The sequence below is a fragment of the Variovorax sp. ISS6 genome (assembly GCF_056523145.1).
In genome coordinates this window covers 57153-98093 of record NZ_JAWRZC010000003.1, presented here as the reverse complement: position 1 = coordinate 98093, position 40941 = coordinate 57153, and the positions used below count along the sequence as shown (strand labels likewise).

Annotated in this window: 42 protein-coding genes and 1 pseudogene (1 of these 43 cut by a window edge); 32 read left to right on the top strand and 11 right to left on the bottom strand. The window is 61.8% G+C overall.

All coding sequences use genetic code 11. From position 1 onward, the window contains the following. Positions 1-344: 344 nt before the first annotated feature. The 16 genes from trbB to AC1HIL_RS41605 all read left to right on the top strand — a co-directional run bounded on the left by trbB (position 345) and on the right by AC1HIL_RS41605 (position 17698). Positions 345-1313, top strand: a complete 969-nt coding sequence (gene trbB / locus AC1HIL_RS41680) for a P-type conjugative transfer ATPase TrbB (protein ID WP_479669698.1) — start codon at positions 345-347, stop codon at positions 1311-1313. An 8-nt stretch (positions 1314-1321) separates the two neighbouring features. Continuing rightward, positions 1322-1711: a TrbC/VirB2 family protein gene (locus AC1HIL_RS41675; protein ID WP_479669700.1), complete on the top strand. Its 390-nt coding sequence runs from the start codon at positions 1322-1324 to the stop codon at positions 1709-1711. After that, a complete protein-coding gene (locus AC1HIL_RS41670) occupies positions 1712-2047 on the top strand; it encodes a conjugal transfer protein TrbD (RefSeq protein ID WP_479669701.1) in 336 nt (111 codons plus the stop codon). Then, positions 2044-4605 carry a VirB4 family type IV secretion/conjugal transfer ATPase gene (locus tag AC1HIL_RS41665; RefSeq protein ID WP_479672833.1) on the top strand — a complete coding sequence of 854 codons (2562 nt, stop codon included), beginning with the start codon at positions 2044-2046 and terminating at the stop codon, positions 4603-4605. The genes AC1HIL_RS41670 and AC1HIL_RS41665 overlap by 4 nt, the downstream gene beginning before the upstream one ends. Beyond that, entirely contained in the window at positions 4602-5333 is a 732-nt protein-coding gene (locus tag AC1HIL_RS41660) for a VirB8/TrbF family protein (protein ID WP_479669703.1), read from the top strand. The genes AC1HIL_RS41665 and AC1HIL_RS41660 overlap by 4 nt, the downstream gene beginning before the upstream one ends. 9 nt (positions 5334-5342) lie before the next feature. Beyond that, positions 5343-6395: a P-type conjugative transfer protein TrbG gene (trbG, locus tag AC1HIL_RS41655; RefSeq protein WP_479669704.1), complete on the top strand. Its 1053-nt coding sequence runs from the start codon at positions 5343-5345 to the stop codon at positions 6393-6395. A gap of 1 nt (position 6396) precedes the next feature. Next, positions 6397-7587, top strand: a complete 1191-nt coding sequence (locus AC1HIL_RS41650; RefSeq protein WP_479669705.1) for a TcpQ domain-containing protein — start codon at positions 6397-6399, stop codon at positions 7585-7587. 43 nt (positions 7588-7630) lie between these two features. After that, complete coding sequence (locus AC1HIL_RS41645) at positions 7631-8110, top strand: toxin co-regulated pilus biosynthesis Q family protein (RefSeq protein WP_479669706.1); 480 nt, start codon at positions 7631-7633, stop codon at positions 8108-8110. Further along, the gene (locus AC1HIL_RS41640; protein WP_479669707.1) at positions 8107-10053 is read left to right on the top strand and encodes a hypothetical protein; all 1947 of its coding nucleotides are present in this window, start codon (positions 8107-8109) and stop codon (positions 10051-10053) included. The genes AC1HIL_RS41645 and AC1HIL_RS41640 overlap by 4 nt, the downstream gene beginning before the upstream one ends. A 9-nt stretch (positions 10054-10062) precedes the next feature. Next, complete coding sequence (locus AC1HIL_RS41635; protein ID WP_479669708.1) at positions 10063-11406, top strand: hypothetical protein; 1344 nt, start codon at positions 10063-10065, stop codon at positions 11404-11406. Continuing rightward, complete coding sequence (locus AC1HIL_RS41630) at positions 11390-11881, top strand: hypothetical protein (RefSeq protein WP_479669709.1); 492 nt, start codon at positions 11390-11392, stop codon at positions 11879-11881. Before AC1HIL_RS41635 ends, AC1HIL_RS41630 begins: the two co-directional genes overlap by 17 nt. Then, entirely contained in the window at positions 11881-13656 is a 1776-nt protein-coding gene (locus AC1HIL_RS41625) for a GspE/PulE family protein (RefSeq protein ID WP_479669710.1), read from the top strand. Before AC1HIL_RS41630 ends, AC1HIL_RS41625 begins: the two co-directional genes overlap by 1 nt. Positions 13657-13666: 10 nt before the next feature. Further along, a complete protein-coding gene (locus AC1HIL_RS41620; RefSeq protein WP_479669711.1) occupies positions 13667-14761 on the top strand; it encodes a hypothetical protein in 1095 nt (364 codons plus the stop codon). Between the two features lie 70 nt (positions 14762-14831). Further along, positions 14832-15419: a type 4 pilus major pilin gene (locus AC1HIL_RS41615; RefSeq protein ID WP_479669712.1), complete on the top strand. Its 588-nt coding sequence runs from the start codon at positions 14832-14834 to the stop codon at positions 15417-15419. Positions 15420-15444: 25 nt separating this feature from the next. Then, positions 15445-17133 carry a hypothetical protein gene (locus tag AC1HIL_RS41610; protein WP_479669713.1) on the top strand — a complete coding sequence of 563 codons (1689 nt, stop codon included), beginning with the start codon at positions 15445-15447 and terminating at the stop codon, positions 17131-17133. Positions 17134-17203: 70 nt separating this feature from the next. Continuing rightward, the gene (locus AC1HIL_RS41605; RefSeq protein WP_479669715.1) at positions 17204-17698 is read left to right on the top strand and encodes a hypothetical protein; all 495 of its coding nucleotides are present in this window, start codon (positions 17204-17206) and stop codon (positions 17696-17698) included. Positions 17699-17790: 92 nt separating this feature from the next. On the opposite strand, the gene AC1HIL_RS41600 is transcribed toward AC1HIL_RS41605, so the two are convergent. After that, entirely contained in the window at positions 17791-18237 is a 447-nt protein-coding gene (locus AC1HIL_RS41600; RefSeq protein ID WP_479669716.1) for a hypothetical protein, read from the bottom strand. A 97-nt stretch (positions 18238-18334) separates the two neighbouring features. On the opposite strand from AC1HIL_RS41600, the gene AC1HIL_RS41595 reads away from it, so the two are divergent. Then, positions 18335-18571: a helix-turn-helix domain-containing protein gene (locus AC1HIL_RS41595; RefSeq protein ID WP_479669717.1), complete on the top strand. Its 237-nt coding sequence runs from the start codon at positions 18335-18337 to the stop codon at positions 18569-18571. Here AC1HIL_RS41595 and AC1HIL_RS41590 read toward each other — a convergent pair. The 6 genes and pseudogenes from AC1HIL_RS41590 to AC1HIL_RS41565 form a co-directional block, all read right to left on the bottom strand. Then, entirely contained in the window at positions 18568-19434 is an 867-nt protein-coding gene (locus AC1HIL_RS41590) for an MqnA/MqnD/SBP family protein (RefSeq protein WP_479669718.1), read from the bottom strand. The two genes, AC1HIL_RS41595 and AC1HIL_RS41590, sit on opposite strands and share 4 nt — an antisense overlap. A gap of 10 nt (positions 19435-19444) precedes the next feature. Further along, positions 19445-19951, bottom strand: a complete 507-nt coding sequence (locus tag AC1HIL_RS41585; protein WP_479669719.1) for a hypothetical protein — start codon at positions 19949-19951, stop codon at positions 19445-19447. A 159-nt stretch (positions 19952-20110) separates the two neighbouring features. Next, a pseudogene (locus AC1HIL_RS41580) lies at positions 20111-21133 on the bottom strand (3-deoxy-7-phosphoheptulonate synthase); the annotation flags it as partial. A gap of 27 nt (positions 21134-21160) precedes the next feature. Next, a complete protein-coding gene (locus AC1HIL_RS41575) occupies positions 21161-21514 on the bottom strand; it encodes a hypothetical protein (protein ID WP_479669720.1) in 354 nt (117 codons plus the stop codon). A gap of 23 nt (positions 21515-21537) precedes the next feature. Next, positions 21538-21996, bottom strand: a complete 459-nt coding sequence (locus AC1HIL_RS41570; protein ID WP_479669721.1) for a lytic transglycosylase domain-containing protein — start codon at positions 21994-21996, stop codon at positions 21538-21540. A 35-nt stretch (positions 21997-22031) separates the two neighbouring features. Further along, positions 22032-22685 carry a YcbK family protein gene (locus AC1HIL_RS41565; RefSeq protein WP_479669722.1) on the bottom strand — a complete coding sequence of 218 codons (654 nt, stop codon included), beginning with the start codon at positions 22683-22685 and terminating at the stop codon, positions 22032-22034. 65 nt (positions 22686-22750) lie between these two features. Here AC1HIL_RS41565 and AC1HIL_RS41560 point away from each other — a divergent pair, with 65 nt between their 5' ends. From AC1HIL_RS41560 to AC1HIL_RS41505, 12 genes are all read left to right on the top strand, one after another. Then, a complete protein-coding gene (locus tag AC1HIL_RS41560) occupies positions 22751-24055 on the top strand; it encodes a TrbI/VirB10 family protein (protein ID WP_479669723.1) in 1305 nt (434 codons plus the stop codon). A gap of 10 nt (positions 24056-24065) precedes the next feature. Further along, positions 24066-24854, top strand: a complete 789-nt coding sequence (trbJ, locus tag AC1HIL_RS41555; RefSeq protein WP_479669725.1) for a P-type conjugative transfer protein TrbJ — start codon at positions 24066-24068, stop codon at positions 24852-24854. Beyond that, positions 24854-25066, top strand: coding sequence for an entry exclusion lipoprotein TrbK (gene trbK, locus AC1HIL_RS41550; RefSeq protein ID WP_479669726.1), 213 nt, complete (start codon positions 24854-24856; stop codon positions 25064-25066). Before trbJ ends, trbK begins: the two co-directional genes overlap by 1 nt. Before the next feature lie 110 nt (positions 25067-25176). Further along, a complete protein-coding gene (gene trbL, locus AC1HIL_RS41545) occupies positions 25177-26682 on the top strand; it encodes a P-type conjugative transfer protein TrbL (RefSeq protein WP_479669727.1) in 1506 nt (501 codons plus the stop codon). Between the two features lie 13 nt (positions 26683-26695). Further along, the gene (locus tag AC1HIL_RS41540) at positions 26696-26995 is read left to right on the top strand and encodes a TrbM/KikA/MpfK family conjugal transfer protein (RefSeq protein WP_479669728.1); all 300 of its coding nucleotides are present in this window, start codon (positions 26696-26698) and stop codon (positions 26993-26995) included. A gap of 778 nt (positions 26996-27773) precedes the next feature. Next, entirely contained in the window at positions 27774-28469 is a 696-nt protein-coding gene (locus AC1HIL_RS41535; protein ID WP_479672832.1) for a TraX family protein, read from the top strand. A 54-nt stretch (positions 28470-28523) separates the two neighbouring features. Next, entirely contained in the window at positions 28524-28754 is a 231-nt protein-coding gene (locus tag AC1HIL_RS41530; protein ID WP_479669730.1) for a hypothetical protein, read from the top strand. Beyond that, positions 28751-29671: an ATPase gene (locus AC1HIL_RS41525; protein ID WP_479669731.1), complete on the top strand. Its 921-nt coding sequence runs from the start codon at positions 28751-28753 to the stop codon at positions 29669-29671. The genes AC1HIL_RS41530 and AC1HIL_RS41525 overlap by 4 nt, the downstream gene beginning before the upstream one ends. 41 nt (positions 29672-29712) lie before the next feature. Next, positions 29713-30231, top strand: a complete 519-nt coding sequence (locus AC1HIL_RS41520; protein ID WP_479669732.1) for a thermonuclease family protein — start codon at positions 29713-29715, stop codon at positions 30229-30231. Continuing rightward, positions 30228-30650 carry a hypothetical protein gene (locus AC1HIL_RS41515; protein ID WP_479669733.1) on the top strand — a complete coding sequence of 141 codons (423 nt, stop codon included), beginning with the start codon at positions 30228-30230 and terminating at the stop codon, positions 30648-30650. The genes AC1HIL_RS41520 and AC1HIL_RS41515 overlap by 4 nt, the downstream gene beginning before the upstream one ends. A gap of 70 nt (positions 30651-30720) precedes the next feature. Then, positions 30721-31128 carry a hypothetical protein gene (locus AC1HIL_RS41510; protein WP_479669734.1) on the top strand — a complete coding sequence of 136 codons (408 nt, stop codon included), beginning with the start codon at positions 30721-30723 and terminating at the stop codon, positions 31126-31128. A gap of 11 nt (positions 31129-31139) precedes the next feature. After that, entirely contained in the window at positions 31140-31793 is a 654-nt protein-coding gene (locus AC1HIL_RS41505) for a response regulator (protein ID WP_479669735.1), read from the top strand. 4 nt (positions 31794-31797) lie between these two features. Here AC1HIL_RS41505 and AC1HIL_RS41500 read toward each other — a convergent pair whose 3' ends face one another. Further along, complete coding sequence (locus tag AC1HIL_RS41500; protein WP_479669737.1) at positions 31798-32160, bottom strand: hypothetical protein; 363 nt, start codon at positions 32158-32160, stop codon at positions 31798-31800. A gap of 245 nt (positions 32161-32405) precedes the next feature. Between AC1HIL_RS41500 and AC1HIL_RS41495 the strand changes: the two genes are divergently transcribed. The 3 genes from AC1HIL_RS41495 to AC1HIL_RS41485 are packed head-to-tail and all read left to right on the top strand — an operon-like array spanning position 32406 to position 36959. Then, positions 32406-32615 (top strand): hypothetical protein, encoded by a 210-nt coding sequence (locus AC1HIL_RS41495; protein ID WP_479669738.1) that lies wholly within the window; start codon positions 32406-32408, stop codon positions 32613-32615. Next, positions 32612-32794: a hypothetical protein gene (locus AC1HIL_RS41490; protein ID WP_479669739.1), complete on the top strand. Its 183-nt coding sequence runs from the start codon at positions 32612-32614 to the stop codon at positions 32792-32794. Before AC1HIL_RS41495 ends, AC1HIL_RS41490 begins: the two co-directional genes overlap by 4 nt. Before the next feature lie 40 nt (positions 32795-32834). Continuing rightward, positions 32835-36959, top strand: a complete 4125-nt coding sequence (locus AC1HIL_RS41485; protein WP_479669740.1) for a zincin-like metallopeptidase domain-containing protein — start codon at positions 32835-32837, stop codon at positions 36957-36959. Positions 36960-37036: 77 nt separating this feature from the next. Here AC1HIL_RS41485 and AC1HIL_RS41480 read toward each other — a convergent pair whose 3' ends face one another. The 3 genes in view from AC1HIL_RS41480 to traF are tightly spaced (at most 16 nt apart) and all read right to left on the bottom strand, a layout consistent with a single transcriptional unit that may run on beyond the window. After that, complete coding sequence (locus tag AC1HIL_RS41480; RefSeq protein ID WP_479672831.1) at positions 37037-38422, bottom strand: Eco57I restriction-modification methylase domain-containing protein; 1386 nt, start codon at positions 38420-38422, stop codon at positions 37037-37039. Positions 38423-38438: 16 nt separating this feature from the next. Continuing rightward, a complete protein-coding gene (locus tag AC1HIL_RS41475; RefSeq protein WP_479669756.1) occupies positions 38439-40643 on the bottom strand; it encodes a DNA topoisomerase 3 in 2205 nt (734 codons plus the stop codon). Next, positions 40640-40941: the 3' portion of a conjugative transfer signal peptidase TraF gene (traF, locus tag AC1HIL_RS41470; protein WP_479669741.1), read on the bottom strand. The gene runs 196 nt beyond the window's last position; 302 of the gene's 498 nt are visible here — the last part of the coding sequence; its start codon lies off the right edge, out of view — the gene reads right to left on this strand; it ends in the stop codon at positions 40640-40642. Before traF ends, AC1HIL_RS41475 begins: the two co-directional genes overlap by 4 nt.

Genomic DNA, 40941 nt, shown 5'->3' with positions numbered 1-40941 from the left:
ACGATGAGACGCTGATGGAGCTCGATCCCGGCGTTGCCGGAAAAAGCAGTGTCCCGGAGGGATACGAGCGGGTCTCCGTGATCCTGCCGAAGTTTCAGGCCTTCCAGGTCAAGCAGTGGGCCCGGCTCGCGAAGCAGAAGACCGGCCGCTGAAGGCTTTACCAGCTCCTTGTTCAAAGCGCCCTCGGGCGCTTTTTTTTTGCCATCGCGGCCGCGTGTATTCCGGCCCACAAACACACCCTCCCCGCACACGTTTTATCGAAATCCACTGACATCCCGAAAAGATTCGATATAGTCGATGCTAGCGTGGCTTTCGCCGCGGCATCTTGTATATCGGAGGTTCGGGTGGGTGAGAGCATTGAAGAGGAGCGCCATATCTCGAAGGATCGGCTGCGGGCCAAACTGCAGCGCGATTGCGGAGAGCGCGTGCTGCGGGCGATGTTGGATCCCGCAACCGTCGAGATCGTCCTGAATCCCGACGGGAAGGTCTGGCAAGAACGCCTAGGCGAGCCCATGGCGCCGATCGGCGTCCTCAACGACTACCGGGCCATCGGCATTCTCAAGACGGTTGCGGCCTATCACGACACCACGATCACCAACCTGCGGCCACACCTCGAGTGCGAATGGCCACTGGACGGATCTCGCTTCGCCGGTCAGATCCCTCCCATCGTCAGCCAGGTGAGCTTTGCCATCCGCAAGAAGGCGGTGGCGCTCTACACGCTTGACGACTATGTGAAGCACCAAATCCTCGAAGCCCAGCAAGCAGATGCGTTGCGCGAGGCGGTGCACGGGCATCGAAACATCCTGGTGATCGGCGGCACTGGCAGCGGTAAGACCACATTCATCAATGCTCTGATCGCGGAGATGGTGAAGTTCAACTCCGTTGAGCGCTTCATCACCATGGAAGACACAGCGGAGCTGCAGTGCGCCGCGGTGAATAAGGTGCAGTACTACACGAGCCTCGATGTCGGGCTGACCTCGCTGGTCAAACTCTCACTGCGCATGAGGCCCGACCGAATTTTGGTCGGTGAGGTCCGCGACGGATCCGCCCTGGACCTGCTCGACGCATGGAACACAGGGCATCCCGGAGGAGCGGCCACCCTCCACGCCAACAACGCATTGAGCGGACTCACTCGCCTGAAGTCCCTCATCACTCGCAATCCCGCCGCGCCGTCGGAGATCGAGCCCTTGATCGCCGAGGCAGTGAACGTGGTCGTGAGCATCTCTCGGACCGCAGAGCGGGGCCGACGCGTGCAGGAAGTACTTGCCGTCGATGGCTTCGAAGCCGGTCGCTACATCACCCGCCAACTCTAGGAGCCGCCATGCGCGCAATCTCGCAATCCCAAAACGCTTTCTCCTCTTCGCGCCACCTGCTTGCGATGGTGCTTTTCGTCGCCCTGCTTTTTCTCCTCGCACCCGAAGCGCACGCGTCGGCAGGGGCGGGGGGAGGGCTTCCATATGAGGGCTGGCTCGAAAAGGTCGTCTCTTCGATCAGCGGTCCTGTCGCCTTTTCGATCTCGATGGCCGCGCTCATCGGCGCGGGCTCGGCCCTCATCTTCGGCGGGACCGAAATGAACGGCTTCCTGAAAACCCTCCTTTACCTCGTCCTCGTCTTGGCATTGATCGTCGCGGCGCGGAGCGCCCTCTCGAGCATCACCGGCACCGGCGCGACGATCGCGATGGCAGTCGAACAACCGTACTGCGAGGCCTGAATGAGCGATCCCGCGATCGAAGGGGGGAAGCTGCAGCTGACCCCGGTGCGGCGAGTCGGAAGCCGAACGAACCTCTTCATGGGCGGCGATCGTGAACTCGTGATGCTGTCTGGTTTGATGGCGGGCGCGCTGGTGTTCTCCGCGATGGAGCTGCGCGCTACCGTGGTCGGCCTCCTGCTCTGGTTCGGCGCGCTATGGGCCCTTCGCGTGATGGGCAAATCCGACCCGCGCATGCGCCATGTCTACCTGCGGCACCGGCGCTACGCGACGTACTACGCGCCGCGAGCCACGCCCTTTCGGCTGAACACCTCGGCGCAGGGGAGGCAGTACAAGTGACCACCCTATTGACCATCGTCATCGCGGTCCTGGGCATCGTACTGCTTGCCGTCCTCGTCGCCCGTGTGCATGAGGTAAACCGCGAGCGAAAGCTGTCTCATCATCGGGAGAAAGACGCCGCCTTCGCCGACTTGTTGAACTACGCCGCGGTGGTTGACGATGGTGTGATCGTCTGCAAGAACGGCGCCTTCATGGCGGCCTGGATCTACGGCGCAGAGGACAACGCCTCTGCGACACCCGACCAGCGCAACGCAGTTGCGAATCGGGTCAACAAAGCGCTCGCACGCTTGGGCAGCGGCTGGATGATTCATGTCGATGCCGTGCGTCGTGTCGCGCCGGGCTACTCTGACCGCGCGAAGTCGCATTTCGCGGACTCGGTAACCGCAGCAATCGACGAAGAACGCCGCAGGCTGTTCGAGAGCCACGGAACGATGTACGAAGGCTACTTCGTACTCACTCTGACGTTCTATCCACCGCTGCTCGCTCAGCGGAAATTCGTGGAACTAATGTTCGACGATGACGAGGCGCCGCCTGACAGAAAGGCCCGAACCATAGGCTTGATCGAAGGCTTCAAGCGCGAGCTCGTATCGATCGAGAACGAGCTCTCGGGTGGCCTGAAGCTGCAGCGCTTGAAGAGCCACTCGCTTGTGGCGGAGGACGGGACCAACATCACGCAGGACGACTTCTTGCGATGGCTGCAGTTCTGTGTGACAGGGCTGAACCACCCGATCCACCTGCCCGAAACGCCCATGTACATCGACTCGCTCATCGGCGGGCAAGAGATGTGGACCGGCGTGGTGCCGCGCATCGGAAGGCGCTACTTCCAGGTCGTGGCGATCGACGGCTTTCCTCCCCACTCCCACCCAGGCCTCCTAAGCGCGTTGGCAGAGCTACCGAGCGAGTATCGCTGGTCGACGAGATTCATCTTCATGGATCCGCATGAGGCGAAGAGTCACCTGGAAAAGTACCGCAAACGATGGAAGCAGAAGGTCCGCGGCTTCTTCGACCAGCTGTTCAACACCGGCTCCGGCATGGTCGACCAGGATGCGCTATCCATGGTTCAAGACGCAGATGACGCGATCGCAGATGTCAACAGCGGACTTATCGCGCAAGGCTACTACACGAGTGTCGTAGTCCTGAGCGACGAGGACCGCACCAGGCTCACACACTCCGCGCTGCAGATCGCGAAGGAAGTGAACAAGCTGGGCTTCACGGCGCGAATTGAAACCATCAATACCGTCGACGCGTTGCTGGGGAGCTTCCCCGGCCACGGTGTAGAGAACGTCCGCCGGCCATTGCTCAGCACGATGAACCTGGCCGAGCTCATCCCAGCGAGCACCATCTGGACAGGAGAGCCGCACGCGCCCTCGCCGTGGCTGCCTCCGCATGCTCCGCCCGTCATGTTCTGCGTGACCGTTGGGGCGACGCCATTTCGCTTGAACCTCCATGTGCGCGACGTGGGGCACACCTGCATCCTGGGACCGACCGGCTCCGGGAAGTCCACTCTGCTGGGCATGCTGGTCGCGCAGCTCCGTCGCTACGAGGGGATGCAGGTCTACATCTTCGAGAAGGGCCTGTCCATGTTTCCCCTAAGCGCGGCCATTCGCAGCGCGACGGGCGGAGCCAGTGGGCAGCATTTCGACATTGCGGGTGACGGCACAAAACTGAACTTCGCGCCGATGCGCTACCTGCTCGACGAGAGCGACCGCGCCTGGGCAATGGAGTGGGTGGACACGATGGTGGCGCTCAACGGCTTGGCCACGACGCCGGCGCAGCGCACCGAAATCGCCAAGGCTATCCAGCAGATGGCGCGTGACGGCACTCATACGCTGTCGGAGCTCGCAGGCCTGATTCAGGACAACGCGATTCGCGAAGCGCTGCAGGTCTACACGGCCGACGGCGCGATGGGAATGATGCTGGACGCCGACGACGACGGTCTCGCTCTGTCCGACTTCAGCGTGTTCGAAATCGGCGAGCTCATGCAACGAGGGGATCGCTACGCGCTGCCAGTGCTCCTCTACCTGTTCCGAAGAATCGAGCGCTCGTTGGACGGCCGTCCGACAGTGATCGTTCTTGATGAGGCCTGGCTCATGCTGGGGCACGCCGTATTCCGCGCCAAGATAAGGGACTGGCTCAAGACGCTGCGCAAGCTGAACTGCAGCGTCGTCATGGCCACGCAGAGCCTGACGGATGCCGTGGACTCGGGGATCCTCGACGTGATCCTCGAATCCACCGCGACGAAGATTTTTCTTCCAAACACATCGGCACGCGAAGCGTCGATGCGCGCCCTGTACGCCCGCATGGGCCTCAACGCCCAACAGGTGAGCATGCTGGCGGAGGCCACCCCGAAGAAGCACTACTACTACGTGTCGGAGAAGGGGCGTCGCCTCTTCGACCTGATGCTGGGTCCACTCGCGCTCTCCCTCGTCGGCCACACCGAGCCAGAGGCGATCGCCGAGGTTCGCCAGCTGGAAAAGCAGTACGGACCCGCATGGCTTGTGCATTGGCTCCGTGGACTGAAGCTCGATCTCAACGACTACTCGAGGACCACCGCATGACGTTCACGTTTTCGCGTCGGCAGCGCGCGACTGCACCCGACACCGCTCCGGCGCCACAGGCGCTTCGTGGCGAGAACCCGTACTTGAATGCTCGCCGCGAATGGAACTCGCATACCGGCAGCATCGTAACCTCGCGGCAAATGTGGCAGATCGTCGGGATTCTCTCGCTGCTGTGCGTTCTCGCAGCGATCGGCGGGCTCATCCACATCGGCTCGCAGTCCAAGTTCATTCCCTACGTGGTCGAAAAGGACAAGCTTGGCAATCTGAGCGCACCGGTAGTGCTTGAGCGCGCCGGCAACGTCGACCCGCGCGTCATCGAAGCCACTGTGCGGACTTTCATCGAGGACGCACGAATGGTCACGCCCGATGTTGCACTCCAGAGGAAGGCCATCTTTCGTGTCTTCGCCCATCTCAACCCCGGAGACGCGGCCACGGGAAAGATGAATGACTGGTACAGCGCCTCACCGCTGACCAGCCCTTTCAAACGCGCCGAGACCTCGAGCGTCTCTGTCGAAATCGTCTCCACCCTGCCGCAGACGCCTACGACGTGGCAGGTCGACTGGAACGAAACGACACGCGATCTCGCCGGCGTTTCCAAGGCGCAGCCAATTCGGATGCGCGCTCTCGTCACGGTCTACACGGTGCCGCTGGCCGCCGGCAAGCAGCCGCCCGAACTCAACGGGTTGCTGATCTACGTCCGCGACTTCTCCTGGTCCAAGCAACAGTAAGGCTCGGCAATGACTTCTCTCAGACTTGTCGCGAGCGCGTTGGCGCTCCTCCCCTGCATGACCATGGCGGCCGCGCCACCCGCGGACTTGCTGCCGCCAATGCCGCCGACAGCACCGCTGGCACAGCCAACGGCGAGCGATCCACTGGCGGTGAAGGTCGCGCCGCGGCGTCACGTGCTGGCCGAGACCGGGCGCCCTTCAGGCCCTCCGAAGGCTGCTGCGAAAGGAGCTGGATCGGATCTCGCGGCGGAGCAGTTTTTCCAGAACCCGAACCCCGCCCTCTCGGAGCGCGAGCAAGCGGCGCTGAGCATCGCGAAGCGCTGGCAAGAGGGCGGCTCGGTAGGAACCATGCCGATGGCGGGGCAGGGCGGGGCGATTCGATTCGTCTACGGCGCGAGCCAGCCGAGCGTCGTTTGCGCCGTGCTCCAGGTCTGCGACGTGGAGCTTCAGCCAGGCGAACAGGTCAACTCGCTGCAAATCGGCGACTCGGAGCGGTGGTCGGTGGATCCCGCCGTTTCGGGTACCGCTCCCAACGAAGTCCAACATCTGATCATCAAGCCGCAGGACGTTGGGCTCGAGACCTCGCTCGTCGTGGCCACCAACCGGCGCACCTATCACATCCGGCTGCGCTCGCATCGAACCGACTTCATGCCGCGGGTTGCGTTCTCGTACCCCGAAGACGCTACGGCGAAGTGGGAGGCACTGAAGGCGCGAGAGACGAAGGAGAGGACAGCTGCGACGATTCCCTCCACCGGGGAATACCTTGGCGATCTGAGCTTCGAGTATCAGGTCACCGGTAGTGCTTCCTGGAAGCCCGTGCGCGTCTACAACGACGGCCGCAAGACCATCCTGCAGATGCCGCGCGAGATGGCCCAAACGGAAGCACCTACCTTGCTCGTGATCCGCAAGGAGGGCGGTCTGTTCACCGATGACGAGACCGTCATGGTGAACTACAGGGTTCAAGGCAATCGGTACATCGTTGACGCGGTGTTCGACAAGGCGATCATGATCGCCGGCGTAGGGTCGGGGCAGGACCGTGTGACCATTCAGCGGGGGCGCTGAAATGACGCACCCAATCCCCTTGAGCCGTGTGTGCAAGGCCACTGCCCTCGCGCTGGCGGTGCTGATCACCGGCTGCGTCGCAACACCCACGACCCCTATCCGCACGCCGAGCTTTGCTGAAGTCACTGGCGAGACGGCAAGTAAGCTGGTCGACGAGGCCATGGATGCGCTCGTTGCCCTGTATCCACCGGCAAGCACCGAGGTGAACCTGTGGAATGCGGCGCCGGCTCCGAGCGACGCTGGTACCGCCTTCGGCGCCCTCTTGTCGCGTGAACTACGCCACGCGGGGTATGCGATGGTCGTGTCACCCTCGGTCGATGCATCGCGTAGCACTGCCGGCGCGATCGACCTCGCTTATGTGGTGGACCAGCCAGCGCCAGGCCTCTATCGAATGCAGCTGACCTACGGGGGTCAGACACTCACCAGGGCCTTCGTTGCCAAGGGTGCCGAGGTAATGCCCGCCGGTGCTTGGACGCGGCGGATGCCCGATGGATCGCCGCCGCCGCAAGCCTTCGCTCCGAACAAGACCTGGCGTCAGCAACGCTTGCAGGAACCGGCGGAGGCTCTCGTGGCGGCGCCCGCTGTACCCAGCGCACGCGCGGGCGCAGGAAAGGAGGCCATCGCTTCGAGCAACGCCACGCAGGGCACGCCGGCCGCCGCGGTCGAGGCGTCTGCGCAGCCGGTGAGCGCAGCACAGACCAGCAGCGCTGCGTCCCAGGCCGCCGCGGAACTCGCGGCGGTGAAGGCGCGAATGGACGCACTCGCTGGCGAATTGGAGCGCGTGAAGGCGACTGCTCATTCAGTTCCCGCAGCTGCGCCGTCTACGCCATATACGCCGCAGGGCGAGATGAACCAACCTGCGTCGAGTGTGGCCACGGCACCAGGTGCCGCGTCGAAGCCAGCCAGTGAAGCGAGCGCCCAAGAGATCGATACCTGGGACATCGCCAACACGTCGCTCCGCGAAACCCTTCAACGATGGACGTCCCGTAGTGGCGTGAAGCTGCAATGGGACTCGCAAGCCGATGTCGACATGGGCGCGGCGATGCGGGGCACCACGTTCAAAGGTTCCCTCAAGGAAGCGATCGGCGCCCTCGCGCAGCGACTGGGCGACGTTGGGAGCTCGCCGATCGGCATCCGCTTCACCGACAAGGGGGCAGTGCTCAGGGTCTACGACCTGGAAGCGTCCTCGTGACCACTTCAAGTTTCTTCAACCAATCCAACGCGCGGAGAGTCCGATGAGCACCTCACCTTCCCACAAATTCAAGCTTTCAGCACTGTTGCTGCTGTGCTGCGGGAGCGCTCTCGCGCTCCCGCCGGCCAAGCCGTCGACTGCGCCGTCGACGCAAGAAGAGCCCGACTTCGTCATCGGTAGCTCTTCCAAAGCGATGGCACTCGGTGCGAAGGGCCGGGCCAAAGCCGTCGAGGCCGGAACGAGCGCTCGATGGAGCGTGGAAACCAAGGACGTAAATCTCGCAAACACGTTCCAGCGGTGGGCGGCTCAGGCGGGTTGGAAGGTCCGCTGGGACGCAGGCAAGCACGTGATGGTCGAGGCGCCCGACACGTTCACAGGCACCTTCGAAGAAGCCGTCGCGGCACAGCTCGCTTCGCCGGGCATTGCTCTCAGCGCGTACCCCCTCGAGGTCTGCTTCTACCCCAACGTCCCTCCGCTCGCGCGCGTCACGCGCAAGGGCGACCAACTGCAGGAGTGCCAATGATCCCCACGCTTTTCCCCATGCACGCAATGCGCTGCAACGAAGCAGCTCAGCTCACGCGCACCAATGGCGTACTGACGCCACGCGCCGCCATGCGTCAGCACGTTCAACGCGCGATTGCCCTTCTCGTCGTTGCCAGCCTTCTCGCTGGGTGCGCGCCTTCGGGCCAGCTGCTGCGCGAAGGCAAGCAGGTGCGCGATCAGGCCGCGGCCGTGAACCAAGGTACGCGCCAGGCGCCCATGGGCTTCGACGACTCGACGCTCGGCACGCCGGCGAATGCAGACACCAGGGCGGCCTATGCTCGTTCGATGCCGGTCGCACGAAAGGCCAGCAAGGCATGGATCGGGGCACGAATGATGACGGTGCAGAGCGACGAAGTTCTGCCGCCGATTTTTTCGGACACGTTCCGGATGAACTTCGACGATCGCGCCAACGGTGGTCGGGTATCAATCGCGGTGATCGCGGAACGCGTGAGTCGGATGACGAACGTCCCGGTGCGCGTGAAAGCTGATGTCTACGCGGCGCTGCCTGGCGTAAGCGGGCAGGCCGGCGATGCTCCCGCGGCGCAACCGCTCGGCATTGCTCCCCTAGTTGGGGCCCCGCTGCCATCGCCCGTGCCGCTCCCCGGCGGCAAGCCGCCGCTGCCCATGGTGGGCGCATCGCCGCTGACTCCTTCCGCCGTCACTGGCGCTCCTGTTTCGGCGGCACCCGGAACGAATCCGTTCGCACCCACATTCCGTCAACCGGTCACCGATGTGAACTCGGTGGACATGCAGTGGAACGGATCGCTCGCGTCTTTCCTCGACCACGTCACGGGGCGTTTGAATCTGTCCTGGTCCTACCGGGACGGCGTCGTGGTGATCGAGCGCTACATCACCGAGAACTTCGAACTTTCAGCATTCGTGGGCAGCCAGGACTTCAAGATGACGATCGGCTCGACGTCCACGGGACAGGCCGGATCGGAGGGGAACACCGGCGGCGCGAGCACGGCCATGGACGTCAATGAAAGCGGTCGGATTGCCATCCTCGAATCACTTCGCAAGTCCATCGAGGCGATGGTCAAGCCGGTCGGTGGCGACGTCCTGCTGAGCGAAGGCTCGGGGCGCTTCACCGTGACCGCCACCCGAGACGTGATGGGCAGGGTTCGCGAAGTCTTGAAGCAGGAAGACGCGTCGATGATGCGTCAGGCCCACATCCAGTTCGACATCTACTCGGTGACGACGGCGAACGCCGATGAACGCGGGGTCGACTGGGACCTCGTCATCAACAACGCCGCAAAAAGCTGGGGGGCGACGCTCAAGTCGCCCACATCACTCGCCGGCAATCTCACCGGCGGTGTCGGCTACTCGATCCTCGCGCCTCAGCCTGGGCAGACGGGGACGTATTCGCAGCAGCGCTTCGGTGGCAGTAGAGCCATGCTGCAGCTGCTACACGAGATTAGCAACACTGCCCAGTACCGCCCCGTCAGCATGATCGCCTTGAATCGCCAGTGGGCCCGCAAGACGAACCTGAAGAGCGACGGCTATCTCTCCGAGACCACGCCCGCGACCGCGTCGTCGGTCGGATCGGGCGCGCCTGGTCTTAAGACGTCCAGCATTGTCACGGGCGACAAGATCATGGTTCAGCCGGCGATCCTCGACAACGGAGCGATCTTGCTCAAGTTCGGGATCTCCCTCACTGAACTGCTCAGCATGTTCGAGGTCACGGCCGGCTCCGGACCGACGTTCCAGCGCGTCCAAGTCCCCGTCACCTCGGGCACCGACGACCAGACAACCGTGCGCCTCAACCCTGGCGAAATCATGGTGGTGACAGGGCTTTCGCGTCGCCTGGCCAAGGGAAGTACCCGAACCCTCGGGGAGAGCGTTCCCGTTGCAGCAGGAGGCAGTCTCACCGCCAACTATCAGCGCGAAGACTTCCTGATCGTCGTGCGTGCGGTCCAGCTCTGAGCGTCGCGCATGGCAACAACTGTTCTGAAATGGGACCCGGACGCGAAGATCCGCTTCGCGGCCGGGCTCGATTGGAATCTGCTCCCGGCAAGAGCGAAGCGCGCCGGGATATCCGCGGAGGTTCGCCTCAAAGCGCGGGCCGTCACAGCACGGCAATACGTGACGGTCACTGCGTCGCGGTCCGAACCGACGAAGGACGGGGAGAAGGAGCAGGGGGTGAGCCGGACTGCCGCGGGCTTCGTCATGCTCAGCGACGGCAGCAAGCTCAAGGCCGGCCACCACTCGCTCGCCGCAGCATTCGCCGGATGGGCGCATCAGCATCCCGACGCTGTGCTCTGTGTAAGGGCAGGTGAGAAGCAGTGGGCCGTCGTGGTCGTCGCCGGCGGCCTCCCCGTGGTCGACAAGGTTGTCAAGAGCGTGGAGGAGGCATTCGCCCTTGTCAGCCCGTACACCGAGGCTGAGTCGACATCGGTCTTCAGTGACGACGCGAGGACATTCCCTCGCACACAGCAGGAGAGCAACCTGCTGCACGACATCAGCACCTGGGCCAACAAGACCACCGCGATTCGCACAGTACCGGTCGACCTCGCGCTCATGGCGGGCCTGGCTGCGGCCCTCGTAGTCGGGGTGGGCGGCTTTCAGTACTGGCAGCAATGGAAGGCCGAAAAGGAGCGCGAGGAGCTCCTCGCGCGCCAACGGGCCGAGGATCCCGTTCCGAAGTACTTGAGCGCACTGGCCGCTGCACGTCAATCTGTGGGACTGCGCCGAGAAAGCGTGGCCTCAGGCCTCGAGTTCGCGAAGCAAATTCCGTTGACGCCAGAGGGTTGGGAAGCGTTAAGGGTCGGCTGCACCTTCGACGGCGGATGCGAAGTCGTGTACCGCCGTACGACTGGCACCTACGCTGGACTGGTTAAGGCAGTGAGCCAGCTGCAGCTCAAACCCTCCGAAGGCGTGGATCTGAACGAGGCCCGCATGGGTTGGACCCAGGCTCGGGAGATCGAGTCGCTCGACCCGGCCATTGCACTGCCGCCAATGACCAGCTTCATCCAAGGGCCCGAGGCCTCAAAGCTACAGGATTGGCTCGTGGCGGGCCTGACTCTGCAGCTGGCGCCCCAGCAGCTCTGGCCGCGCGCCGACGGCGTACCCGACGGATTCCGCCACCCCGAGGCGCTTGGCATTGGGCGCTTCGACGTCGACGGCATCGCGCTGCCTCAGGTTGCCGAAACCATCAAGAGCGCGCCGAGCAACGTCGTCTGGGTCGCCTGGAGCGTCGAGCTCGGCGACGCGAAGCAGGAGCCGCTTTCCCGTGCCAAGGCACGTCTCTATGGGAACTACTATGTCAAGTACAACTAGTCGCCTTGCGGCTGTCGCCGTCCTCGTCCTGCTGGGTGCAGTTCATGTATCGACCACGCACGCACAGACACTGGGCGAACTCGCCGAAGCACAACGGGCGAAGCAGCAAACGGAGCTGCTGCGTCAGCAGCGCGAGCTCGCAGAAGCCGAAGCAGCTGCAAACGGCAAGCAGAGCAGAGCCGACACCCCGAAAGTAGATCCGGCCGAGGCCGCAGCGGCTGCGAAGAAGGCCCAGCTCGCGGCACGCCCGAAGATCATCCTGCATGCGCTCTATGCGCGAGGCGGCGCATGGGTCGCCGAGCTCGCATCGGGACAAGGCCTCGCGCTCGCCCTGACCGGTATGGAGATCTACGGGCACCGCGTGGTGGGCGTCGACCAACGGGGCCTGGTCCTCTCGAAGCCCTGTGGCGCAGCAGACGTTCGCGCACGGCGCGCGTGCGGGCAGCGGATCCTCGTTCTCGGCGAGGCAATCTAGTGCTTCGGGATGCCTTTTTCCGTGGACGCGGTGCAGAGACTCGCATTCCGGCGGGTGCTGCGCCGCGTGCGGCCGCGCCGGCGAAGGCACCTCCACCCGTTGTCGCGACGCCATTCGCCGATCCCATTGCTGCTAGAGATGACGACGGCCCGATCACCTCGTTCGCCGACATTCCGAAGTACCAGCGGGTCCTGTCGGGCGGCGAGGATCCCCTTGTGCGTCTGAACCCAGGGGAAAGGGCGCAGCTCGCGGTCGTCGAAGTGGGAGGCGGCAGCGCACTCTTGATCCATTGTGATCGAGCGGACGCCGACCAGAGCCTGGTGGCAGCAACGCGAGGCACCCTGGCCACCGCGGGCTATGCGGTGCGTATCCGTCCGGCGCCTCGAGCGCTCATCAAGGAGCTGTACGAGGCACTCGAGCGATCGGACATGCAGCATGGAAAGCGCCGCGTCGGAAACCGATACATCGACGAGGCAAAGAGCTGGTTCCTCTACGGCGTCGAGAACCGTGCCACCGATGTCCACCTCGAGACGCGAGGGTCAGCAGGGGTCGTTCGGTTCCGAATCGATGGAGAGCTCGAGCGCATGCGCTCTAGCAACAAGGGGGAGTACCCGGCGCCGTTCTTGATCGACTGCATGGCTGCGCTCTACAACAACGCGCAGCAGGCGAAGTCGGGAAATCGATCGTCCTTTCTGAAGGAGGAAAACCTTTCCTGCATGGTGCCCGTGAACGACATCCCGGGCCACAACCTCAAGCTCCGGTATCAGTCTCTGAAGGGCAACGACGGGCCGAAAGCCATCCTTCGAATCCTGCACGTCGGCGAGGACAAGCCAACCTTGGGCTACCCCGCGCTCGGCTACGCGCCATCGCAGGTGCAGATCTGGAAGGAGGTCGAGGAAAGCTCCTCGGGTCTCGTGATCCTCTCCGGCGTGACAGGGTCGGGCAAGACGACCACGATGAAGTCGTTCATCGAGTTGAACCCCCTCAGCGCGATCCGAAACATTCTCACGCTCGAAGACCCGATCGAGTATCCGATTCGCTTCGCGCACCAGGTGCACTTCCAACGCGACCTCAGCGACCCTGCGGCATCGCGCCGAGCATTGGCAGATGCACTTGGCTCCTTCATGCGGGCCGACCCGGATGTGGTGGCCATCGGAGAAGTCCGCGATCGCATCAGTTCATTGGCGGCGCAGCAAATCGCCGAGTCGGGGCACATGGCGATGGGGACGCTGCACGCCCATCTGCTTTCCGGCATGGTTCCCCGGCTGGTCAACGAAGAGATCGGCATGAGCAGATCGGTGCTGGCCGCGCCCAAGATGATCTCACTGCTTGTCTACCAGGCACTGGTCCCAGTCCTGTGTCCGCACTGCGCGCAGACCTCCCATGAGGTCGAGCGAGACTTCTCCGTCCAAACGATCCTTGACTCCATCCAGGAGCTTGGCCTTGACCCGGGCTTGCTGCGGTGGAAACGCCCGGACGGGTGCCGTCACTGTCACGGCCGGGGCACGGTGGGCCAGTCCGTCGTCGCGGAGATGTTTGTCCCGGATGACGACTGGCTGCGTGCGATTCGCGAGAACCGTGACGACGATGCGGAGGAGGTCTACCGCTCCTATTCGAACCGCGACCTCATGCATCCGGACATGACGGGAAAAACCGTGTTCGAGCACACGCTGTTCAAGGCCCTGCAGGGGCATGTTGATCCCCGTCGATGCACCACCTTCGATACATGGCCCCGCTACATGCGTCGGCATCGCAAGCTCGTTTCCAAAGGATAGGAACCCTCGAATGTTTCACCGCGCCGCCTTCCTCTTCTGCCGCTTTCTCTGGTCTTTCAAGCGCGCTCATTTCTATCGCGACCTTGCGGATGCGTTGCGACGCAAGGTTGCCGTGCGGGACTTCCTGGTAACGCAGGCAGCGAACGCACGCATGCTCAAGGACTACGAGGATGTCGCCGTCTACAAGGCGATGTCTGGGCGCCTTGACGAGGGCAACGGCGGCACTTACGCAGAGCTCCTTCGCGGGATCTGCCCTCTCTCCGATCAACTGCTGCTGGCGGCCATAGACGACGCGGGGCAAAAGCAAGAAGACGCGTTCCAGATGTGCGCCAACGCCGTCGAGTTCCAGCTGCGAACGTTGAAGACCGTTTCGTTCAACCTCGTGGTGCCGCTGATCGCCATCGTGCTTTCCGCCGTGATGTGCGGCGTGGTGTCCGAAATCGTTGTGGCGATCGCCAAGGATGCGCCGGCCGGCGTTTGGACCGGCTTCAACGGATTCGTGCGAGCCCTCGCAGAAGGAATCTATGCCCACGGCGTGACCATCTCGCTGGTGGTTGTCGCGTCCATCGTCAGCGTCGGGGTGCTGCTCCCGCGCTGGTACGGCGGCACTCGACTGCGGCTCGAGAGCTGGCCGGCATTCGGGCTGTATCGCGACTTCAACGCGTCCATCGTCCTGAGCTCCATGGCGCTCATGATCAAGGCCGGCAAGACCATGCGCGAAGCACTGGATGCGATTCGCATCACTGCCCGGCCGTGGCTGCGCTGGCACCTGGGGCGAATCATTCGCTCGCTCGAGGACAACCCGACCGACTACATCAGTGCATTTGGCGAAGGCCTCATGCCTCCCAGTGTTCGCGGCCGGCTCGCCAGCCTCTTGGACTCCTCTGCTTCCTTCTCCGATGCACTCGTGACCTTGGGCACTTCGGAGATCGGCCGTCTCGAGAGGCGCGTCGAGCACTCATCCGTGGCCATGAGCTACAGCCTCAGCGTGGCGGCACTTTCGCTGTGCCTCGTCCTGAGCATCGGCGTTTCGACGATCGCCTCCGCACTGGCGCGCGAGGCAGATCCGAATCGGCTTCTCCTCGAGAAGTATCGAAAGTCCTGATGGGGCGATCGAGTTTTTTGTCAGCCGGGGAATAGTCCCCATTTTTCTTGCCAACCACTGGAGTCTTTTCATGACGAACACCGCAAAGTCCCACAACGATCATTCCAAGCGCAACCGCCGCGGCGGTAGCCCGCGCAAGCAGCGAGGCTTCATCATCAGCGTGCTGTTGGCGCTGGTCGTCGGCGCAATCATCGCCGTCATCTTCTACAACCAGTACAGCGACTCGAACAAGAAGGTCCGCGTAGAAGCCGCCGTTGGCGAGATCACCCCGATCATCGCCTCGGCGCAGAAGGTCTACGGCAGCGTGAATCAATACGGGGCGGTCACGACCGCGATCGCGGTGCGCACCGGCGTCATCCCGGAGCGCATGCGGGTCGGGACCGGCACCACTGCGCAAAACCGCTACTACGGTGCAGTCACGTTCACGCCGGCGACGATCACCACGGCGAACGACTCGCTGACACTCGGCTATGACCGCGTGGCCAAGGACGACTGCCAGGAGCTGGTGATCAACCTGATTCCCCTGGCGCGTCGCATTCAGGTCGGCACCACCGACGTGAAGCCTGCAGACGCCCAGATCAACGTGGCAACGCTCGCGACTGCCTGCGATGCCGCGGCGACCAGTCTGCTGAACGTCACCTTCGGCCGCGGCCAGTAACAAGAGTCCTCGATTGGGCGACGCCATGACCACCAAGATCCGATCGCGCCGTAGACAAGCTCAGGGAGGGTTCGCGATCCTCTCGGTTCTCCTCTCCCTGATCGTTCTCGCATTGATCACGGCCGCTCAGATCGAGGCTCAGCGACTGGAGCAACAGCGAACCGCCGGGCGCCTGCAGGGCGACGTGCTCAACCTCATCAAGGATGCGGTCAACACGTACACGATGGAGAACTACCCGGCGCTTCAAACAAACCTGGCCGTGACGAAGGGGACCGTCACCCTTGCACCAGGCACTGCCAACGGGCAGACCTTCGCACCCACCATCGCAAATCTTGTCGCGATGGGCTATCTCCCAACCGGCACGACCGCCACCGCGCAGCTGAACTCTGGCACCTACCGGTCTGCGCTGTCACGGCTTCCTGCAGGATGCACCGGTTCTACATGCAACATCACGGGCAGCGTCTTCATCGATCTGCCGATCCGTACAGCAGGAACTACGAACTTCGCATCCGTGCCGATCGGAGCACTCATCGAGCGCGTCGGCGGCGATGTGCTCGTCGCGCTTCCAACCAATCCGGCCAACCTGCAGGGCGTGAATGGGGTGACCTTCGCAAACCCAGTTGGCACGGCGGAGGGGGTCGTGGGGGCCCGCGTCGGCTTCGGCGCCAGTGGTTTCGGGCGCTTTCTGGTCATCAACGACCCGAGAGATCCCAACTTTCAGGGGAATCTCACGGTACGTCAAAACCTGAGCATTGGTGGCACCTCTACGTTCACGGGCCCCGTGACCGTGAACAACACTCTGTCGACGACCGGTAACGTCAACGTCAACAACTGCGTGCGGCTTCAGTCGGACGGCCGCGGCGGCTTCAATTGTCTCGACCCCAACGATCTTCCGGCAGGTTGGAGCGGCGGCGTGCGGGCGAACGATGTGGTGGCCGGCGGGAGTCTCATGGCCTCAGACAACCCGGCAGGCTGGTCTCCAACCGCGGCGGGCAAGTGGACCGTGATATCGCGCGACGCGACCGAAGCATTTGTGCAAACAACAGGCCGAATGGCAGCAAACCGGCTGGTGCCGACCGGAAGCTATGCGCCGGGCTCGGCGTGCTCCGAACCAGGTGCCTTCGGCCGCTCGAGCACAGATCCCACCGGCGTTATGTGCTCGAACTCGGTATGGACCCGCATCGTGAACCTCGCCACGCCTGGCGGCGCATGTCCTACCAACGGTCAAGGTGCCGTCGATGTGAGCGGTCGTCAGCTCTACTGCTTCAACGGCACCTGGAATCTCATGCTCGACTTCTTCCCACCCGGCACTCCGGGCGCCGCATGCGCTCGCGCCGGATCGATCGGCTACCAGGTCCCGATCATCGGCGGTGGGGCGACCGCGAGTGTTTGCCGTGCCAATCCCACTGGCGGAGGCCTTCGCTGGTTCCGCGTGCAGGACATCACGACCCACCTCCCGTTCATCACAGCCTACGAGGTCACGCACGGCATGGTGGTTGCCAAGCCGACTTGCGACATCGCACCTGGTCAAACCGCCACGCCAATTCCGTACCTGATCGGCAAAGCAGAGTCGTCCAGCGACGGCGGCTTCTCCCGCTTCTTGATTGACCAGGGCAACTCATGGCTCGTTCAACTCACCAACGGCGCCGGCGGGGCGCTGCAAGCCTCGCCCTCGGCCAGCGCCATCCTCCAGATCTACTGCAATGTCCTGTGAGAAAGGAGGCGGCCAACATCCGGCCACATTTTCGGCTTCCCCTCTTTATCAACTTCATGGAGATGAATACATGAACCACCCCAAAGCCGCGCTCATGCGCGGCCTGGCGATCGCAGTCCTGGCGTTGACGGTTGGGCACGCAGCCTATGCGCAGCGGATCCCGGCCAGCGCGTCGGACAGCGGACGTCGCGCCGTGGTTGCCGTCGACCAAAGCAACATCTACAACAGCATCAACAACGCGAACAACACCGCCAACTATGCCTACTCGGTGGCCAACAACGCGCAGAACACGGCGAACTACGCCGAAAGTCGCGCGGCCGATGCGCAAGCAAAGGCGAACGAGGCCTCCGGCGGCCTGAAGGTTGCGGGAACTTTCGAAATCGGGTCGGCCGCCCAGGGAGCCTGGATGGCACGCGGCCTCTGCCTCTACAACTTCGGCGGGTCTCACAACCTTTCGGCCTACGGGCTTTACAACCCTTGCCCCGGCGGCTCGGGGCCGTGGGTCTCCACCCTCGTCCAAGGCGGCGCTGGTGGTGGTGAAGGTGGCGGTGGCGGCGGGACCTAAGGGCCTGCACAGCTAGCCGCGCCGGCCAGCTGGCCGGCCATAAAAAAGGGGCGGGAAGCGCAAGCTCCCCGCCCCTTACTTACTCGGGCTGCTCAGATGCGCCGAATATTCCGAATCGTCGGCTCCTGAGCAAACGGTGCATTGGGCGTCAGGCCCGGGCGGACAAACGCAGCGCCAGGTACGCTGGCATCAAGCGGTAGGTGATACCGAATGGTTCGACAGGACGTCATCTTGCCAGGCTGCGTCACAACAAGGAACTGACCCTCGCGCGCCACCCGTACGTCGGTCGTGCCCGCCCAGCACGGATCTGCAAGAACCGAGCTCACTTGCATGTTCGCAACGCCGCTGCCATCCCCACGCTCAGTGACGGTCACCGAGATAGTTGTCCAGCGATAGCCAGCGCCTTCGCCACTCACGACGGGAAAGTCGACGAGCCAGCTTGAAACGCTGCTCGGCTTGGAAGTCGCAGCACACCCCGAGGCGAGCGCCACGACGGTGGCCAGCGATGCAACCAGAATCGATCGAGAGAAATGCGACATCAGTGCCTCCAATGGGGATACTCTATCCCGCCACCGTGATTTTCTCATGGAGTCGTAGCAAATACAATTGCTATGCCGTGAATCCCAGTATCCAATCATGACCTCCGTTGCACCAAAGGCACTCAACCTTCAGGACGTCGAGCAGGAGCTGGCCGATCTCGGCAAGAAGCTTCGTGGCGCACGCGTTGCGAAGGGATGGACTCAGGCGGAAATGGCCGGCCTGATTGGGATCTCAATACCCTCGTACCAGGCCATGGAGTCGGGCACAGGAAAAGGTGCGCTGTGGACTTGGGTCTGGGCGTGCGCCGTTCTCGAACTGAAGCTCGGCCTCTAGGCAGGCGAGGTCATAGCGGCATTGCCGAATCCCTCGACGTTTTTGGGCAAGAGTTCTTCCATCCGCCGAATCCCGGCTTCGCATTCGGGCCCAAGTGCGTACTCAAAGTTTCCATGGAGCGCGCATACCGCACGCGCTTCCAGAATCAGTTGGTGTCGCTGCAGATGGCGCTCGATTGCGCGCAGAGGATCTTGCCGGTACAGCGCCATGGCGTGGTGTAAACGGGCATCCATCGCCGACATTTCGTCATCCGTGTGCGTGGCATGGGCTACCCAGACGGCACTGATGATGGGCGTACCTTGCCAGCTCCACCATTCTTGGCCGAGGTCGTAGCAATAGGCGAAGCGACGTCGCGAGCTCTCTTCGAAGGCCTGGTTCTGGATGAGCAGCCGCGGCGTCGTTGCGTCCAACGGATCGACGTTGCGCCGCCACGCGCCGATCTTCAGCTTGTGCTTTTCCTTGAGGATCACCTCGAGTACCCGGACGGACGTGGTGGTTTCGTCACAGACGGCGATGTCCGCACCATTGAGCTGCTCGATCGGAACCTGGCTGAAGAATCGGACGCTTCCTGCTTGGCCACGATAGGCAATACCCCACGGTCCGACTCTGCGCCAATCTGCGCGCAGTGCAAACCAGTCGGCCACCGCCATCGGCGTGAAGTCAATCGCGCCTCGCTCGGCGAGTGTCCGTACGCCGCTCGATTCGCAGGTCACAAGCTCTACCGGCCAAGCGTCGGAGTTGCAGTAATTGGGAATCCACGGAATTGAACTGAAGTGTCCGACAGCGGAGCGCTTATGCGACGCTACCGGCAGAGACTCAGATGCGCCTGTGGACGGCAGGTGGTGGGGGCGTTGGGCAAGCATGACGGGTCCTTCAGCGCTCGATGGTTACGGCTGGCGTGGTGATTGGCGTGCAGTTGCCGGTGTCGGTGTCAGTCGCCCATCTCAGCGCGCTGGCAAGGCGGATGACCTCTGCGGCTGGCAGCTGGAGCCGCCGACCGCCGCGCGATGGAGTTGACTGGAGCTCGGAGATTTCCAACTTGATTCCGGTGGTGCGAGGCCCGAACCATGGCTCGACTGGCGCGATGAGGAGAACCCGCTGGTTGGCGCCCTCGATCCGGATCGGCTTCGAGCGAATACCACTTGCTTCGAGAGCCTGGATGAGCACAGTACAGTCGACCTTGTGCAGTCGGATTGAGAAGGGCATCGTGGCTACCGCCTGAAATGCGATCGGCACCCACGAAGACGCATCAATCGCCAGATGAAAATGATTCGCCTCTGACGTGTTGCGGCAAACTGGCCCGGGGTATATCGACAGGCCTAGGAGTTCGCTCCCCGTGCCTCGGAAGACGAGTTCGTGCTCTAGAGGGTCGTCTTGCATCTACGCCTCCGAGCTTTGCGGTTGAGTGGGGTGCGTCGGGTATGCGTCGACCAGGTCGAGAAAGGCTGAGTCGGGACTTGCAGATCCCGCGGTCCAGACGAAGGAAGGTTCGACCGGCCCCGCCTTAAGCGGCACAGCCGCGATGGCAAGGGCGGCCGCACTTCTGCGCAGCCGAACCGCCTGCGACAGCGTCTCGAGCACCTGGGTCGAATCGTCCCAACCCAGGCAGGCGTCGGTGATGCTCTTGCCGTACTCGAGGCCCGCGATCCTGTCCTTGCCGGGCGTGAACTTCTGGGCGCCGGCCTGCAAGTGGCTCTCGACCATCACGCCGAACACGCGGCGCGAACCGCCGGCGATCTGGTCGGCGATGTCCTTCGCGACGTCGATCTGCTTCTGGTGCTGCTTGGAGCTGTTGGCATGGCTGCAATCGACCATCAGCGTGGGCGGCAGCTTGGCCGCCTCGAGGTCCTTGCAGGCCGCCTCGACGCTGGCCGCGTCGTAGTTGGGCGCCTTGCCGCCGCGCAGGATCACGTGGCAGTCGCGGTTGCCGTTGGTCTGCACGATCGCGACCTGGCCGTTCTTGTGCACCGAGAGGAAATGGTGGCCGCGGGCCGCGGCCTGGATGGCGTCGGTGGCGATGCGGATGTTGCCGTCGGTGCCGTTCTTGAAGCCGATCGGCGCCGACAGCCCCGAGGCCAGCTCGCGGTGCACCTGGCTCTCGGTGGTGCGCGCGCCGATCGCGCCCCAGGCGATCAGGTCGCCGATGTACTGCGGCGAGATCACGTCGAGGAATTCGCTGCCCGCCGGCAGGCCCAGGCGGTTGATGTCGATCAGCAGCTGGCGCGCGATGCGCAGGCCCTCGTCGATGCGGTAGCTCTCGTCGAGGTAGGGGTCGTTGATCAGACCCTTCCAGCCGACCGTGGTGCGCGGCTTCTCGAAGTACACGCGCATCACGATCTCCAGCGTGTCGGCGTACTTCTCGCGCTCGACCTTGAGGCGGCGCGCGTAGTCGAGCGCGGCGGCCGGGTCGTGGATCGAACAGGGGCCCATCACCACCAGCAGCCGGTCGTCCTTGCCGCCCATGATGTTGTGGATGATGCGGCGCGTGCGCGCGATCAACGCCTCGACATGCGTCCCGTGAATTGGGAAAAAGCGGAGCAGGTTCTCGGGCGGCGCGAGTAGATGGTGAACTGCGTTCATCAGACCTCCTCAATGACTCTGCGTGCGCGCAAGCGGACGGCGCGTGCTCGACAGCGCCTGACTGCACTGCTGGCGCAGTTCCAAGTAGCTGGAGGTCAGTTCCTCCACGCCGCGCGGGGAGCGCCGATTGCGTTGCTCGAAGATCTCCGTGGCTGCGGCCAATGCGCTGTTCGCGAACGCGGCGCCAGCGGCGTCCGCGTTTTCCGGAGCGTTGTCCAACATGTAGGTGCAATGGTCACCCTCAGCGTGGAATCGCTGCAATGCAGGGGAGGGTGGCGTGAGCACCTGCGCCACTGCGGCTGCAGTGAGAAGCAGAAGGCCTGAAAGAGCGACGAAAATTTGAGGTGTTTTGAGAATTGACATGCTTGATTTCATGGTTCGATGAATTACTTAGGAAGAGCGTTCCAGCTCTGCAGGACTCGGTAGATCTGCGCTGCATAGCGATCGCGATTCGCCGGAGTCCGCGAGTGGTAGGTACCGACAGCAAGCCAGGTGTTGCCGTACTGACGCACTTGCCTAGCGAGATGCCAGGCGGTGACGTAGGTATTTGTGCAGCCATCGAGCAGGAGCTCACGAGTGACGCCGTAGCGCGCCAGCTCTGGCAGATGGACAGAGTTCAACTGCCCAAGGCCGAGATCGACAGAACCGTTGCGGTTGTGATTGATCGCGAGAGCATTGCCTCTGGATTCATGAAAGATGATCGCCTTGAGGATCCACGGATTGACCTCGTGGTATGCGGCGGCGGCATTGATGCATCTGAGTTGCTGTTCGGCAGATTCGCCTTCAGCCCTGGTCGCCCCTGCATGCGTTGATAGCAGCAGGGCGATGAGGAGGGGAGCGAGCATCGAGCACGCGTGGCGGGAAAGGCCATGGAGCCTCGTCACGACTCTTGGCCTCCGCCTCGCCAGAATGCAGGCTTACGCCCAACATCCCAATGGACGTGGCGAGCGTAGAGGCCTACGCCCCCTGCTCCGAAGGCGAGGCACATGGAGGCGTAGACGCCGAGAGATACCCCCACCATGTGACCGTCAAGCGCTTCGCCGCTTAGATGCCTGCTGCCAGGCGCTCCACGAACGATCAAGTTCGTCCGCGGCGTCCTGAGACCGTTCGTGATGATCGTCTCAGTGCGCTTGCGCTCGGCGCCAAGGAACCAAGCCTGTGTGCCGTACACAAGATCGAAGGCGCGAGGATCCATTTGCACGGCCTTGTTTTCGCGTGCGTCGCGGGTGAGCGTGCATAAGGCGAAGTACTCCGGCATGACGAACGCGCCGTCACGCCAGTACACAAATTCACCCCGCTCGCCGGTGGATGCGTTCCTGACGTTGATGGCCCTGGGCTGCGTCCAGAAGCCTGGCTGCGCACCAGGCGACTCTCCAGCTGACCATGACTTTCTCGGAAGTACTCCAAGGAGAGAGGCGAGGCCGCCGACGAAGATCGCGCGCCGGCCCGGGCCGCGCACAGGTTGTGAAATTTGCATCGTCGTGCTCCGCAAATCCTTGTTCCACGCGCTCTCCCCGGGCAGCAGCCTAGGCATCGGCATTCCTTCGATATAACGAAACTGGCTGCTATAGTAGCAGGAAGGAATAGGAGTCACATGACATGGCCAACGCGGATCTGCTTTCTCCCGACGCATCCCCTTCTGAGGTCTCCGACAAGCGCATCGGGGTCAAGCGAGTCAACAATGTTCCTGTCGCGCTGATCCTCGGCGTTGCATTGGTCTTCCTGCTTGCGGTGATCCTGGTGGCCTCGAATCGCACTCAGCAGGCGAACGGCACGACGGAGGCCATCGACAAGGCCGGAGACTCTTCGCAAGCGGCAAAGGACATCGTGGGTGATCGTCTCGACGGCCAGATCGCGCCAAGACAGGTTGAACTCCCGCCTCCGTCTGTCCCGCCATTGCCGGCGGGAGCTCCCGCCCCGGAACTGGCCGTGCGCGATGAGTTCGCAGATCGCATGCGCGATCGGCGGCTCAGTGAGATGGAGAAAGCCACGAAGGCGAAGACGCGGTTGGACACGCAAGGCCTGGGCTCGACGCAATTGAGCGTTGGCGCACCTAGGTCCAGGGAGGAGGCGGCCGCGCGCATCGCCGCGGCCAACGGAGACGCCTCTGCGCAATACCGGAATCGCCTGAATCAGCTTCAAGCGACCGGGTTGGTTGGCCTGTCGGGTGGTGCGGCAAGCTTGGCAGGGACAGCAGTTTCGGGCCCGTCGATAGGGACGCCATCCCGGCGCGGAGATTTCGCACAGTTCGATGGCACAGAGGACCGATGGAAGCTGTCCTCCTCGCTTCAACCGCCGACTTCTCGCTTCGAGCTGCGCGCGGGATTCGTGATCCCGGCGACGTTGATCTCCGGCATCAACTCCGATCTACCGGGGCAGATCGTGGCGCAGGTTTCGCAGGACGTGTTCGATACCGCGACCGGGCGATTCAAGCTTATTCCTCAGGGAGCCCGTCTCGTTGGCTCCTACGGCAGCGAGCCGGCATTCGGACAGTCACGGGTACTCGTCGCCTGGCAAAGGATTGTCTTCCCGGACGGCAAGGCACTGGACATTGGCTCCATGCCTGGTTCCGATAGCGCTGGTTACGGCGGCTTTTCCGACAAGGTCGACAACCACTACTTCCGTGTTTTCGGTTCAGCGTTGCTGATGTCCGCCGTGGTTGCCGGCGTGACGTATAGCCAAGACGCCAACCAGTCGCAACAGAGCCTCGACGGCAACCGCCAGACGGCAGGCGGTGCGTTGAGCGAAGCGCTGGGACAGCAACTCGGGCAAGTGATGGCGCAGATGATCGCGAAGAATTTGAACGTCTCACCCACGCTTGAGATTCGTCCTGGATTTCGCTTCAACGTGATCGTCACAAAGGACCTCGCTTTCGAGAAGCCCTATGGCTCGTTTGACTATTGAAAGGAAGATCATGCTGGCACGGACAAATTTAGCGGCTAAATTTTCGGGTGTTCTGGCCGCATGGGCACTTGCCCTGGGCGCGGCGACGGCCGGAATTCCTGTTATCGACGGTGGCAATCTGGCGCAAAACGTCATGACGGCGATGGAAAGCATCGCGCAGACGGCGAAGCAAATCGAGCAGTACGAAAAACAGGTCCAGCAATATCGAACCCAGCTTCAGCAGTACGAAAACATGCTGCAGAACACCAAACGGCCGGTCCAGGAAATCTGGGATCAAGCCCAGGCGACGATCACCAATTTGCGCTCGGCGATCGACACGCTTGCTTATTACAAGCAGCGACTCGGCGACCTGGATGCCTACATCGGAAAATTTCAAGACGTCGATTACTACAAAAATTCACCGTGTTTTACGAGCGCTGGTTGCAGCGCCTCGACACGGGAGGCACTTCTGGCAGCGCAGCAGCGCGCGCAAACCGAGTCTCAGAAAAGGGCAAATGATGCTCTGTTCAAGGGCCTCGACAAGCAGCAAGATGCGCTGACTGCGGATTCGAGGACGCTGGAACGCCTGCAATCCGCTGCCAGAGGAGCGGACGGACAAATGCAGGCGCTGGGTTACGCAAATCAGTTGGCAAGTGCGTCAAGTAATCAATTGCTCCAGATTCGCGCGCTACTCATTGCGCAACAAAACTCCGTTGCGACACGTCAGCAAGCACTCAACGACCGAGAGGCAATGAAAGCCGCCGGTGACGCGAAGGCGTTCGGAGGAACCTTTTCATATCCAGCCAAGAAGACGTATTGATGCAAGCTACTAAGGCCGCCACGCTCCCATTCTTGCTATGTGCAGTCTTCGCCGCTGGATGCAACTCGCAGGAGCTGCCTCCTGTAACGGCGGAGAACTGCGAGGTTGCGCGGATCAAGGAAATGCAGGTTACGGAGGAAGAGCGCCGTGAGTTTGGTACCCGATGCGCTCATTCCGGAAGCTTCCAAAGCACTCCCTCGAAAACGTACTGAGGTAACCCATGCTCGGAACAAGCTCGCCACGCCGTCTGTGGTCCGCACCCATATTCGTAGCGCTCCTTCTCATGGCGGCGTTCGCCCATGCCCAAACGCAAACTGGCGTCTTGGACGATGTCACCGACAGATTTCAGGCTGCGGCCGCGCAGTGGGCGACCACCATTCAAAGCGCTGCGACATTCCTGTTTTGGTCTTTGGCGCTCATTTCTATGGTCTGGACATTTGGCACCCTCGCGCTGCGCCAAGCCGACCTATCTGAATTCTTCATGGAATTTATCAAATTCCTTGTATTTACAGGATTTTATTTCTGGTTGCTGACGAATGCGCCTGCCATAGCAACTGCAATCCTGAATTCAATGAAGCAACTTGGCTCAAACGCTGGCGGGAGTTCCGGGCTCACTCCTTCTGGAATTGTGGAGGTTGGATTTAAGGTATTTGACAAAGTGGTAGATGCGTCCACGATTCGAGATATTCCTGCGAGCCTTGCGGGAATTGCGATGGGCGCGGTGGTTTTGTGCGTGCTTGGGCTTGTTGCAATAAATATGGTCGTGCTTCTCATCTCCGCCTGGATCCTCGCTTACGCCGGGATTTTTTGGTTGGGCTTTGGCGGCGCGCGGTGGACCAACGACATTGCAATCAATTACTACAAAACTGTGCTGGCCACTGGGGGGGCACTTCTCGCCATGATTTTATTGGTCGGCATCGGGCAAACATTCATTAATGACTATTTCGCCCGACTGTCCACAGTGTCGCTGCGCGAAATGGCAGTGATGCTTATCGCCTCGATCGTGCTCCTCGTACTAACGAACAAAATTCCGTCGCTAGTCGGCGGCATCGTCACCGGAGGGAGCATCGGTGCAGCTGCTGCCATGGGGCAGGCTGGTACTGGAACGCTGATGGCGGCGGGTGCTGTGATGGGCGCGGCAGCCGCGGCGGCAGTGGGAGGGGCCGCATCTCTCGCCACCCGGGCCGCAGGGTGGGGTTCAGCGGCTTCCGCCGCGCTGGAAAGGGGTGGGACAGCTGACAGCGCCGGAAGCATCGGCGCGATGCCCTCGTCAATGGGTGGAGGCGCGAGCTCAAATGGCGCGGGCGCCTCTGCAGCTTCAGACATCGGGTCGCCAAGTCCATTGTCAGCGTCCATGGGCGACGCTGGGTCGGCTGCTGGTGCGCCAGCCGATGGAGAAGACACACCTCGGGCGGTCGCCGAACCTCCGACTCCCTCGGGAGAAGGGGAGGGGCCAGGGCCATCCGGGTCGCCGAGTCAGGCGACGCCTCCTCGCTCAGCCCTCGGCGCGCTGGGTGCAGGCATCGCGTCCGTCGCCAAGGCGCATGCAGGCATGGCGATGGACGCCGCGCGTCTGCGCGTCTCGCAGACCACTGGGGGCCGGGTAGCGGAGGAAATACGAAACCCGGGCAGCGCCGAGCAATTGCGCCAGCACACCGCGGACATTGCGCAATCGCAAACGGTGCAAGGCCGCGCAGCGGCAGCTCGAGCTTTCGCCTCAGGTGGAGTGATCTCGGGTGCCGCGGCAGGCGCCAACGGATCGGTCCCGCCCCTCGATTCGGCGGCTGCCCAAGCAGAGATTGACGCTTTCGCAAATCGAAAGAGCTAGAAGGGAAAGAGCCATGCCAAACACCAAGCGTTTCACAAGTGCCGTCTTACTCGCGGGCGTCATGATGAGCGGGTCCGCACTGACGCAGCAGCTTCCGATGCTCACAGGCGATCCGAAGCTGGCGTGCGAAGCGATCATGTGTCTCTCCTCAGGATCGCCGCCTCATGAATGTCAGCCGGCACTGAACCGCTTTTTCTCAATCAATCTATCGCGGCCCGAGCGGACCGTCGCCGAGCGGATGCGATTTCTGAACCAGTGCCCGATCCAGTTGGGGCCGACTGGACAGCAGTCGGGCGGCGGGTCACAGAAGTAGCAGCAATGGACGCCGGGACCGTCGCTTTGAAGCAGGAACGCGTCGTCTGCTCGGCAGCAGCGGCTCAAAGGTACGGCATCTCCCCGCGGTTGCTTCTCGCCGTCGCAGAGCAAGAAGGCGGCCGCCCTGGGCAGTGGGTTCGCAATCACAACGGCACCTTTGACGTCGGTAGCCTTCAATTCAACACGGCCTATCTGGCGGACTTGGCTCGTTTTGGGATCACTCCTGCCCATGTCGCCGCGCACGGTTGCTACCCCTACGAACTTGCGGCTTGGCGATTGCGAGGCCACCTCAACGAAGGCGGGGCTGATGTCTGGACCCTGGCGGCCAACTATCACTCTCGATCCCCATCGGCCAATGCACGGTATCGCGCGCGACTTGTAGCAAGAGCGGCGGACGGCGCCGTGATCCCGGGTGTGGCGTTCAGGAATGCTGCCCACACTGGTAGGGCCCCGGAAAGCGCGCTGGCCGCCGTTCGGGCAGCCGCACGAGCCGGTACTTCGGTTCCGGGATTTGGCGCCGTCAAGACGCCGCGCATCCGCGAAATTCGCCCCTAGCAGGTCTCCATGGAACATCTTCCGCGCTTAGTAAGCCGCGAGCCCTGGTGGCGCGTCCCGCCTGCCGCAGGCCAGGACGAAATGACCTGTGTCTGGGAATACCTCATGACCTGGTCCGACGGCACCTTCTCGGTGGATCCATCGAGGCCCACCGACGAAGAAATTCGTAACCGGAAGTCTTGCCGCCTTCCAGCTGGGCCGGAATTTAGCCGCTAAATCTTGTGACGATTCGGCTTCCAACGGTGCCCTTCTCGAGCGGGGCATTGACCTCGCTAAAGCTAATCGGACTGCTGTCGATGACCGTCGACCACATCAACAAGTACCTGTATCACGGTGCCTCAGAGGCGGCTTTCGCAATGGGTCGGCTAGCGCTGCCGATTTTCGTGAGCGTCGTGGCGGTGAACCTTGCGAAAGCGCGAGGACCACAGACATTCAGCCGGATGGCCCAGAGGCTTGCCGTCGCGGGTGTGGTCGCGACGCTCCCTTACTCGAAGCTGGGCGGGTTGCTGCACGCCGTTTATCCGTTCAATGTGCTCTTCACCCTCCTAATACTCGTCGGCGTGTTGTCGCTGCGGACGCAGGGCAGAGGCAAAACTGCGGCCATTGTTTTCCTGGGCGGCGGCGCGCTCGCTGAGTTTTGGTGGCCCGCGCTGATTCTGGGGGTGGGCGTTTTTGACTACTCGCGCCGGCCATCTATCGGCGCAGCGGTGACTGTGCTTGTAGGTTTCGCGGGCCTCTCGGTGATCAACGGGAATGGGTGGGCATTCTGCGCGCTTCCGCTCCTTGTCCTTGGCAGCCGCATTTGCTTTCCTCTTCCCCGAATGCGCCTTTTCTTTTATGCCTTCTACCCAGCTCATCTCTTCGCCATACTGATCGCACGGATACCTCTCGAACGTGCTGGCCATCTGTACTTGTAGCAAGCGGGCGCCCCTCTAGAGGAATACACTAGAGGTCGCATAGAAAGGCCGGCAATGAGCAAATCTCTCCTCGAACTTGCGATGTCCAGCGACTTCAATCGCCGCTTCGCCGAAGTGGTGGCGAAGGATGCTGCTGCCCGCAAGCGCAAGGGACTTCCTAGCGAGGCCGTCATTGATGGGCGAGTCTTCAAGCGCTTTCCCGACGGCACCCTTCAGCCGGTGAGTCCAGAACCCGCGAAGCGCGCCGCGGGCCAGGCGCCCCGAAAGCTCAGCAGAGCTGCATGAGCAGCGGCGCCGGCGCCGCACCGCCTCGTTTAACAATTTTCGCGGGTCCCAATGGCTCTGGAAAGAGCACCGTGGTCGAGGCAATGCGCAGCGACCCTGATTTCCCCGAGTACATCAACGCCGACGAAATTGCGGTTGCCAACTTTTCGCATGTTCCTGAGCAGGGCGAGCGAGATAGGCAGGCTGCCATAGAGGCGGACAGACGTCGGCATTCCGCACTCAATGAGGGGCGATCGTTTGCGTTCGAGTCCGTGCTTTCGGTTCCAGGCCGGATAGCCTTCATCGATGAGGCAAAGGCCAAGGGGTTCGTGGTCGAACTGGTGTTCGTGACCACCGGCAATCCCGATCTGAATGTGCTGCGGGCCACCACAAACGCTGAGCTGAACGATCGCCACCGAGTCGACGAGGCAAAAGTTCGGTCGCGCTACGAAGCCGCAATGCGACTTCTCCCAGCGCTTCTGCTCCGCGTCGACGAGGCAATCGTCTACGACAACAGCGTTCCCTTCGACATGGGGGGTCGGCCAATTCCAGTTGCCATCAAGGACGCCGAGGGCGTCAGATATCCAGAGGACGCCCCGTGGGTGTCGCAGCGGCTCAAAGGCCCGCTGGAAGCGCGCCAGGCCCGCCGACAGGCCTACGTAGCTGTGGCGGAGCAGGCAAGCCCAGGCAATGCAGTCTTAGACGCAAGGCTGGACGGTGACCCTGTTTATTCCGGGCTGATCGTCGATCTCTCGGATACCCTGGTGCTCCAGAGGCTGCAGGACCATCCTGACACCTTCATAGCTCACGACGTGCTGCTCATGAACGGCGCTCAACTCGAGGCGGGGAAAGCACGGGCAATTCCATATCGATTTGGCCCTGACGGGAAGCATCTTGCGACCTACCGACGGCCCACGTTGCACCTGCCGAAACCTTAGAGCCTCTCGATTATTTCGTTATATCGGTTGCATAATGGGCCATGCGACTGATTAATTGCGTGTTTGTTTTCGCTCTTTGGGCTTCTTGCGCGACTGCGAGATCTGCCGAATTCATAACCGTCAAGCTCGCTCGCGTCGTTGATGGCGACACCGTCGTGGTCGTGACGCCCAAGGGTCGCACGGAAAGGGTCAGGCTACTTGGGATCGATGCCCCGGAACGTGACCAGCCAGGCGGCGTCGAAGCGGCGGCATTGCTAACACGCCTGGTCGGCGTGGACTCGCTGCTCCTCGAGGTACCGCCTCGCGGATCTCGAGACTCGTATGGTCGGGTAATGGCAATTGCCCGCGTTCACGAACGAGGATCACCACTGAACCTTGATTTGATCGTTCAGGGGTACGCTTGGGCAGACCGGGCCCACGCTCCCTCACGCTGGCTTTTGGCCGAAGCGATAGCACGAGTGGAGAAGCGGGGGCTGTGGGCCACGCAACCCGCGATCCCACCGTGGGTCTGGCGACGTACCGCGAAGTCGCTCGAGGTCGCCAGCAGGAGGCAGCAATGAAGCCGCGGCGCCAGGTCGTAATCGAAGCGGTTGGGCCTGGGCGATCCTCAGGGTGGCAGGTCGAGTTCACGCTCGATGAAGACACGGCAGATCGTCTTCGGCAGTTGTGCTCCCTCGTCCCCGTCGTCGCACCCAGCATTCGCCAGCGCGATTTGATCATTGACAAGGTGCGCGCCCGGCTTCGGAAGGCGGAATGGCGCGTACCGCACGACCAACCAGGCGAGAACGTGTTCGACGCCTCAAGCATCGTGTTCTCGGCGGACGGCACATTCAGCTGCGTCGCACGCCATCGCGGCACGAACCAAAAGGTGCAAACGCGCGCCGTCGACGTTGCGCGCATTCTTCGACTCCACGATCAACTCCCAACGACGCTCCCGATCGTGATCGGCCATCGGACCTGGTCCCCCCCTTGCGACTAGGGCGATGAACCAAGTAACCTCTTGCCTTTACACAAGGGGATTAAAGTAAGAATTTAACTAAAGTCTCGGTATGGATGATCTTACCGAGGCTCGTCGAGCTGCGCTTCGTCGATTCGTAGGGGCTGAGGGTGGGCCGACCGCAGTCGGCGCCAAATACAACCTGTCGATTTCGAGGGTGAGCTATCTCTCGCAACTTATTTCCAAGGGCTCTAAACATCCCTTCGGTGAAAAAAGTGCGCGAAACTGGGAAACGGCTTTGCAAATGACCGGCCATCCGCTTTTACACCCCACCAAAGAGTCCGATCAGCGATCGAGCGCGCCACCCGATCCAGAAAGAATAATTCACCAGCTGGGCGAATTGCTGCGTCGAATAGAACCCGCCGAGCGGGAAGTTATAGCGAATGTATTGACAGCGTACGCGAAGCGTCCCCTTGCCGAACTCGGCACCGCCTTAATTACGCTGCTCAAGTCGGAATAAAGCGTATAAGCATGGAAATTCTGTTCGTCGAGGATCAACCTCTCATCTCCGAGCCAACCGCGCAAAAACTGAAGTTTAACGCTCTCGTGGGCCAAATCGAAATCGCGAGGGACGCGGCTACAGCTTTAAGACTCATCAAAGCGTTTCCGGAAAAATGGGATCTTATCCTTCTAGACCTCGATGTTCCGGGTGCTATCGGCCTGTCACTCGCAATGGAAATCGCGGCCCTCGACAAAGCCGGAATTACATGCATCATCACAGGCAATAGTCGCCATGACTACGTCGCGCAAGCAAAAGCCCACGGCTTTCTTGGATACATCCTCAAGACGAGCGAGGTTCAAGTCCTTGATGCAACGCTAGGGAAGATTCTAGCCGGCGAATCTGTTTTTCCCGAAACACCCGAAGGTGCGAGTGGAGATGTGATCCGCTTAACTGCGCTCCAAAAAGAGAAGCTGCTCTTAATGGCCGAAGGACTTAATACAAAGCAAATCGCTCGAAAATTGAAGGTGCATCCTTCGACGGTAAGCTATCACCTTGACTCGGCGTTTAAAGCTTTGGGCGTCAAAAGTCGGGTTCAGGCTGTGCACAAAGCAGCTCAGCTCGGCTTGATTAATCTGAACTTTCCCATCGCCGACCTTGAGGGAGAGGGCGACGAAGAAGAATAAGGATTCAGAGAATTTTCTCTCTGATCCTCCGTTGCGCTGCGATCTCGCCGGATAGCAGCGCCAACACTTCGCGAAAGCGGCTGCGAGAAATTTGCTGCATTTCGCATCCAAAATGCGCGAACAGTCGATCGCGACAACGCTGGGCAACTTTCGCTCGCTCGCTCCGGGAGCAAGGCAGAGCCGAAACCCTGATTACGATATCGATCGCGTGAAGTTGAGCCTCGGTGAGGCCAATATCGTCGACTGCGGTTGGTCGAAAAGGCGTCGTAACCTGAAATCCGCGTGGCGCTTTCATTTCGAGTCGATCTTTTACCGGCATGCCGTGGATGAAGGTGCGACATGCGCTTTTGAACAGCCACCATTGCACCACTAGCGACCACTCGACGCCATACCTCAAACATCTAGTCGCCACCTGAAATGGTAGGCCTCACCGAGGGACTAGATAAAGTCAGTAGTTGTCAGCGGGCAAAGTATCACTTAGCTTCACAAGTCATCTGTTGGTTGACTCACGAAGCCATGCAATCACACCATTCCGCCAAGCCTCCCCCGTTCCGCCGCCGGCGGCGAAGGGGGCATGCACGACGGCCTTCCAGGCACCTGATACCTGGCGCCTTGCGTTGCGACAACGACGTGCTCGATCACTTCGAGGACCTAGCCCGTACCCGCCATATGCAGATCGTGCTCGGCTCCACGCGGTCCTACGCGCTGAACGCCGGTCTCATCGCAATGGTGGTCTACGCAGTCTTCACCGGGCCTATCTCGCCGACCAGCTGGTGGGCCATCTTCGAAACCCTACTGCTTTCTTTTGGAGGAAGAACATGAACGAGCCGAGCTACAGCGATCAGCTGCCGGACCTGGTCAAGGAGAAATCGCGTGATGCGATGACGCCGGGATTTGCCGCCTGCTTCGACCCAGACGAGGCAGATGAGGCGGGAGCGTTTGTCGAGGACGCGATCTCGGAAACGGACGCGATCGAGAGTTCGATCGACCCGACGGCCTGACCAAACGCGACCGCTACTCAATTTACGGCTGGAGAAAATCGTGGAAAAAAAGCCATTTCATGAACTTGTCGCGGAGCAGTTGATCCGCAAGCTGCAAGAAGGCACGGCACCTTGGCAAGTCCCGTGGAAGGCGGGGACAGCGGTCAGCAGGCTTCCACTCAATCCGGTGACCGGGAAGCGCTATCGTGGCATCAACGCGCTTCACCTGTTGGCTCAGAGTCGCACAGATCAACGATGGATGACTTACAAGCAAGCCGTTGCGGCCGGAGCGCAAGTGCGCAAGGGTGAGCGCGGTACGCCAATTCAGTATTGGAAATTCGACGAACAGCAAGAAGCGGGCGCGTCGAGCGCGATGCGCGATGACCCACTTCATGCGGAAGGCAAGATCAGGGTTCGCTTGGAGCGGCCCCAGGTCTTCTATGCGACGGTCTTCAACGCAGAGCAAATTGACGGTCTGCCGGAACAAGCAGCGAATCAACAGGCTACGCAGACCTGGCAGCCGGACGCAAGGGCGCAAGCCATCCTTAGCGGCTCTGGGGCGATCATCAACCATGCCGCGCAGGATCAGGCTTTCTATTCCCCGACACGTGACGCCATCTACATGCCGGCGCCGGATCAGTTCTCATCGGCGGGCGACTACTACGCCGTAGCTCTTCACGAACTCAGTCACTGGACGGGCCACAGCGAGCGCCTGGCACGCGATCTGCGTCACCCGTTCGGTAGCGAGGCGTACGCTAAGGAGGAGCTCCGTGCCGAAATTGCGAGCATGTTGCTTGGTCACGAGCTCGGGACCGGCCATGACCCATCGCAACACGCGGCCTACGTGGCGTCGTGGATCAAAGTGCTCCGCGACGACCCGATGGAGATCTTCCGCGCAGCCGCAGACGCCGAGAAAATTCTTGGATACGTGTTGCCTTTCGAGCTCAAGCATCAGCAGGAGGTCGACCAGGTCGCCAAGATGCAGAGTGCGCTGGACGCAGGTCGCGAGCTTGTCGTCTCAAATCAGGGCCATCTTGTCACGCAAGAGATTTTCGTCATGCTGGCAACCGCTGAAAGTGCGAGCCAAGGCGAATCGGTCTGGACCATCCATGTGGGCACATTTCATGTCGGAGACATTCGCGCGGTCGACTCGATCGATGCTGCGATCGAGATGCACCGTACGCTGGTGAATGCTGCATTTCTCTCGCACGTCGTACCCATGGGTACAACGCCCGCGGCGCTGCCATCACACGACGTCATGCAGGACTACGCGGAAATTGGTTCCCGCTATCCGGAGCTGTATATGCCGGAAGAGGTCCAGACCGCGCTCAGCCCACGGGCCCTCACATCGATCACGGACGCTCAGTTTCACCTGGCGATCGAGCCGGGCGCAGCGCGTGTTGTGGTGCAGGTGGGTGGGAAGGAGACTGTTCTCGAGGGCAACGAGCAAATCCAGCGCTTCGTGGCGTCCCAGCACCTGGACGTCGATGATCACGCTCTCTTGCAATCTGTCATGGCCATCGCCGACCGCTACGGCGCCATTCCGGACGAGATTCGGTACGCTAATCGGTTCAGCCTGCCGGCGGCCGATCTCGGAGTTGCTCTGATCGAGCGTCTGCAGAACGCAGGCGCGATGTCGGCAGAGGACGCAGCACTTGCGAACGCCCTTGAACGCGTCAAATCGGCCCAGAGCCTGTCTGGAGCGGACACGATCCTCGCTGCGTGCTTCGAGGAGGCGTTCTGCATTCGAATGCCGCAGGGGTGGAACGGACAGGTATCGATGGAAGCACCGAAACCAGCGTCTCCCGCCTGGATGGTGAATTTCGGCTACCCAGGGCACGAGCAAGGCGCGACGCTATGCTTTCCTGACCAGGGGGCGGCAAATGCGCTCATGATCCGAGTGAAGGCGATCGACGCGCATTCGGAGCCCGACCTGCACGACCGCCAGTTCAAGTTGGACGCTTTGCTGGAAGACACCATTCAGCAGTACCCGGATGATGGAGAGACGAACAGCATGAACACAGGGTTCCCGGGCCAGCCCGCCATCGATCGACTCGTGGCGGCGGCATTTCGCTCTTCCGACCGTCGCGCGCTGGAGGAAAGCGCGATGGCCGCATTTGGCTTCAACCTTCCCGAAAATTGGACGGGTGAGGTCGTTGCAATCGCAGTGGGTCCCGACGGAGCGGAAGCCGGCGACGGACCGGCTGACGGGTATCAGCTTTTCGCCGGAACGAGTGCGATCGAGACCCGTTGGGAATTCCTGAAGCAGGTTGCAACTCTTGAAGCGGCCGCGTCCCTCGAGCATCGCTTGAAGGTCGTCGATTTACAGAGGCAGGAGAGCGAGCAAATGCGAGCGATCCTGTCCGCCAGGCTTGAGGAAGAACGCCTGCGAAGCGATCCGGCGGCATCCGACGAAATGAAGACGGCAGCGAAGGAATTTCGGAAGGCTGCCGAGGCCAGGCAGATGGATCCCGTTCGCACCGAGGCGGCGGCTGTACCCGCCAGCTGGGGGAACATGTCCGCCGAGGCGGTGGCCATGGTGTACGACTCGCTCGGAAGAGGTCTTGTAGCGCCACGAGCCGGGGAGCGTGTTTTGCTCCCCAGCGATGCCCCGCGCCATTTGAAGGAAGCCGCCTCACGCATCGAACGCGGGGAGCCTGCCGGGGTGCCCCTTCAAGTCGCGTACAAGGATCGCAACGAAGTCAAAGAGCTGGGCGCGCGCTGGGATCGCGCCGGACGGATATGGTTCGTGCCAGCTTGGGTCGATCCGGCGCCATTCCAGAAGTGGCAAGTCTCCCCGGAGACGCAGAGCCACGATGGAAAAAAGTTCGTGCAGCTTGCGACGCCTGCGATGCCATCGAAGTCATCTGGATCGCGTGAGTATCTCGCGGTCCCCTACGATGAACGCGACGCAGCCAGAGCGGCTGGCGCGCGATGGGACAAAGCCGCGAAATCATGGTACGTCGGCGCGAGCAGTGATCGCAAGGCGCTGCAGCGATGGTCACTGGCCAAGGCTCCGGCTACTCAAGAGCCGGCAATGGATCCTCGTGAAGAGTTCGCGGAAAAGATGCGCGAGCTGGGTCTAGTCGCTGTCGGTGAGCATCCCTTGATGGACGGCAAGAAGCACCGCGTGCCAGTCGAAGGCGGCAAGGCCGGAGCCAAGGATGGCTTCTACGTTCTCTATCCCGACGGGCACCCTGCAGGCTTCATCATGAACAACCTCACGGGCGTGGATGTGAAGTGGAAAAGCAAGGGCTACGCCCTTTCGGATGAACAGAAGGCGGTCCTCCAAGCCGAGGCGGCCGCGAAGCTGGCCAAGCGCCAAGCCGATCAGACGGCAAGCCAGGAGGCCACTGCACAGCGCGTGAGGCACCAGCTGGAAGGTCTGTTCCCGGTCGACCGGTCCACCCCTTACCTCGAGGCTAAACAGATAGGCATTCACGCGGGTGCATTCACGGACTCCGAGCGTCTGACTACGTTCATTCCGGTCATCGATGTGCAGAACAAGCTGTGGTCCATGCAATACATGCAGCCGGACGGAACCAAGCGGTACGCGAAGGACGGACGCAAGGAGGGGTGCTTCCATGCCGTTGGTGGTCTGGCGGCGCTCGCCGAAGCACCCGTGCTTGTGATCGGGGAGGGATATGCGACGGCCGCGACGATGTGTGAAGCGCTCGGGTTTGCAACCGTCGCGGCCTTTGATTCTGGGAACCTCAGAGACGTCGCGATCGCGCTACACGCGCATTTCCCGGGGAAGCCAGTCGTCATCGCAGGCGACGACGACCGACACCTCGTGATGACCCACGGCCGGAATGTTGGGCGCTTGAAGGCAGAAGAAGCGGCCGCTGCAGTAGGTGGTGCCGTCGTGTTCCCAGTCTTCGCACCAGGCGAGGGCCGTTACCCTAAGGAGCTGGATCCCGTCACGCCGGAAATCACGGCGGCCAAAGGCGAGTCCGAGGCTCAACGTCAGGCGCTGCGAGAAATGAAGCGCTTCACGGACTGGAACGACCTGGCCGTCAACAGCTCACTTGGAAAAGCCGCGGTGTCTCGCCAGCTCTCTGCGGTGATCAAGGGCCGCCTCAGCGCCTCGCCACCTCAGCATTCCAAAACCCGACAACAGAGCCAGTCAGCGGAGCTCGACTTGGACGGCAAGCAGCGTCATAGCCGTGGGACGATCCGGATGTGAATGCCTGTCGGACCTGAAGAGGGCCAGCTACGCTGGCCCTTTTTTTGTTCGTGCGTTGCTCGGCGCGTTGTTCGAAGCTAAAGGCGAACAGGCAACGCACGAAGCAATGTCGTGGTGAGGGAGTAGTAGCCGTTCTCCAAGCGAGGCGCCCGCGCTCGAACCCATGCCTCGGCCTCCGGACGCACGAGGCAGGCCTCCAACTCATCAAGCGTCGCCTCGCCGGCGGTCACGATGCTGATGCCATGGTCGATAGGCAGAAGCCCAGGAGGCAGCCGCACCGGCCGCAGGCTCGCGGCGATTCGCGGGATCAACAGGGACGGCTGCGTGAGGTCCATCCTTTCGAACGTCTCTGGCGGCAACCAACGTTGGTCCCTACGGCGCTTTGTGCGCGCGAGCAAGTGCATGTTCGTGTCGAGATGCCGCAGGATCTGGACCGGCGGCTCGGTACCTCGGAAGGTCTGAATTGCATACTTCGTCGAAGCTCGTAGGACCCCACCTTTGATGTTGTCCGTACCGACCGTAGGCACGAGCATTGAGCGTGGAATTCCCGCGGCGGCTGCCGTCTCAAGGTCAATCACGAACAATCCGTGCTTGCCGAGCCATGGGGCAAGCCGCACGTTTGCGATCGATGCAAGAGAGCGAAGGCCGGGTGGTTCGTCCCGCGCCTCAGGGTAGATAGGCAAGCAGGTCAGCTCCGTCGGGCATTCCTCTGCTTCACGCAGCATCACTATCACCGGGTGGATCCTTGGAGGCTGCCCTGCGCGGCGATTCTTAGGCCGATAGAAGGGGGATGGGCCATCTACTCGGGCGACGTAGTGGAGGCCGAGCCGGCGTCCTATCGCCCCACGTAGCCTTGCGGCGCTTTGCGTGAACAGCCACCTGTCCGACGATACCAAGGCGATCGCTCCACCTGGTCTCAAGGTCAATGTGCACCGCTCCAGAAAGCTGTGCAGGAGATCTCCCCTGGAGTAATCGGGCAGAGCGCTCTCATAGCGCACACGCAAGACCTGAGGGAGATGAGCGTACCGCAGGTATGGTGGGTTGCCGGCTATGCAGTCCCAGGTGGCCTGACGCGGCCCCTGCAGGAGAAAGTCCCCATGGTTGACAACTCGAAGAGCGACCTGCTCGGCTTGAAGGCGGGCCCGTCCGTGCGCAATCAGGATCTGCGTGACTCGTGCCCTGGCCTCCGCAACAGCGACGAAATGAATCTCCCAGCCTTGCACCAGGTGAACGATGGCGTCGTCATCGATCTGCGATTCAGCGACGAGAAGTCTTTCCAGCGCGGCGCAGAGAAATGCGCCGTCGCCGCAGCTGTTGTCGACTAGACGGCGTGAACCGGAAGGCCAACTAAGCATGTCCAGCATCCGGGAAACGATCTCGGCGCAGGTGAAGTAGGCTGTGGCGTCGTGAAGCTGCTCGATTGCTTCGTCCAGGACGGACGACTCTGACGTTGCGAGTTCCATGAAGTTTTCCACCGAGCTAGCCGGCGCGTCCCTTCGAATAGTCCGGCTTCCCGGCTGCATCCTTGTAGGTCTGCTTGCATGTCGGGAAGGCGCTGCAGCCCCACCAGCGACCTTCCTTGCCGCTTCGCGCGACGAGACCACTACCGCAGGCCATGCACTTGTGCAGCGTCGAAACCACCGTTTGCTCACGGGGCACTGGCTTGCCTTTCTGATCGGAGCATGAGTATTTGCAGCCTGCGGCGAAATTCGAGCAGCCCCAGAAGTACGTGCCTTTTCGATCGCGGCTGGCGAGTCGTCTAAGGTGCGCCCCGCATGTGGGGCAGGGATGCGTATCAACGGTGATCGGAACGCCGTTCTGCCTGATCTTGTTCACCTCACGGGCGATGTAGTCCATCAGGCCATGCACGAACGCGCGCACCTCGAGCACGCCACGTCGAATGTCGTTCTGCTGTTCCTGCCAGATTGCCGTCATGTCGGGAAATTTGGCCTCGTCAGGAAGCGCGTCGTACAACTGCTCACCGATGGCAGTCGGGACCACAGCCTTGCCCTTTTCCTGCAGGTAGCCGCGATCGAAGAGCGTGTCGATCATTGCGTGCCTGGTGGCAGCGGTTCCGATCCCGGCGTGTTCACCCTCCTTCTCCGCGTCCTTCTCGATCATCACCTTTCTGAGCTTCTCATCGCGGATGTACTTCGCCACCTTAGGCAGTTCGGCGAAAAGGGTCGCGATCGTGTAGAGGGAAGGGGGGCGTGTCTCTTCCCTCGTGGAGCTCACGGAGGAGCACCGACCATTCGAGCCCTCGCGCAGGGCTCGGAGGTCGACCTCGACCACCTCCACATCGGTCTCTAAGTCCTCATTTCCGATGTCGTTGGTGTAGAGCGATCGCCAGCCGGACACGGTCACGACACGAGCCTTCGCCGAGAACGCGTGTCCATCAACGCGGGCACGCAGCTCGGTTTGATCGAAGCGATGCAATGGAAAGAACTGAGCCATGTATGCCCTTGCCACGAGCATGTAGATCTTGAGCTCGCTGTCGCTTAGCGCACCGGCGACTACCGTCGCCTCAGTTGGAATGATCGCGTGATGGGTTCCGACCTTGGAGCTATTGAATGCACGGCTTATCAGCTTCGTATCGGCTCGGGCGATGATTGGCTGGAAGCTCGGAATGTTTTCTCTTATGGCATCAAGAACGAGCGGTGCGTCCGCGTGGTGCTCTGCGCTCAAGTACTCGCAGTCGGTACGGTTGTAGGTGATAAGCCGATGCTTGTCGCGCAAGGCCTGGGTGATCTCCATCACCGCTTTTGGGGTCAAGCCGAACTTCCGAGAGGCATCGGTCTGCAACTTCAGGAGGTTGTAGGGGAGAGGCGGAGACTTTGCGATGGGCTTGGTGATGGTGCTCTCGAGCACGGCCGGGCAGCCCCGCAAGCTGGTTGCCAGCTGCTCCGCGAACACCCCATCATTGATGCGCGCTGAGTCGTCAACCGGATCGGTCGGGCCCGGACAGAATGTTGCCTCGAAGGTGCAGGCCTCGAAGTCGAGGGATGCCTTGACGGTGTAGTAGACCGCCTTCTCGTGGCCTCGGTTCGCTCTTGTGCGACGAACGACCAGTCCGAGGATCGGTGTCTGGACCCGTCCTGCGCTGATGACGCCGTCATAGCCCTTCGCGCGGGCGGCAGTGGTAAGCGCGCGCGTGAGGTTGTAGCCATACAGTTGATCGCCGACGCTGCGCGCCTCTGCGGCTCGCGACATTCCCACAAACAATGCTTCCGAGTTGCTGCGCATGTTGTCGAGTGCGCGCCGAACAAGCTTGTCGTTCAGATCATTGATCAGAACTCTCTGTACTGGAAGATCGACGTTTGCGTATGTGAGGATCTCGTCGACGATGAGTTGTCCTTCTTCATCCGAGTCCCCTGCGTGAACGACTTCGGTCGCCTTTTTCAGCAGGCCCATGATGACGTTGAGCTGTTCTTTGCTGCGCGCGTCTCCGCTCGGCTTGCGCCGCCAGGGAATGTTGGCCACCGGGAGATCTTCCAGCCGCCAAGACCTGTATCGAGGGTCGTAGTCTTCGGGATCGAGCAGCGCGAGCAGGTGCCCCGATGCCCAGGTAACACACCCCCTCGGGCAGTCGATGAAGCCGGGATGGCTTCGGCCTTGACCTAGCGCTGCGGCGATCGCCGTCGCCACTTCCTTTTTCTCTGCAATAAAAAGCCTCATGTCGATCACTTCCAAGTGAAAACAGGGGTGACGACCGAGAGCACCCACTCCCTCTCTGCCATGCCGAAATAGCGGCCGTCGAACGAGACGTCTGAGCCGTCGCCCATCAAAAGAATCTGATGCGCGTCGAGGACACCGTCGAAGCGGATCTGCGGGAGGTCTCGCTTTGCGCCGTCATGCCTACGCGGCGCCGACTTCGGAACGCGCCACCCGTTCACGGTCACGCCCTGTGCATCAATGCCAACGCGGTCGCCTTCAGCAGCTAAAACTCTTTTCAATAGGGGTCCGATGCCCAGCTCGGGGCATC

Coding starts and splice junctions, on each gene's coding strand:
- AC1HIL_RS41610 (WP_479669713.1), top strand. CDS start 15,445: ATGACCACCAAGATCCGATCGCGCCGTAGACAAGCTCAGGGAGGGTTC.
- AC1HIL_RS41635 (WP_479669708.1), top strand. CDS start 10,063: ATGGCAACAACTGTTCTGAAATGGGACCCGGACGCGAAGATCCGCTTC.
- AC1HIL_RS41530 (WP_479669730.1), top strand. CDS start 28,524: ATGAGCAAATCTCTCCTCGAACTTGCGATGTCCAGCGACTTCAATCGC.
- AC1HIL_RS41510 (WP_479669734.1), top strand. CDS start 30,721: ATGGATGATCTTACCGAGGCTCGTCGAGCTGCGCTTCGTCGATTCGTA.
- AC1HIL_RS41480 (WP_479672831.1), bottom strand. CDS start 38,422: ATGGAACTCGCAACGTCAGAGTCGTCCGTCCTGGACGAAGCAATCGAG.
- AC1HIL_RS41600 (WP_479669716.1), bottom strand. CDS start 18,237: ATGTCGCATTTCTCTCGATCGATTCTGGTTGCATCGCTGGCCACCGTC.
- AC1HIL_RS41525 (WP_479669731.1), top strand. CDS start 28,751: ATGAGCAGCGGCGCCGGCGCCGCACCGCCTCGTTTAACAATTTTCGCG.
- AC1HIL_RS41675 (WP_479669700.1), top strand. CDS start 1,322: ATGCGCGCAATCTCGCAATCCCAAAACGCTTTCTCCTCTTCGCGCCAC.
- AC1HIL_RS41605 (WP_479669715.1), top strand. CDS start 17,204: ATGAACCACCCCAAAGCCGCGCTCATGCGCGGCCTGGCGATCGCAGTC.
- AC1HIL_RS41630 (WP_479669709.1), top strand. CDS start 11,390: ATGTCAAGTACAACTAGTCGCCTTGCGGCTGTCGCCGTCCTCGTCCTG.
- AC1HIL_RS41590 (WP_479669718.1), bottom strand. CDS start 19,434: ATGCTTGCCCAACGCCCCCACCACCTGCCGTCCACAGGCGCATCTGAG.
- AC1HIL_RS41615 (WP_479669712.1), top strand. CDS start 14,832: ATGACGAACACCGCAAAGTCCCACAACGATCATTCCAAGCGCAACCGC.
- AC1HIL_RS41565 (WP_479669722.1), bottom strand. CDS start 22,685: ATGCCTAGGCTGCTGCCCGGGGAGAGCGCGTGGAACAAGGATTTGCGG.
- AC1HIL_RS41620 (WP_479669711.1), top strand. CDS start 13,667: ATGTTTCACCGCGCCGCCTTCCTCTTCTGCCGCTTTCTCTGGTCTTTC.
- AC1HIL_RS41540 (WP_479669728.1), top strand. CDS start 26,696: ATGCCAAACACCAAGCGTTTCACAAGTGCCGTCTTACTCGCGGGCGTC.
- AC1HIL_RS41645 (WP_479669706.1), top strand. CDS start 7,631: ATGAGCACCTCACCTTCCCACAAATTCAAGCTTTCAGCACTGTTGCTG.
- AC1HIL_RS41505 (WP_479669735.1), top strand. CDS start 31,140: ATGGAAATTCTGTTCGTCGAGGATCAACCTCTCATCTCCGAGCCAACC.
- AC1HIL_RS41515 (WP_479669733.1), top strand. CDS start 30,228: ATGAAGCCGCGGCGCCAGGTCGTAATCGAAGCGGTTGGGCCTGGGCGA.
- AC1HIL_RS41640 (WP_479669707.1), top strand. CDS start 8,107: ATGATCCCCACGCTTTTCCCCATGCACGCAATGCGCTGCAACGAAGCA.
- AC1HIL_RS41660 (WP_479669703.1), top strand. CDS start 4,602: ATGACGTTCACGTTTTCGCGTCGGCAGCGCGCGACTGCACCCGACACC.
- AC1HIL_RS41560 (WP_479669723.1), top strand. CDS start 22,751: ATGGCCAACGCGGATCTGCTTTCTCCCGACGCATCCCCTTCTGAGGTC.
- AC1HIL_RS41490 (WP_479669739.1), top strand. CDS start 32,612: ATGAACGAGCCGAGCTACAGCGATCAGCTGCCGGACCTGGTCAAGGAG.
- AC1HIL_RS41570 (WP_479669721.1), bottom strand. CDS start 21,996: ATGCTCGCTCCCCTCCTCATCGCCCTGCTGCTATCAACGCATGCAGGG.
- trbG (WP_479669704.1), top strand. CDS start 5,343: ATGACTTCTCTCAGACTTGTCGCGAGCGCGTTGGCGCTCCTCCCCTGC.
- trbJ (WP_479669725.1), top strand. CDS start 24,066: ATGCTGGCACGGACAAATTTAGCGGCTAAATTTTCGGGTGTTCTGGCC.
- AC1HIL_RS41595 (WP_479669717.1), top strand. CDS start 18,335: ATGACCTCCGTTGCACCAAAGGCACTCAACCTTCAGGACGTCGAGCAG.
- AC1HIL_RS41585 (WP_479669719.1), bottom strand. CDS start 19,951: ATGCAAGACGACCCTCTAGAGCACGAACTCGTCTTCCGAGGCACGGGG.
- AC1HIL_RS41575 (WP_479669720.1), bottom strand. CDS start 21,514: ATGTCAATTCTCAAAACACCTCAAATTTTCGTCGCTCTTTCAGGCCTT.
- AC1HIL_RS41650 (WP_479669705.1), top strand. CDS start 6,397: ATGACGCACCCAATCCCCTTGAGCCGTGTGTGCAAGGCCACTGCCCTC.
- trbK (WP_479669726.1), top strand. CDS start 24,854: ATGCAAGCTACTAAGGCCGCCACGCTCCCATTCTTGCTATGTGCAGTC.
- AC1HIL_RS41670 (WP_479669701.1), top strand. CDS start 1,712: ATGAGCGATCCCGCGATCGAAGGGGGGAAGCTGCAGCTGACCCCGGTG.
- AC1HIL_RS41520 (WP_479669732.1), top strand. CDS start 29,713: ATGCGACTGATTAATTGCGTGTTTGTTTTCGCTCTTTGGGCTTCTTGC.